Below are 56,747 nucleotides of genomic sequence, written 5' to 3' on the forward strand. Positions count from 1 at the left end.
CGCCGCCGGCCCCGGGTCCGACTCGCTGGAATGACGGGCGGGCGCATCCGGGGTGTCCCAGCCGGGGCGGGCCGCCGGATCGACGGGAGTGGCGAGGTCGAGCACGCGGTCGCCGTACCGGTCAAGCAGCTCGGTGAGGTCGAGCAGCCGACCCCGGGCGGCCATCAGCTCGATGGCCAGCGGCAGCCCTCCCAGCCGGCGGACCAGCGCGGCGAGCGCCGGCAGCTCGTCGGGGGTGGGCGGCTCCCGACGGACCTGAGCCAGCCGGGAGGTGAACAACGCGACTGCCGGCCAGGATTCGAGGGCGGCCGCCCCAGCGCGTTCGGCGCCCGGTGGCGGCACGTCGAGCGGCGCGACCGGCCAGACCCTCTCGCCGGACAGTCCGACCGGGTGCCGCCCGGTGACCAGCACCCGCAACGACGGCACGGCGCCGATCAGCCGGTGCAGCGTCGTGGCCACCGGACCCGGCGCATGCTCCACCGCGTCCATCACCAGCAGCGCCGGCCGTCCGGCGAGCCGGGCCACGAGCTCCGGCAGCCGTGCCGCGTTCAGCACGGCCATCGAGGCGGCGAACACGTCCGGCCCGTCCGCGCCCTCAGCGACAAGCATCCCGGCCACACCGCCCGGGTGGGCGACGGCCACCAGGTGTGCCACCGCCGTTGCCAGCGCGGTCTTGCCGACCCCGGCCAACCCGACCAGGCTCACCAGCCGAGGTCCGCGCTCCGCCGTCAGCATCTCGGCCAGCTCGGTGAGGTCGCGATCCCGGCCGACAAGCGCGACCGGCGGCGGGAGTGTGATCGGCGGGTTGGTGGATGCCGCCCGCGACGGCGTCCGGTCACCGATCCCGAGCGCCGTCGCTGTGGTGTCCGGCCAGGGTGACTCAGCGCCGGAGGGGCCGCGGGCGGCGGCCAGGAACGCCGCCCGGCTGGTGCCGGTCAGGGCCAACGCCGTGGCGAGCAACTCGACAGTGGTGCGTTGCGGCCGAACCGACCGGCCCCGCTCCAGGTCACGCACCGTTCGCACACCCACCCCGGCCCGGGACGCCAACTCGGCCTGGGTCAGGCCGACGGCGCGTCGATGCTCGCGGAGCAGCTCCGGCAGGGAGGTACGACCAGCCGGGCTCCGGGACCGATCATGATCCGGAGTCATGGCCACGAAGAGTACGGATGGACTACGACCGTCGGCAGCCGAACGTCGGGCTACCGACGCCCGTTCGCCGATAATCCGACAGCCCTACGGACAGCCCTACCGGGGCCGATCGGTAGGGCTACGCGGCGGACCTTCAGAGACCCAGATCGCGAGCGATGATCATGCGTTGCACCTCGCTGGTGCCCTCGCCGATCTCCAGGATCTTGGAGTCCCGCCAGAATCGGGCCACCGGGTACTCGTTCATGAAGCCGTACCCGCCGTGGATCTGGGTGGCCTCCCGGGCGTTGTCCACAGCGATCGTGCTGGCGTGCAGTTTGGCGATGGCGGCCTGGCGCTTGAACGGCTCGCCGGCCAGCATCCGGGCGGCGGCGTCGTAGTAGGCCAGTCGAGCGGTGTGTGCCTTCAGCTCCATGTCGGCGATCTTGAACTGGATGGCCTGGTTGGCGCCGATCGGCCGGCCGAACGCGTGCCGCTCCTTCGCGTACTTGATCGACTCGTCGACGCAGCCCTGGGCGAGGCCGACCGCCAGCGCGGCGATGGCGATCCGACCCTCGTCGAGGATCCGCAGGAACTGGGCGAAGCCCCGGCCCCGCTCGCCGAGCAGATTGGCCGCCGGCACCCGGCAGTCGTCGAACGTCAGCTCGTGAGTGTCCGAGGCGGTCCACCCGACCTTGGAGTAGCCAGGTGCCACTGTGAAACCGGGCGTGCCGGTCGGCACGATGATCGTCGACAGCTCCTTGGAGCCGTCCGGGCTCGTGCCGGTCACCGCCGTGACGGTCACCATGGCCGTGATGTCGGTCCCCGAGTTGGTGATGAACGCCTTCGACCCGTTGATCACCCACTCGTCACCGTCGAGCACCGCCCGGGTCTGGGTGCCGGCGGCGTCCGAGCCGGTGCCCGGCTCGGTGAGACCGAACCCGGCCAGCGCCTCGCCGCTGAGCAGTCTGGGCAGCCACGTCGCCTTCTGCTCCGCCGTGCCGAACCGGTAGATCGGCATCGCACCCAGCGAGACCGCCGCCTCCAGCGTGATGGCCACGCTGGAGTCGACCCGGGCCAGCTCCTCCAGGGCCAGGCAGAGCGCGAAGTAGTCGCCACCCATGCCGCCGTGCTCCTCGTCGAAGGGCAGGCCGAACAGGCCCATCTTGCCCATCTGCCGGATCACCTCGTACGGGAAGGTGTGCTGCTCGTAGTGCTCGGCGATGACCGGGGCGACCACCTGGCGCGCGAAGTCCCGCACGCTCTCCCGCAGCGCCGCTTGTTCGTCGGTGAGTCGGAAGTCCATCTCATCCTCCTGTAAGGACGGTCCGTCGGGCGCTCGTGACGCCGGGACGGGTCGCTGTGGGGCCTGGGTCGAGGATCAGACCGGGGTGACGCCGTGCCGACGGCGAGAGAAGTGCCGATCTTTCGTACGGGCGGCCGCGAAGCGACGGACCAACTCGGTCCGCAGGTCGTGCGGTTCCACGATGGCGTCCACCACCAGCTCGCTGGCCAGCCGGACGACGTCGATGTCCTGCTCGTACTCGGCCCGCTTGGCGGCCACGAAGGCGGCTCGTTCGTCGGCGTCCGGGATAGCGGCGATCTTGTTGGCGTAGACCGCGTTCACGGCCGCCTCGGCTCCCATGACCGCGATCTTCGCGCTGGGTAGCGCGATGGTGGCGTCCGGCTCGAACCCGGGGCCGGCCATCGCGTAGAGGCCGGCGCCGTACGCCTTGCGGACCACCACGCAGATCTTCGGCACCGTCGCCTCGGAGATCGCGGTGATCATCTTGGCGCCGTGCCGGATGATGCCCTGCTTCTCCACCGCGCTGCCGACCATGAAGCCGGGTACGTCGCTGAGGAACAGCAGCGGCACGTTGAACGCGTCGCAGAGCTGCACGAACCGGGTCGCCTTGTCGGCCGAGTCGACGAAGAGCACGCCGCCCTTGAACATCGAGTTGTTGCCCAGCACGCCGACGACCTGGCCGTCGAGGCGGCCGAAGCCGATGGTCAACTCCTTGGCCCAGAGTGCCTGGATCTCGAAGAACGAACCCTCGTCGAGCAGGCCCTTGACGTACCGCCGCAGGTCGAACGCCTGCCGTTCGCTGGCCGGCACCAGCGCGGCCAGGTCGACCTTCGCGGGCGCGGCGACCGCCGGCGCGGTTGGCGGCGCCTGCGTCCAGTTCGCCGGCAGGTACGACAGGTAGGTCTTGACCACGTCCAGCGCGTCGGCCTCGGTCTTGCAGAGGAAGTGCCCCACGCCGGACTCGGTGGTGTGCACCTTGGCCCCGCCCATCGCCTCCAGGGTGGTCTTCTCGCCGGTGACCATCTCGACCATGCGGTCGGAGCCGAGGTACATGCTGGCGTTGCCGTCGACCATGGCGACAACGTCGCAGAACGCCGGAATGTACGCCCCTCCGGCGGCGCTCGGGCCGAACAGCGCGCACACCTGCGGGATCGAGCCGGAGGCGCGGACCTGGTTCCAGAAGATCTTGCCGGCACCGCGGCGGCCGGGGAAGAGGTCGACCTGGTCGGTGATCCGCGCGCCGGCCGAGTCGACCAGGTAGACCATCGGCACGCCGGCGCCGTACGCGCGCTCGATGATGCGGATGATCTTCTCGACGGTGCGGGCACCCCAACTGCCGGCCTTGACGGTGGAGTCGTTGGCCATCAGGCAGACCTGCCGCCCGTCGATGGTGGCGGTGCCGGTGACCACGCCGTCGGCGGGCAGCCCGTCGGCGAGCGCGTTGGCGTAGAGGCCGTCCTCGACGAATGAACCCTCGTCGACCAGGAGCGCGACCCGTTCGCGGGCGAAGAGCTTGCCCTTGGCCGTGTTGGCCGCGTGGTACTTGTCCGCGCCGCCGGACCGGGCCCGCTTGCGCAGTTGCTCCAGTGCCTCACCGTCGAGCGTCACGCCGACTCCCTCGCCATACTGACCTGAACGATCGTTAGGCTAGCGCATCGACGTGACCGACCGCGACCCATGAGCGAATCAGACGGCGAAGCTCAGAGCAAGACATTGAAAAACATGAATACTTGTCGCTAGGCTCCTGGCACCCCCTCCTCCCGGATTGGAGTCAGCGATGACCTCACGACTCAGTCGGCTCGCGGTCGCCCTGGTGGCGACCGCAGGTGCCACCCTCGGCGTCACGGTCGCCAACCCCGCGCCCGCGTCCGCCGCCATGACCATCTGCTACAACACCAGCCAGGCGGGCAGCTACGCCGGCACCGCCAGCCAGGCCGCCTCGATCTGGAACAACGCCACCGTCAACCTGACGCTCTCCGCCAACTGCGGCTCCAACCTGCGGATCTACCAGATCACCGGCGGGGGCTCGTACGCCGTGCGGACCAGCCTCGGCAACGGCCGGGTCTACATCGACACCCAGCAGGCGGCGCAGTACAGCCCGCTGCGGATCATGACCCACGAGATCGGGCACATCCTCGGCCTGCCGGACAACTACAACGGCAACTGCTCGCTGCTGATGTCCGGCGGTAGCGCCGGCACCAGCTGCACCAACCCGTATCCGAGCACCGCCGAGGCGAACCGGGTGAGCAACCTCTTCGCCGGCACGTTCAGCGCCACCGACCGGAACGCGGACATCTTCCGGGACAGCTGGCCGGCCGCGCTCGCTCCGGTGAGCTGACCGACCAGGTACGTCGGAGGGGCCGGCACGCTGCCGGCCCCTCCCCGCGTCTGCGAGCGGTCAGCGCGGCATCGGCGTCAGCCGGGTCCGTGGGCCAGCGCGCAGGACGCCGGACGGCAGCTTCTTACCGAGCAACTCCTCGGCCAGTTCCGCCACCTCGATGAGCGCCGCCAGGTCGACGCCGGTGTCGATGCCCATGTCGTGCAGCATGTGCACGGCCTCCTCGGTGGCCAGGTTGCCGCTCGCCCCCGGCGCGTACGGGCAACCGCCCAGACCACCGACGCTGGCGTCGAACTCGGTGACCCCCAGCTCGAGCGCGGTCAACAGGTTGGCCAGCGCCGTACCCCGGGTGTTGTGGAAGTGCAGCAGCACCGGCACGTGCGCGTTGCTGTCGCGTACCGCGGTCAGCAGCTCGCGGACCCGGCGCGGCGTGCCCATTCCGGTGGTGTCGCCGAACGCGACCCGGTCCGCGCCGTCACGGACCACCCGGTCCACGATGCCGGCCACCCGCCGTGGGTCGATGTCGCCCTCGTAGGGGCAGCCGAAGCTGGTCGCCACGATCACCTCGACCCGCGCGGAGGCGCCGTGCAGCAGGTCGATCAGCTCGGCGATGTCGTCCAGCGACTCGTCGGTGGACCGGTTGACGTTGCGCCGGTTGTGCGTGTCGCTGGCCGAGACCACCACCTCGATCTCGGTGAAGCCGGCCGCCAGAGCACGCTGGGCGCCCCGGGTGTTCGGCACCAGCGCCGAGTAGCGCACCCCGTCGGCCTTGACCGCTCGCTGCCACACCTCGTCGGCGTCGGCCATCTGCGGAATCGCCCTCGGGTGGACGAACGACACCGCCTCGATCCGGCGTACGCCGGTGCCGGAGAGCGCGTCGAGCAGCCGCACCTTGGCGTCGGTCGGGATCGGGTCCTCGTTTTGCAACCCGTCCCGCGGCCCAACCTCACGAATGGAAACGAAATCCGGCAGTTCCGCCATCAGGGTGGTCACCTCACTGTGACGTCGCGTCATTGTTGTGTCAGCACTGCTCCGGGCAACGGTAGCGGCACAGCCACCAGCCGGCCGCCGCCGAGTGTGGGACGGGCATCGTGTCGGCCGACGCCCCCCTACTGGCCCTTCCGGCCAGCCCCCGGCCACCCTTCGGCGGATCAAACGGGTCGAAAGGGTCCGTTCACCCTCGGGGCCATGGAACCAGGGACACCAGGGTGGCTACGTTGATGCCGGTGTGACGACGGGGCCGGCCATCGGCTGGACCCCATCGTCAGCACGCCTCCGGTGGTCAGCGCTGCGACGGTCCTTCCAAGAGCTCTGCAGCGCAGCGGAGTGCGGTCGAGAGGGCGCCGACGCATGCGGCGGCGTCCTCCCGACCCACGACCAGGGCCATCACGACGGCACCATCGGTGCCGAGGGACGCCTTTCGGAGAACCCGGACCACAAGCCTGGCCTCGTTCGGCCGGCGCGCACCATTGCCGATCATCTCTCATCCTCCCGGTAATCGGTCCGCAATAGCGATGGGATTACCGTCGATGGAAGTTCCACGACTTGTTCCCACGAGCAACAATCAATCCGTATGAGCGTGGGTGTTTTCCCATCCGCTACGACAACGACCCCGCGCGACGGACGAGACGATCTTGTGACCGGGTTGCCACGGGACCACCCGGCCAACAGAGCAGACGCGGGCAGTGCAGCCACGACCCAGCCAAAAACGTTCTGGCGTAAGGGTTGGACAACCGTTAGTTGATGGTCCTACCCGGCCAGCCACCCGGCCAGAATCTGACTGGTGACACAGCCTCAATACACGGATGCTTGATCAGAGGCGGTAGAAATACTGTCCGACGTCATGCGCGCTCTTGGAAGGACCGGCATGACCACCAAATTGAAAGGAACGACATGACCACCGAAGACGGTGTGCCGCTCCCGCAAGAGGAGCGCACCCGAAGACACCGACTGGTCCCGCGATCGGTGCTCGAAGCGAAATACCAGCAGCGCTATGACAACCCCGCCGTATCGACGTACGCGCTGGCGGTCCGCGACGTCGTGGAGAACTGTCCCGAGATCGGGCCGATCGACACCTGGCAGAAACTGGCCGACCAGATCTGCCTACCCCGACCCGATCGCGACCGGTCCCTGTGGCGCAAGAAGCTGTCACGACACTTCACCGCCGAGAGCAAGGGCCCACCCTGGCAGACGGTGGTGCTCGTGGTGGAGCACGCGCTGCCACCGGAGGCTCGGCGGCAGCAACTGGCCCACTTCGCCGAGCTGTACGCCCTGGCCCGAGGTGAGAAGCCGCCGACCGGAACCCGCGACGAACGAGCCGAGGGGGCGACCGGGGCGCTCAGTGGCCCCGATCTCGAACGGGAGCTGCGGCAGAAGAACACGGATCTGGAGCGGAAGCTGCTTGCCTGCATGGTGGAGATCAGCAAGTTGCGGGCCGACCAGGCCGGTCAGTCGCTCGGCGGCGACCTGGCACCGGACGCGCTTCCTCGACAACGCGAACCGTTGAGCGGCCCGCCGGCTGGGACTCCCAACACCAGACACTTCCCGACGAGCCAAGCCAGAGCCGGCGGTTCAACCCATGGCCACTACCGGGCACAGCGGCTGGACACCGGCTCCATCGGACTACCCGGCCAGCCGCCCTACCTGACTGACGAGCCCTGGCACAGCCGCAACAACCTGCGCAACCACCTCTGAACCGCGCCGTCCCGCAGAGGTCGAGTTGATCAAGAGGTTTGCGTCATCCGTCGCCAAAAGCCTGACGCAAACCTCTTGATCACCACGGCGACCAGACGGTCAGCGCATGCGGGAGACGATGGCGGTGTCGTAGGCGCCGGAGACGAACTCCTCGTTGTCGAGCAGCTCGGTGAAGAAGGGGAGGTTGTTCTTCGGGCCGGCGATCTGGAAGGTGGCCACCGCGGTCTTCGCGCGTTCCAGCACCTCGTCCCGGGTGGCGCCGGTGACGATCAGCTTGGCCAGCAGGCTGTCGTAGAACGGAGTGACGGTGTTGCCCTCGGTGTAGCCGGAGTCCACCCGGACCCCCGTACCCGTCGGCTCCACCCAGGTCCTGATCACACCGGGACCGGGCAGGAAACGCTTCGGGTCCTCGGCGTTGATCCGCATCTCGATGGCATGGCCACGCGAGGTCAGCGCGTCCGGGTCGAACGTCGGGGCCAACCCGGACGCCACCCGCAACTGCTCCTCGACCAGGTCAATGCCGTAGACGTACTCGGTCACCGGGTGCTCCACCTGTAGCCGCGTGTTCATCTCCAGGAAGAAGAACTCATCGGTGGCCGGATCGAGCAGACACTCCACAGTGCCGGCGTTGCGATAACCGACCGCCTCACCCGCGCGCACCGCCGCCGCCAGGAGGCGGGACCGCAGCTCCGGCGAGACCGCCGGGGACGGGGACTCCTCGACCAGCTTCTGGTTGCGCCGCTGCACCGAGCACTCCCGCTCACCGAGCGCCACCACCCGGCCGTCGGCCAGGCCGAGGATCTGCACCTCGACGTGCCGCACCCGGGGGAAGAACCGCTCGATCAACACCGAGCCGTCACCGAACATCCGCTCGGCGAACGCGCGCACCTTGTCGTACTCGGTGCGCAGCGCGGCCTCGTCGACGGCCACGCCCATGCCCATGCCGCCGCCACCGGCCGCGGCCTTGACCATCACCGGGTAGCCGATCTCGGCGGCGGCCGTCACCGCCGCGTCCAGGTCGGCGGCCGGGTCGGTGGTGCCGGGCGCGACCGGAACACCGGCCGCCGCCATCAGGTTCCGCGCGTTGATCTTGTCGCCCATCGCGGTGATCGCGTCCGCGCCGGGTCCGACCCAGATCAGGCCGCTGGACTCGACGGTACGGGCGAACTCGGCGTTCTCCGACAGGAAGCCGTACCCGGGGTGGATGGCCTGCGCACCTGTCGACTTCGCGGCGGCGAGGATCGCCTCGGTGTTGCGGTAGCTCAGCGCCGGGGCCGGCGGGCCGATCAGGACCGCCTCGTCGGCCTCGGCCACGAACGGCAAATCGGCGTCGGCCTCCGAGTACACAGCGATCGCGCGGATGCCGAGCCGCCTGGCGGTACGGATGATCCGGCGGGCGATCTCGCCCCGATTGGCGACCAACAGTGACTCGATCATGTTTCCTCCCGGCGTCCGGATGTTGGGACGATGTCAGGGAATCATGACCGGCCTGGTTCTGACGAGTCGGCTCAGGCGAGCAGCGCGGCCAGGGCCGCCCCGCGCAGCAGCTCGGCACGACGCCGCCGGTCCACCTCACCACCGAGGAACGGGGTCGAGTTCATCAGGCCGAACGCGGCGTGCGCGAGCACCCGCGCCTCGCCGTCGGGCATGCCCGGGTGCAGCGCCGTGAGCACTGTCACCCACTCCTCGACGTAGAGCCGTTGCAGGCGGCGGATGCGCCGCCGCGGCTCCTCCGGCAGGCGGTCCAACTCGTGCAGGTGCAACGCGATCACCGCCGGGTTGGCCAGCGCGAACTCGACGTGAAAGTCGATGAGCGACTCCAGCACCTCGCGCGGACCGTCCGGGTGCCCGGCCGCGCGTTCCCGCCCGCCGGCCAGCAAACCCTCACTCACCGGAATGAGCGCGGCAGCCAGCATCGCCTCCTTGCCGGCGAAGTGGTGGTAGAGCGCCGGACCGGTGACCCCAGCGGCCGCGCCGATGTCATCCATCGACACACCGTGGTAGCCACGGGCGGCGAACAGACCAACCGCGATCTCCAGAATCTCGTCCTTGCGGGACCTGCGTCGGCCCGCACCCGCCGCACCCCGTGCCTGCTGCTCCACCGTCACCGGGCAAGCCTAGACCGCGAACTGCCTGCGGTGGAGGACAGCGGCTTGACCCTCGACCCGGTTGAACCCGCACGGTCACCGGATGACCTCCCCTCCTCTCGGCCGAAACTTCCGGCTGCTCTGGTCCGCCGCCGTCTCGTCGAGGCTCGGGGACGCGCTGCGTACGCCGGCACTGGCCCTGCTGGCCGCGGCGGTGACCCGCGACCCCCGGATCATCGCGGCGGTCACCGTGGCCGGTCAGCTACCGCCACTGCTCTTCGGCCTGCTCGGCGGCGTGTACGCGGACCGCTGGGACCGACGTCGGACGATGGCTCTGGTCGACGGCGTACGCGCCACCGTGGTGGCGGCGCTGGCCGTGGCGGTCGCCCTCGACCGGGTCGGCGTCGTGGTGCTGCTGCTGGCCGCGTTCCTCCTCGCCGCGTTGGGCACGCTCTTCGACTCCGCGTCGTTCGCCCTGCTTCCGGCACTGGTGCCGCCGGACGCGCTGCCCCGGGCAAACGGTCGGCTGCAGGCGGGGTCAGCGGTGGCCGGCGGCTTCCTCGGCGCGCCCGCCGCCGGTGTGCTCTTCGCCGTCGCCCCGGCCCTGCCGTTCGCCCTCGACGCTGTCACCTTCGCCACCGCCGCCCTGCTCGTGCTGGCCCTGGCACCGGTTCCGGTCGTGAGCGCCAACGCACGACGCGGGTCGGTGTGGAGCGAGATCGCCGAGGGGGTGCGCTGGTTACGCGGCCACCGGGCACTGTGGCGGGTCACAGTGCTCGCCGCCGCCTGCAACCTGGCGATCAGCGGGATCATGGCGGTGCTTGTGCTCTACGCGCTGGACGTGCTGCGGGTGCCGCCCGCCGGGTACGGGCTGTTCGCCGCGGCCGCCATCGTCGGCGGTGTGGCGGGGGCGCTCGGGGCGGGTCGGCTCGCCGCCCGGTTCGGTACGCTGCCGGCGCTGCGCGTCGTGCTCGCCGCGCAGACCGTGGCGCTGACCGGGTTCGCGCTGGCCCGCGATCCGGTGCCGGGTGGCCTCGCGTTGGCCGTCTTCGCCGCCGGGACCGTGGTGTGGAACAGCCTGTGTGCGTCGTACGGGCAGCGGCACGTGCCGGCCGGGCTGCTCGGCCGGGTCGGTGCGGCCCAGCGGATGGTCGGTCTGCTCACCGCACCGGTCGGGGCGGTGCTCGCCGGCCTGGCCGCCGCGGCGTACGGCACGGTGCCGGTGGCGGGCGCGGCAGCCGGCACGTTCGCGCTGGTCACACTGGCCGCGTGGCGGACACTGCGGCCTGCTGCGCCCGGCGTGCTGAGCCCCAGCGGGGCAGCCTAGCCCGGCGCCGGCGTCCGGTGGGACAGCCCGGACAGGCGTAGCGCGACCTTCCGGCGGGCCGGCGGCAGTGCACCGAGCAGCCGGATCAGCACGTCCCGGGCGGGTCGGCGGGCCGGGGAGACGGTCGCCAGTCGGGTCAGCACGGCGGCGAAACTCAGCACGTCCTCGGCCATCGGCCGCTGCCGGGCGCTGTAGTCGTCGAGCAGCGATTCCGGGCCTCCGTCGAGCACGTCGGCCACGGCGGTGCCGAGGGCGACCGCGTCGCAGATGCCGAGGTTCATGCCCTGACCGCCGGCCGGGCTGTGTACGTGTCCGGCGTCCCCGGCCAGCAGCACGGGCCCGGCTCGGAAGGTGTCGGCGATTCGGTGCTGCACCCGGAACCGGGAACCCCAGAGCACCTCGGTCACCCGGTCGGGTCGTCGCGCCGGGCCGCGCTCGTCGAGCAGCGTCTGGAGGTACACCACCTCCGGATCCGTCGGAGCCGTCGCCACCCCGGCCACCAGCCGGACCACTCCGTCCGGCAGTGGCGCCCAGATCAGCGGGCCGGACCGGGCGAGGAAGAGCGCCACCTCGTCGCCGGGCAGGGCGCTGTCCACCCGCACGTCGGCGAGCACGAAGGATTCCTCGTCGCGGGGGCCGGTGAAGCCGATGCCGGCTGCCTGCCGGACGGTGCTGTGCAGGCCGTCGGCACCGACCACGTACCGGGCGCGCAGCGCCGCCCCGTCGGTCTGCGCTAGCACCCCGTCGCCGGCCGGGCTCAGGCCGGTCAGCCGGGACGGCCGTCGTACCCGGACGCCGAGGGCCTCCAGCTGTGCGGTGAGGACCGCCTCGGTGACCGACTGCGAGACCAGCAGCGCGTAGGGGAAGCGGGACGGCAACTCGTGGAACGGCACCGTCAGCAACACCCGGTCCCGGTCGCGGACGGTGAAGCGCGGCGACCGCATCCCCTGGGCGATCATCGGCGCCGCGGCGCCGATCCGGTCCAGCACCTCCAGGGTGTACGCGTGCACGACCGCCGCACGGGAGGTCGTCGGCGGCTCGGTCAGTTGGTCCAGCACTGTCACCTCGATCCCGCGTCGGGCCAGCGTCAGCGCGGTGGCGAGACCGGTGGGGCCAGCGCCCACCACCAGCACGTCGGTGCTCACGGGCAGCATGGCCACCTCCCGGGCAATCGTTGCCAACAGGCGTTGGCAAACACTTGTTGGCAACGCTAGGACGCTGCTGATTGTGTGTCAACAGTTGTTGGCATACGGTCGTCGACATGGCAGCGCCCACCCAACCGACCCACCCCCGACGCTCCGACGCCACCCGGGCGGCGATCCTGCGAGCGGCCCGGGAACGCTTCGCGGCGGACGGATACGAGCGCGCCACGATCCGGGCCATCGCCGCCGACGCCCAGATCGACCCGTCGATGGTCATGCGCTACTACGGCAGCAAGGAGGGGCTCTTCGCGGCGGCCGCCGAGTTCGACCTCCGCCTGCCCGATCTGGCCCGGGTGCCGCCCGCTCACCTCGGCGAGGTGCTGATCCGGCACTTCCTCGCCCGGTGGGAGGGCGACGAGACACTCGTGGCGCTGCTCCGGGCCGCCAGCACCAACCCGGGCGCCGCCGAGCGGATGCGCGGCATCTTCGTCAATCAGCTCGCCGCAGCCGTGGCCACGTTCGGCACCGACCCGACGACGACCGCCCGCCGTGCCGGTCTGGTGGCCAGCCAGATCCTCGGCCTGGCCTTCACCCGATACATCGTCCGCCTGCCACCCATTGTGGAGACGCCAGCCGAGGAGTTGGTTGCCTGGATCGCACCGACTCTGCAGCGCTACCTGACCGGGGTGCCGGAAGACTGACCCAACCTTTTACCCCTCCCCGCGCGTCTGGCAGGTGACGCGCACGCGACGGCCCGGGAGGGGGCGGATGGCACCGACGGAACGCGACGGCCGTGACGGCTACCTCGCCTTCGTGGAAAGCCACCAACACCGGCTGCTCCGGGCGGCCTATCTGATCTGCGGCAACCAGCACCAGGCCGAGGATCTCCTCCAGGACGCCCTGCTCAAGCTGGCGTTGCGCTGGGCGTCGGTCCGTGACGGCGACCCCTCCGCATACGTGCGGACCATCCTCTACCGGGATGCGGTGTCGTGGTGGCGTCGCCGACGACGGGAATGGTTGAGCGCCGCGCCACCGGACCGGGTGACCCACGACCGGGACGGCGCGCTGCGGCTGACGCTGCACGACGCACTGAGCCTGCTGCCGCCCCGGCAGCGGGCCGTCCTGGTGTTGCGCTACTACGAGGATCTGACCGAGGTCGCCACCGCCGAGGCCCTCGGGGTGACCGTCGGCACAGTGAAGAGCCAGTGTCATGCGGCGCTGCGCCGCCTCCGCGAGGTCGCCCCGGACCTCGCCCGGGACGCCCAGCCACGGCAGGGCTCGGCCGATCTGGCCACCGGCTTGGAGGTGAACCCGTGAACGAGCAGGACCTGCGCCGGCTGCTGACCGTCAGCGTCGAGGACATCCTGCCCAGCCAGCCGGCAGCGGCCGGCTGGGACCGGGCTCGGCGCAGGCGGCGTACCCGACGGGCCGTCGGCGTGGTCGCCCTGGCCGTGGCACTGGTCGGCGGTGGCACGGTGGCGGCCCTGCGACCGCCCGACCCACCGCCGAATCACTCGGTGGCGCCGACCCCGACCGTCGTCCCCACGCACAACGATCCCGTGCAGCACGCCCCCGCCGAGCTGACCTTCCCGCCCGATCCGCTCGCCCGGCTCGGCGGCCCGGCGACAGTGCCGCTGTCCGAGCGACCGGTCCAGCGCGCGCTGGCGCTGTTCCAGCCGACGGACGAGGAAAATCGCGCGGACGGCCCGGTTCGGGTGCTCGGCAACGACGGCGTGGTACGCAGTCTCGACGTGGTGACGCTGGCACCCACCCGGGACGTGAGCGGCAACGAGGCGTCCGCCGTGAAGCCGGGCGTGCTGTCGCCGGACGGCCGGTCGGCGGCGTTCGCGCAGACCAGGGAACTGGTCATTGTCGACCTCACCACCGCAGAGGTACGCCGGATTCCCCTCGACGGCTATCTGGAGCTGGTGATCTGGGCGCACGACCGAGTGCTGGTCGGGGGCGAGGACCGGACGTACGCGGTGGACCGGGTCACCGGGGTGGCGAGCAGGATCGACGTGTCGGCCTGGGTCCTGGCCGCACCCGATCCGGAGGGCAGTCGCGAGGCGGCGCTGATCGAGCTGATCGGCGACCGGGAAGACCTGACACTGCGCAGCCGGACCGCGCGCGAGGCGACGATCCAGTCCGAACAGCGGATCACCGGCGACCGACTGCCCTCGCCGTACCAGATCAACGAGTTCTACGGCCGGGGCTGGTTGCACGGCGAGCGGCTGGCCAGCGCGGCGTGGATCACCAGCGGTGAGATCGACGGCGCCGAGGGGGCGGCCGTGCTGGATGCGCGGACCGGTGCCGTTTCCCACCTGCTCGACCTGGGCCGGCAGCGCGCCAAGGGCTGCTGCGAGGTGCTGGGCTGGGACAACAAGGGTGCGGTGCTGCTCCGGCTGGAACCGGCCGCCCTGGCCCGCTGGAACCCGGAGACCGGCGAGATCACCGGTATCGTCCGCGACCTGCGCGGCATGATCGCGCTCGCGGGGTGAGACCGTCCCCACGCGACAGCGCACGTCGCGCGGGGGCGGTCGCGCCGCTCAGGCGGTCAGGCCGCCGGGCTGGTCGCCCCTGACGACAGGTGCCCGGACCAGGTTGCCCCACTCGGTCCACGAGCCGTCGTAGTTGCGCACCTGCGGGTAGCCCAGCAGGTGCCGCAGCACGAACCAGGTGTGGCTGGACCGCTCGCCGATCCGGCAGTACGCGATCACGTCGTCGTCGGGGCTCAGCCCGAGCTGGTCGGCGTAGATCGCCTTCAGCTCGTCGGCGGACTTGAACGTGCCGTCCTCGTTGGCGGCGGACTTCCACGGCTTGCTGACCGCGCCCGGGATGTGCCCGCCCCGCAGCGCACCCTCCTGCGGGTAGTCCGGCATGTGCAGCGTCTCGCCGGTGTACTCACCCGGCGACCGGACGTCGACAAGTGGCCGGCCGGCGGCGATGTGCGCCATGACCTGCTCACGGTAGGCCCGCAGCGGCGCGTCGTCGCGCAGCGGCACCGGGTAGTCGGCGCGGGGACGAGCCGGCTTGTCGCGGGTCACCTCGCGCCCCTCGGCGATCCACTTCTGCCGGCCGCCGTCGAGCAGCCGCACGTCGGCGTGGCCGAAGAGCGAGAACACCCAGAGGGCGTACGCGGCCCACCAGTTGAAGTTGTCGCCGTAGAAGACGACAGTGTCGCCCCGGCCGATGCCCTTCGCGGCGCACAACTCGGCGAAGCGCTCGGCATCCAGATAGTCGCGGGTCACCTGGTCGTTCAACTCCAGGTGCCAGTCGACCTTGACAGCACCGGGAATGTGACCCGATTCGTAGAGCAGCACGTCCTCGTCGGACTCGACAACCACGAGGCCCTCGTCGCCCAGGTGCTCGGCCAGCCACTCGGTGGTGACCAGCCGTTGCGGATCCGCGTACGACTGAAGGCGGGGATCAGGATCGTTCGGCACAGACATGATCCCCAAACTACGCCGCAATCCGGGCCGGTGGACGGCCATCGGGGTGCGACGGAGCGCACGCGAGGCGTCCTCAGGCGCGGCGGTGGGCGATCCGGCCCGCGACCACTGTCACCAGGCAGACACCGTCGGCAGCATGAACCGCCAGGTCGGCGCGCTCACCCGCACGTAGCGTGGCCGGCACGGCAGCGGGCAGCACGAGCAGATCACCCCGGTCGACGGCGACCCGCACCGCCGGGTCGGCCAGGTGCTCCACCAATACCGCCGTCACTCCGTTCCGCAGCAGCGCGTGCACCCGCTCGCGCGGGGTGGGTGCCGCCGGCAACGGACCGTCGTGCAGCAGGCCCGGCCCCAGCGTGCCGGGCCAACTGCGGACCCGAACACCCGCGTACGCCGCACTCAACTCGGTCAGCGGACCGACGGCCTCGATGCGGTCACCGCTCACCACCACGGCGTGCTCGGGCTGCGACGCGCCATCGGCGGTGCGCCGCAGCAGCGGTGCGGTGTGCAGCGTGCGCACGTTCAGTCGACGATCGGCCCGAGCAACGGGCGCTTCGCCGTCACCCTGTCACCGGACGACCGGCCGGTCAGCCGCCGCTTCAGCCACGGCGCGAGGTGCCGACCGGCCCACCGCACGTCGGCGGTACGGGCAGCCAACCACGGCGACGGCGCCGGGTGCGGCGGAACCATCAGCCACTCCTCGTCGCAACCGACGCCGAGCCCGTTCAACACCTGCCCCGCGACCCGCCGGTGACCGGCCGCGGAGAGATGCAACCGGTCGGTGCTCCACAGCATCGGGTTGAGGAAGGTGTCGTCGGCGTACAGGTCGACCATGATGGCGCCGTGTCGCTCGGCGGTCTCGCCGACGGCCTGGTTGAGCAACTGCACGCGGGGGGCGACGAGGCGCTGGCCGGGCAGCCGGGCCATCACGTCGGCGAACCGGAAGAGCAGCACGTCCGCACCGCCCGAACGCAGTTGCCGGACCACCTCGTCGAAGCGGGACACCAGCGCGTCCGGGTCGAAGGTGCGGCGCAGCACGTCGTTGCCGCCGGCCGCGAAGCTGATCAGATCCGGCTTCATCGCCACCGCCGACGGCACCTGCTCGGCTACCACGCTGGGGAAGAGCCGACCCCGGATGGCCAGGTTCGCGTACCGGAAGTCGGGCCCCGCCTCGGCGGCGAGCCGGGTCGCCACCAGGTCGGCCCAGCCCCGGTAGGTGCCGTCCGGGTACGCGTCGTCCATGCCCTCGGTGAAACTGTCCCCGACCGCGACAAAACTGCGCCAGCCCACCCGCGCCCCCTCACACCACTCGTTGCCTGCGGCGATCAGTCTGTCACCGGGGGCACGGCGAGCAGTGCCCCGATCGGGCGACGTGGCGGAGGTCATGGGCCGCCGCGCAACCCCGTCGCCCACGGCCGGCGCGGGGGAGCTGACCGAATCGGGTTGCGGCCGGGTCGCCAGAAGTACCGGCCACCCGTGAGCGGCCGGTCCCTCGTCGTACCTGTGGAAGTCCGCAGGTTGGCTCAACCCAGCAGGCCGCCCCAGGGCTGGCCGGCGGGAACCGCCGCGTCGGACAGCACCCGGCCGTCAGCGCCGTAGCGGACCAACCGGTACGCCGGCGCGTCGTCCGCTGGCGTCGCGGTGTTGACCTGGACCACCAGGCCGCCGTCAGCCAGCGCGACCGCGTCGGTGGCCTGGCCGTGGCCGGTCGGCTCGCTCCAGGCCCGATCGAGCGGCGTCAGCTCGGTGGCCGTCCCACTGGCGGCGTCCACCCGGTAGGTGCGGAACACCCAGCCACAGCCGCATCCACCGGCGTTGGGCACGTGGGTGCTGATCACCAGGGACCGGCCGTTGCGGAAGATGCCGGCAATCCCGTCGATGACGAGGCCGGAGGGGACGCGCGGGCTGACCGCGCGACGGGTACCCCGCTCGTCGCGGATGTGCACCGCCCGATCGGTGAACTGGGCAATCCACCCACCGGACGCCGTCGGACAGCTCGCCTGCCGGGTGGCGAGAACCTTCCGGCCGGTGCCATCGGCATTGATGGCAACGACGGTCCAGTTCTTCTCCTGGCCCAGGCCGAACAGCACCCGCTCGGAGTCGAGCCAGCTCGGGGCGCAGGTCTGCTGGCCCTGTGTCGGGATGGCGCGCTGCTTCGTGCCGTCGAAGTCGCTGATCACCAACCGCTCGGCGGACGCCTCGACCCACGCGGCCCGCCGGCCGTCCGGCGCGACGGCAATCGGCCCGGTAGCCGTTTCATTGCCGGGGCGACCCTCGCGCACCAGCTCCCAACTTCCATCCGGGGTACGCCGCCAGACCCGAGCCGGATCGTTCTGCGCCTCGCCGTACTCCTGGGCGGTGTACCAGGTCAGCCGCGGCCACAGGGACGAGCTGACGGCCGGGCGGGCCGGCGCGGCGGCGGGGGCGGCCGAGGCCGCAGCGACCGGAACTTCACCTGACCCGGCGCCGCCCCCGCCGGCGAACGAGGTGTCGCCTGTCGCTGGAACGATGCTGCCGGCTTCGGCGGGAGCGGACGCGCTGTCCGAGCCGGCGGGACCGCAGGCTGTGGCAGCAAGCGCCAGGAACAGCAGGGCAGCCGTACCGACGAGGACGCGGGAACGACGGGCCGGGGCGGCGAGATGTACGGACTGGGTGAACGGGCCGAGGTTCATGGTGGCGCTCCTTGCTGGAGTTCGTTACCGAGCGGGACACCACCCAAGACGAGCGCCTGGTCGCTGTGAGTTGCCGCCGCCGGACGCCGCTATCCGACAGTCGGATCCGGCCGCACCGGCAACCATTTCCGTAGATCACCGACGATGATCAACGCCGTCCCGGCGATCGGCGCGGAGACACAGACGGGCGGGTCACCCATGTGTGGCCCGCCCGTCGCCTTGCTGGTCGTCAGGCCACGACGGCCAGGATCTGCATGTCCTTCAGAGCCGCCGGCTCGGCGGTCTCGGAGATCTTCCGGCCATCCTTGTCGACGAGCAGCACGGCGTACCCGTTGCCGGCCTGCACCCGCACGACCATCGACCCGTCGGCCTGGAAGTAGACCTGCCGCAGCGTGCGTCCACCCAACGGCAACGTGACCTGCGTGCCGACGCGTGTCTCCAGCACCGCGCTCACCTGGAGGAATCTGGCTACGTCCCGCCCGTCCTCGCTGCCCGGGTGGTAGCGGTACAGGGCGACGCGGTCGCCGTCCGGGGAGAGGCTGGCGAAGTGGCTGCTCCACCAGGTGCCGCTCGGGTCCAACCCCGGCACGTCACGCTTCTGGTTGCCATCGGTGTCGAACAACGTCACACCGGCGTCGGTGTTCATCGCGATGGTCCCGCCGTCGGCCGACCAGACGGCATGGCAGGCCGATGGCTCGGTGGCCCACCAGCGAACGGACTTCGTAGCCGAATGAGTGTCCAGTACGCCGAACCGTCCGGGTTCACCCGTCGCCTTCGCCTCGCGGAACAGCAGGTGCCCGTCCGGCGACCAGACCGGGGTGACGCAGTACCTCTCCACTCCAGAACGCATCGTCTGTTTGTCGCTGCCATCGGCGTTGGCCGTGAAGATGGTGCTCCTGCCGTCGCCACCGTCTTCGATCCAGGCCACCCGGCGGCCATCCGGCGAGACACTCACGTTGCCCACAGCCGCGAGTTCGGGCAGCGCCAGCAGTCGTACCGGGTCGCCCCCAGGACGCCAGGACCGCAGGTTGTTGGTCTTCGCGTCGGTAACCTTGGCGGGACCGTAGAAGAGCTTGCCGATCCCCACACTCGGCGTGTTCGTGCCGGATTCGCCAGCAGAGGATCCTGGCGCGTCGCTGGCGCTTGTGGATGGCGTCGGGCTGGGCGTCGGCGTCGCCGTGACCGACGGGGTGTCGGCGGGTAGGGGGGACGGGGACCGGTCCGGGCGGATGGCGAGGGCGGTGCCGGTCGCCGCCGCGATCAGCACCAGCGCGGCGGCGGACGTGGCCACCGCCCGCTGGATGCCGAGCCGACGGGACGTCCGCAGGGTCCGTTCCCGTAGGTCGACCACCGTGACCTCGTCGGCCAGCTCGGTCAGATCGAGCCGGAGGCGCTGGTCGTTCATCGGACGTTTCCTTCCAGGACGTACAGCTCGGCGAGTTCGGGCGCGACCACCCGCAATTTGGCCAGCGACTTCGCCGTCTGGCTCTTCACGGTGCCGACGGTGACGCCGAGCAGGTCCGCGGTCTCCACCTCGGTGCGGTCCTCGAAGAACCGCAGCACCAGCACGGCCCGTTGTTTCGGCGAGAGCTTCGCCAGCGCGGCCCGGAGAGTGAGCCGCAGGCTGGTCTGTTGGGCGTGGTCGGGGGCCGAGCCGCCTCCGCGTGGCTCGGGCAGATCGCCCGGCATCGACTCGGGTATCCGGCGCCGCCGCCACCAGGACACCTGTAGGTGGTACATGGTCTTACGGGTGTACGCCTCGGCGTTGCCGCTGTGGTGCAGTCGGTTCCAGGACCGGTGTGTTCGGGCCAGGGCCGACTGGACGAGGTCCTCGGCCAGGTGTTGGTCACCGGTGAGTAGGTAGGCGGAGCGCAGCAACGCCGGAGTGCGGGTACGGACGAACGAGTCGAACTCACTCAGTAGAGGGTCCACACGGGCCGATCCTTGGGTAGTGAGAAGGGGGTGAGGTGCTGCCTTCCCAGACGCGAGTCGGCGCGGCAAGGGTTGCCGCCAGCGAGCATCGTCCGGCCCGCCCGTTCGAATCGATCACGTCACCGGAGTCGCGCAGCAGGTCCGAATTGGTTCGCTCGTCCGATCGATGCGGCCCTACGCTGCACCCATGCTGCTGCGCATGTCGACCCTGCTGCTCCGGACCCTGCGCGAGGACCCGGCCGACGCGGAGGTGCCGAGCCACCGGCTTCTCCTGCGCGCCGGTTACATCCGCCGCGCCGCGCCGGGCGGCTACACCTGGCTGCCGCTGGGCAAACTGGTGCTGGATCGGATCACCGACGTGGTGCGCGGCGAGTTGTTCGCGATCGGCGACCAGGAGGTGCACTTCCCGGCGCTGCTGCCGGCCGACCCCTACCGGACGAGCGGCCGGTGGACGGAGTACGGCGACGACATCTTCACCCTCGCCGACCGGCGCGGTGCCGAGTACCTGTTGGCGCCCACCCACGAGGAGATGGCGGCGCTGCTGGTCAAGGACCTGTTCAGCTCGTACCGGGACTTCCCGGTGACGCTGTTCCAGGTGCAGACGAAGTTCCGCGACGAGGCGCGGCCCCGGGCCGGGCTGCTGCGCGGCCGGGAGTTCCTGATGAAGGACGCGTACTCCTTCGACCTGGACGAGGCGGGGCTGCGGGACGCGTACGCCCGGCATCGCGCGGCGTACCAGCGGATCTTCGACCGGTTGGGCCTGGACTACACGGTGGTGCACGCGATGTCCGGCGCGATGGGTGGCTCCGCGTCGGAGGAGTTCCTGGCGGCGACACCGGTCGGCGAGGACACCTTCGTCGGCTGCACCGCCTGCGACTACGCGGCGAACACCGAGGCGGTGGTCACCCGGGCGCCGGCCGCCGTTGACCCGACCACGCAGCCGGCCGTCGAGGTGCACGACACCCCGGAGACCCCGACGATCGCCGGTCTGGTGGAGCTGGCGAACGCCCAGCGGTTGGGCGGTCGGGACGGCTGGACCGCCGCCGACACCCTGAAGAACGTGGTGCTGTCCGTTCGGCAGCCGGGTGCGGACCGGGCCGAGCCCCTGGTGATCGGGCTGCCCGGGGACCGGGAGGTCGACCTGAAGCGGGTCGCCGCCGCGCTGGCGCCGGCCCAGGTGGCCGTCTTCGACGAGTGGACCGAGCATCCGGAGCTAATCCGCGGGTACATCGGGCCGCAGGTGCTTGACAAGCTGGGCGTCCGCTATCTGGTCGATCCCCGGGTGGCGCCCGGCTCCGCGTGGCTGACCGGTGCGAACGAGCCGGGACGGCACGCGACCGACGTCGTCCACGGGCGGGACTTCACGCCCGACGGGACGATCGAGGCGGCCGAGGTGCGCGCCGGTGACAGCTGCCCCGACTGCGCCGACGGCGAGCTGACGATCCGGCGGGGCATCGAGATCGGCCACATCTTCCAGCTCGGTCGCCGGTACACCGACGCGTTCGCTGTCGACGTGCTCGGGCCGGCCGGCAAGCCGATCCGGCCGACAATGGGCTGCTACGGCATCGGGGTGTCCCGGGCGGTCGCGGCGATCGCCGAACAGCACCACGACGACCGGGGGCTGGTCTGGCCGGCGGCGATCGCGCCGTGCGACGTACACCTGGTGGTGGCGGGCAAGGGGCCGCAACTCGACGCGGCGCTGGAGCTGGGCGGGCGCCTCGCCGCCGCCGGCCTGCGGGTGCTCGTCGACGACCGTACCCACGTCTCGGCCGGGGTCAAGTTCACCGACGCGGAGCTGATCGGCATCCCCCGGGCCGTCGTGGTCGGCCGCCGACTCGCCGAGGGGTACGTCGAGCTGCGTGAGCGGGCTGGCGACGGGCGCACCGAGCTACCGCTTGACGGTCTGGTGGACCGACTCGTCCACGAGGTACGCCAGGAACGTGGAAACCTGGTGTAGCTGCCGCGTCACCGGGTAGTGCAGTCGGATCGGGTGTAAACGTCTTCGGAGGCTCTCATGACCGGTTACCGGGTCAGTGACGTGATGACCAAGCAGGTGGTGTACCTGCCGGCGGAGACCACCCTGGACGAGGCGGCCAGGGTGATGAAGGAGGCGGACATCGGCGACGTGGTGGTCACCGACGGCGCCAGCCTCGCCGGCATGCTCACCGACCGGGACATCGTGGTGCGGGCCGTGGCGGAGAACAGCTCCCCCGCGGCCACCACCATCGGCTCGATCGTCACCCGTGAGGTGGTCATGATCGAGCAGCACTGCACGGCGGGCGAGGCGGCGGCGCTCATGCGGGAACGGGGCATCCGCCGGGTGCTGGTCTGTGACACCGATCGCAAGCTGGTCGGGATCGTCTCGCTCGGCGACCTGGCCATGCAGCTCGACCCCACCAGCGCCCTCAGCGAGATCAGCGAGCAGTCGCCGACGGTGTGACGAACGGGCCGGGCCGGGCGCGGTATGCGCCGCCGGCCGGTCGACAGGTGTCCGGCGGTAGCCTCGACGCATGGCTGACATGCCGGCCCGACTGGCCGAGATCGTCGACGAGTTCGCTGCCGCGCCGCGTGACCTGGTGCTGGAGATGCTCCTGGAGTATGCGGACGTCATCCCGGTGCTGCCGGAGGGCACCGTCGATCGCGAGGGCATGGAACAGGTGCCGGAGTGTCAGACGTCGTTCTTCCTGCGCGCCAAGGTGACCCCGGAGGGCACCGTGACGACGATCTTCGACTGCCCGCCGGAGGCGCCGACCACCCGGGCGTTCGCCGGGATCCTCGCCGAAGGGCTGGCCTCGGCGAGCCCGGAGGAGGTGCTGGCCGTGCCGGACGACCTCTACCAGCGGATGGGCCTGGCGCAGGCGATCACCCCGCTGCGGATCCGCGGCGGCACGGCGATCCTGGGCCGGCTCAAGCGTCAGGTCCGGGAACAACTCGGCTGACCGCGAGGTTGGCACCGATCATGGAGATCGAGATCTACGCGGACGTCATCTGCCCGTGGTGCTACATCGGCAAGCGCCGCCTGGATGAGGCTCTCGCCAGCTACCCGGGCGAGGTGACGGTCCGCTACCGGCCGTTCCAGCTCGACCCGTCGCCGGTCGCCGAGCCGCTCCCCCTGGTGGAGGCGCTGGCCGGCAAGTTCGGCGGCCCGGAGCGCGCCCGGCAGATGGTTGCCCACGTGACCCAGGTCGCGGCGGCTGACGGGCTTCGACTGGACTACGACCGCGCGGTGATCGCCAACACCTTCGACGCGCACCGGCTGGTCTCCTACGCCACCGACCACGGTCGGGCGGCCGAGCTGGTGGAGGCGCTCTACCAGGCGCACTTCGTGCAGGGTGTCGACGTGGGCTCCCGGGAGGCGCTGGCCGCCCTGGCCGGCACGATCGGTCTGGACGCGGCCGACGCACGCCGCTTCCTCGACTCCGACGAGCGGGTCGCCGACGTCGAGGCCCAACTGGCTACCGCCCGGGAGCTCGGCATCACCGGCGTGCCGATGTTCGTCCTGGCCGGGAAGTACGCCGTCTCCGGCGCACAGGAGGTGCAGACCCTGCTCGCGGCGCTCGCCGAGGTCGAGCAGCGCGAGGCCGCTGCACACTGAGCCACCGGGGCACCCGGCATTGATGATCACGATGTTTCACGTGCAACAACATCGATGCCGGTGCCTGCTCAAGCCGGCCTGGCCAGCCCTTCCACCACCTGCGCGCCGGGTAGCGCGCCCAACGCCGGCCCCGGCAGTGCGATCTTGCTGTGCCGTACGCCGGACCCGATGATCACGTGCGGGGTGGCGATGACCCGCGCGTCCACGAGGATCGGCCACTGCGCCGGCAGCCCGATCGGGGTGATGCCGCCGTACTCCATCCCGGTCAACTCGACAGCGTCGGCCATCGGGGCGAAGCTCGCCTTGCGGACGTCGAGCGCCCGGCGGGCCACCCCGTTCACATCGGCTCTGGTGGTAGCCAGGACGATGCAGGCCGCGTAGCGGACCACACCCTCACGCTTGCCCGCCACCACCACACAGTTGGCCGACACGTCCAGCCCCACCTCGTACGCCGCGCAGAACGCGGCGGTGTCGGCAAGCTCGGCGTCGATCGGCGCGACCAGCACGTCGTTGACGTCCACCGGCGCGTCGGCGGGCCACTGGGCGATGGCTTCCGCCACCGGCGGGGCGAGCAGGTCCAGGCGGGCGCGGGCGGGTTCGGTCTTCAGCGTTCCCATCACGGGTGCGATCCTCGCATCCGCCACGCTGAACCGCCCGGCGGCGTCCGGACCACCGCGGGACGCCACCGGTCCGGGCCGAACCGATCCGGTGCTCAACTGCCGGCGAGGAACGCGTTGTCGCGCAGGAACGAGCGGTCACGAGATGCCGCCAACTCCTCCTCGCGCTGGGCCTTGGCCCGTTGCAGTTCCAGGTCCTCCAAGGCGTGCCGGACTCCCAGCCGGATCACGCCATAGAGGAAGACGAAACCGAAGACGTAGAGGATCACCGTGGTGACGACAACGAACATGGCGTCACCGTAAGACGAACGTGAACCGTTGTTGCTCTCATTTCCGCCCCGTTCCCCCGTACGTGTCGGCGAGGTGGTCGGCCCAGGTCCGGGCGCCCCGGGGCAGTGCCTCGGTAACCAGGCCACCGGCGCGCAACTCGCTACCGATTCGACCGGGGATCCGCACCGGCAGCAGCGGTCGGCGCGAGCCGCGGGCCTCCCGCCACGCCCGGAGCGCCTCGTCGAAGCGGAGCACCTGCGGCCCGCCGTACTCCTCGACGCCGCCCAGCGGGCCGGCGACCAGCCGAGCTGCCAGCCGGGCCGCCACCTCGCCCGGGTCGACCGGTTGGGCGAGCACCGCCCGGTCCCCGATCACCAGCCCCAGCCGGGCGCTGGAGGCGAGCAGGTCGTCCAGGAACTGTGGGAACTGGGTGGCCCGCAGCACCGACCACGGCACCGGGCCGGCCGCGACCACCTCTTCGGCGGCGAGCTTGTGCCGGTAGTACGGGATCGGCACCCGATCCACCCCGACGATCGAGATGTAGACGAGGTGCCCCACACCGGCCGCGCCAGCGGCCACCACGAGCCGGCGGGTGCCCAGCACGTCCACCTGATAGGTCTGCCCGCCCCGCGGCGCGGACGCCAGGTGCAGCACCGCGTCCATCCCGGACACCGCCTCGGGCAGCCCGTCGCCCGACGCCAGGTCCGCCACCACCCACTCGACCTCGGAGCCGGCGTGCGACCGTCGGCTGGTGGCCCGGACGGTCATCCCGTCACTGCGCAGCCGGGCAAGCACCGCACGCCCCAGGCGACCGCTCGCCCCGGTGACCAGAACCCTCATCTCGTCCCCCTTTCCTGCCGCGGACCACGGCACGCCCATCGCCCCACCCGGTGTCGACGAAATGGCCTGGCAACTCCGTGACCGGGTGTGCCGCGACTCACCCGGAGCGGATCAGGTCCAGCACGGTCAGCAGCGCGAAGAACGCGATCACGATCTCGTTGACGATCCAGGCGTGCCCCTCGGCCCACTCCCGCATCCGGGTCAGGGCCCGCGCCGCCCTGTCTCGGAGCAGCAGCAACGCCAGCAGGGGCAGGGCGAGCAGGAGCACGGTGAGCAGCACGAACGGCACCAGGTGCCACCACGGCAGGTTGTGTCGGGCCACACTCGCCCCCACGGCGGCCATGGTCAGGTCGTCGGTCGGCGTCACCACGAAGAGCAACGCGCCCAGTCGCAGTGCCGTACGCGGGTCGGCGTGCTCGATGCTCCCCAGCCACCTCGGCGGCCCGGACCGGTCCCGGCGTACCCACACCACCACGGCCACGCCGACCAGCAGGGCGAGAATCACCAGGTCGATGGCGGGACCCCGATCGACAGTGCCGGCGGCGGCACTGGCGTCGGCTGCCAGCCCGCCCACCCAACGGGTCAGCAGCCAGCTCAGCGTCACGCCGGCGGTGACCACCAGTCCGGCGCCCGCGAGGAAGCCCAGTGACGCCGCCCGGGGCCGGTCCGACGAGGCGAGAAAGACCGCCACCACCAACTGTGTCCCGGCGACCATCACCACGGCGAGCGGCAGGATGGTCAGGAAGTTCATCGCCCGCCATCCTCCCGGCCCCACCACGCCGGCCGCGACCGAATCCGCGGATCACCCGCCCGGCCGCACACTTCCGCCCACCACGACGCGACCGGCCAGCAGCGCCCCGAGCAGTGCCAGGCCCGCCGTCACCGCCAGCGTCGCCGCGTAACTGGCCGGGCCGGGCGCGCTCCCCGCAGCCAGCACGGCACCGGTCAGCGCGAGCACTGTCGCCGCGAAGAGGGAGTCGCCCAGTTGCAGGGAGGAGCTGTTGCGGCCCTGCTCACCAGGGGCGGACAGCTCCAGGGTGAGCACCGACAACGACGGGTAGAGCAGCCCCATGCCGAGGCCCGCCGCCGCCCATCCGAGCACGGCGACAGCCACCGGAAGCTCGGGCCGGACGGCCAGCGCCACCGTGGCCGTGCCGACCGTGATGCAGCTCAACCCGACGCGCGGCAGGCTGGCCCGAGACGCCGGCACCGGGATCCGGCCCTGCAACCAGGAACCGGCCGACCAGGCCAGCGCACCGACAGTGAGGACCAGCCCGGCCGCGGTCGGCGAGAGGCCCCGCTCCCGGGAGAGCATCAACGGGATGACCACCTCGGCGCCGACGAAGGCCGCCGACGCCAGCCCTCGCAGCCCAACCACTGTGGGCAGCCCTCGGGCCGCCCGCAGGAACCCGGCCGGCAGCAGGCGCGGGGCACAGACCAGCAGGCCGACCACGGCAAGCGCGATCAGCGTCAGGGCGGTGACGCCGCGCTGCTGCCCCCCGATGTGCAGCAGAGCGGCGCTCACCGCGGCCCCGCACGCCCAACCGATCCGCCCCACCGCGCCGGCTGGTGGCCGGGTCGTCGCGCTCCGCCCCAGCGACCGCAGGCCGGGGTGGATCAGCAACACCGCTGGCACCGCCACCACCGGCACCGCGAGGAAGACCCACCGCCAGCCCAGGTGCTCCACGATCAGGCCGGCCACCGCCGGCCCCACCAGCGACGGTACGACCCACGCCGCCGCGAACGCCGCGAAGATCCGCCGGTGCAGTTCCTGCGGGTACGCCTGCCCGACGATCACGTAGAGCGCCACCGAGAGCAGCCCGGAGCCGAACCCCTGCACCACCCGCCCGACGACCAGCACGCTCATCGCGGGGGCGCTCCCGGCGATCAGCAACCCGACCACGAACCAGGCGACCCCGTGCCACATCGGACCCCGGGGGCCTCTGGCGTCACACCAGATGCCGGAGACCACCATGGCCAGCACGCCCGTCGCGAACGGGCCACCGAACGCGATCCCGTACAGCGCGACCCCGTCCAGGTTGCGGGCGACGGTCGGCATCGCCGTACCGACCGCCAGCGCCTCGAACGCGAGCAACGAGATCAACGCGACGCTGCCCACCGTCATGGCGCGCAACCGGGGTGCGAACAGCCCCGGTACGGCCGGTGCGGTGGTGGCGACTGTGCTCGGCATGAACCCGAGCATGCGACCTCAACCCGGATTCATGTCAACCAGCGGTGACCCGGCTCTCGTCAGGCGTCCTGCAGCGCCTGCCCGACCCCCCGCACCAGGCCCGACAAGTGCTGATCAGCCAACAGGTGACCGGCGGTGATCACCAGGGCGATCGGCCACTCGATGACCTGGAGCGCGGCGAGCACACCGAGCCCCGCGTAGTAGGCGACCTTGTCCGGTGGCGGTACCGCCATCTCGCCCAATATCGGTAACGCCACCCGGCGGTTGTACATCCGGACGTTCTCGTGCGAGCCGTTCAGATGTCGCGTCAGCGTGCTCATGCCGGCCTCCCCATGTCCGGTGATGGTCGTCGGATTCCACGGCCCACCCCGTCCATGCGCCGGCGACGACGGAAAGTTCCACCACCACGAGGGCATAACGGATGGCAGGTCGGGAAGCCAGGCCGCCGGACGTGCGGCGGTGGGAGGACGAGATGGCCAAGGTCAGGACCAGCAGCAACAGGGAGTCGGGCCGGCGTCCGTCCAGCCGTACGCCTCGATGACGGCGGCGGGTCGCGCAGCCAGCCGGATCCTGCCGTCCTTCGGCATGCCGCACCTGGTCGGCGAGGCGTCCCGGACCGTCAGTTCGGCCGCGACCCGACTGGCCCGGACGGCCGGGCTGACGCGGCGTCGGGTCTGGTCCCGGCAGGGTCGACACCACATCGAGGTGCACGGTGTCTGCCAGGACGGCGGGAACCAGCTGGCCCGTCAGGTGGAGGGCGCGCTGGAACGTCTACCCGGGGTCGCCTGGGCTCGGGTCAACGCCCCATCCGGGCGGGTGGTGGTTGCCGTCGAGACTCCCGAGCCGGCGCTGCCCGATCTGATCGCCACGATCAGCCGGGTCGAGCGGACCTGTGACCACGAGCCCGACCCGGAGATCCCGCCACCGCACCCACCTGAGGAAGGGCCGCGAACCCCCCGTACCCTCGGCGCGCTCGCCTCGGACGCGCTCGGCCTGACCATCTCGGCGGCCACCCGGATCCTGCCGTTCGCGCCGCTGCCGGGTGAGGTGGCGGGCCTGCTCGCCGCGGTTGATCTACAACCGAAGCTGCACGGGTTCATCGGCAAACGGCTGCGCTCCGACCCCCGCGCCGACATCCTCTTTCCGCTGGCCGAAGCGGTGGTGCAGGGCCTGACCGGCCGTTGGACCGGAATCGTCCTGGACGGTGCCCAGCGGGTGGTGCAGTGGAGCGAGGCGCGGGCCCAGCTCTCGGCCTGGGAGCGGGCCGAGCCACGACTGACCGGCGACGCGGAACGAGCCACCGCCCGCTGGCCGGTCATCGAGCGTCCCCGGCCAAAGCCGGACGGCCCGGTCGAGCGGTACGTCAACCGCATGCTCGCCGCAGGGGTGGCGGCGGGTGCGGCGGCGATGCCGTTCGCCGGGCCGAAACGGGCCATCGCGGTGGGCTTGTCGACGCTGCCGAAGGCACCCGGCAGCGGACGCGAAGGGTACGCCGCCCAGCTCGGCCGGATGCTGGCCCGACGCGGAGTGATCGCGATGGACAGCGGCGTGCTGCGGGAGCTGGACCGGATCGACACGCTCGTGCTGGACGCCGCCGTGCTCGGCTCGGACCGGGGCGTACTGGCCGATCTGGCGCCGGTGCCCGGTGCGGACGTCGACCAGGTCGCGGAGCGGGCCTTCGCGCTGTTCGACCCGGACGATCCGGCCGCTTCCCGCACCGCGGACGGCTGGCGGCTCGGACCGCTGGATCAGCTGCCCAGCACCGACCTGGGTGACATCCCGGACGGCGACCGGCTGCGCTCCGCCGGCGGCCAGCTACTCGGCCTCGCCCACGGCGACCGACTCGCCGCACTGTTGCGGGTCGAGCCGGAACCCGCGCCCGGCGTCGACGGCCTGCCGGCCGCCGCCCGGCACGCTGGCCTGCGGCTGGTGGTGGCCGGCGGCGACGAGCAGCGGTACGGCTTCGCCGATGCGATGCTGCCCGGCGGCGACCGGCTGGCCGAGTCGGTACGCACGTTGCAGCGCGACGGCGCGGTGGTGATGCTGGTGTCGGCGGACCGGAGGGCGCTCGGCGCGTCCGACTGCGGTCTGGGGCTCGCCGCGCCGGAGGACCTGCCGCCGTGGGGCGCGCATCTGCTGGTCGGTGCCGACCTGCGGGTGGTGGCCCTGGTGATCGAGGCGACCGGGGTGGCTCGGCGTACGGCCCAGCAGAACATCCGGCTGGCCATGGCCGGCACCGGTCTCGGGGCGCTTGGCGCGTTCACGGCCCCGCCGACCGAGCTGCCCGGCCGGTCACTCGTCGCGGTGAACGGCGCGGCCGGGTTGGCCTTCGCGAACGGGGTCTGGCAGGCCCGCCGGCTGCACGACCAGTCGGACACCCCGGCACCGGTCACGACCGCCTGGCACCTGATGCCGGTCAGTACCGTGCTCGGCCACCTGCGGACCACGCCGGACGGTCTGGCCAGCGCGGAAGCGCAGCGCCGGCACCACAGCGTCAGCGGGAACGGCGATGCCGGACCCGGACGGGGTGGTCTGCTGCGCGCCTTCGTGGACGAGTTGTCCAACCCGCTGACCCCGGTGCTGGCCGCCGGGGCGGTGCTGTCCGCGTCGTTCGGCTCGCTTGTCGACGCCGCGCTGGTGGGCAGCGTGGTCGGTGGATCCGCCCTGATCGGCGCGGTGCACGAACGCAACACCGAACGGTCACTGGCGGAGCTGCTGTCCCGTTCGGCGGTTACCGCACGGGTCCGCCGGGACGGCGGCGAGCAGGTTCTCGCCGCCGAGGACCTGGTCCTCGGGGACGTCATCGCCCTGGAGCCGGGTGACTCGGTGCCCGCCGACTGCCGCGTCCTCGAGGCGGTGGGCCTGGAGGCGGACGAATCGTCACTGACCGGCGAGTCGCTGCCCGTCGCCAAGTCCAACCGACCGGTGGTGGCCGCCGCCATCGCCGACCGACACTCGATGCTCTACGAGGGCACCACCGTCGCCGCCGGGCACGGCACTGCCGTGGTCGTCGCGACCGGTTCGGACACCGAATCCGGTCGCAGTCTGGCGCTCGTTCGGCAGGCCCCACCGACCAGTGGGGTGGAAGCCCGACTCGGTTCGTTGACCAGTGCCGCCATCCCGTTGGCCGCCGGTTCGGCGGTGGCGGTGGCCGGCGCGGGCCTGCTTCGGGGCGTACCCCTGGCCGAAACGGCGGCGACCGCGGCGAACCTCGCCGTGGCGTCGGTGCCGGAGGGGCTGCCGTTCCTGGTCAGCGCGGCGCAGCTGGCCGCCGCCCGACGGTTGGCCGAGCACGGCGCGTTGGTTCGCAATCCGCGCACCATCGAGGCGCTGGGTCGGGTGGACGTGCTCTGCTTCGACAAGACCGGCACCCTCACCGAGGGCCAGCTACTGCTCGCCGGGGTCGGTGACGGCGTGGGCGATCGGTACGCCTCGGTGGACCGGCTGGACGACCGGCTCCGATTGACGCTGGCCGCGGCGCTGCGCGCCACCCCCGCCGCGGCCAGTCCGGAGGAGTTGGCGTTGCAGACCGACCGGGCGGTCCGGCGGGGCGCCGGGGTGGCCGGGGTGGTGGAGCAGACCGGTGCCCGGGGTTGGCGGGCTGCCGGAGGGCTGCCGTTCGAACCGTCCCGTGGCTATCACGCGAGCATCGGAGAGACCGAAGGTCACCTGTTGTTGAGTGTCAAGGGTGCCCCGGAGACAGTGCTGCCGCGTTGCTCGGCCCGGCGCACCGACGGCCGTCGAGAGCCACTGGACGACGCCGGCCGCGCCGAGTTGGAGCGGATGCTGGCCGATCGGGCCGGGGCGGGAAACCGGATCCTGGCCGTCGCCGAGTGCCAGGTGGACGACCCGAAGGTGACCGACGCCGACGTCCGAGGGCTGACCTTCGTGGGTTTCCTGGCCCTCGCCGACGGGGTCCGGGAGAGCGCCGCCCCGGCGGTGCGCCGGATCCGCCAGGCCGGCGTGCACACCATCATGATCACCGGTGATCATCCGGCCACCGCCGAGGCGATCGCGGCCACCATCAGCGAGCACGACGAGCAGCGGGTGGTCACCGCCGGTGAACTCGACCAACTGGACGACGACGCGCTCGCCGAGCGGTTGGCCAACACCGATGTGGTGGCCCGCTGCACCCCGGCGCACAAGGTGCGGATCATCCAGGCGTTGCAGAAGTGCGGGCGGACCGTCGCGATGACCGGTGACGGTGCCAACGACGCCCCGGCGATCCGGCTGGCCGACGTCGGCATCGCCCTCGGCCAACGGGGCACCCCGGCGGCCCGGGCCGCAGCCGACCTGGTGGTGACCGACGACCGGTTGGAGACCATCATCGCCACCCTGGTCGAGGGCCGGGCGATGTGGTCGTCGGTGCGGCACGCGCTCAGCATCCTGGTCGGCGGCAACCTCGGCGAGATCGCGTTCAGTGTGCTGACCGCCGCGGCGACCGGCCGCTCCGCACTCACCGGCCGACAGCTGCTGCTTGTCAACCTGCTCACCGACCTGGCGCCGGCACTGGCCATCGCGGTCCGGCCACCCGCGTCGGACCGCACCGACAACCTGCTCCGGGAAGGCCCGGACGCTGCGCTCGGCGAGAGCCTCACCAAAGAGATCGGCCTCCGGGCGGCAGCGACCACGCTGGGCGCGACAGCGGGCTGGACGTTGGCCCGGTACACCGGACGCCGACAGCGGGCCGGCACTGTCGCCCTCGTCTCCCTGGTCGGCACCCAACTCGGACAGACCATCCTGGCCGGCGGCACCAGCCCGGCCGTGCTGGCGTCCACGGCGGCGTCACTGGGCGTGCTCGTCGTGGTGGTGCAGACGCCGGGGGTGAGCCAGTTCTTCGGCTGCACCCCGCTCGGGCCGGTGGGCTGGACCATCGGGGCCGGCTCGGCGCTCGGCGCGACCTTCGCCAACGGCGCGCTCACCAAGCTGATGGAACACGTGCCCCAGGCCCGGCCCGACACCACATCGACGGACAGCTGAGCCGCATGCCGACCGCTCGTCGGGGTACCGCAGCCGAAGGAGGTGGACACAGTGGCGGAGCAACCCCAGGTGACGTTCATCGGTACCGCGACAACGGTGTTGCGGATCGGCGGATTCACCCTGCTGACCGACCCGAACTTCCTGCATCGGGGTCAGCGGGCGTACCTGGGCAAGGGTTTGTGGTCGCGCCGGCGCACGGACCCGGCACTGCGGATCGCCCAGCTCCCGGAGCTGGACGCGGTGGTCCTCTCCCACCTGCACGGCGACCACTTCGACCGGGTGGCCCGCCGGGAACTGGACCACGACCTGCCCATCGTCACCACCCCGGCGGCGGAACGCCGGCTGCGTCGCTGGGGCTTCCAGGCCGCCCAGGGCCTGCCGACCTGGTCGTCCCGGGAACTGCACCGCGACGGTACGACACTGCGCCTGACCTCGATGCCCGGACAGCACGGCCCGGGTGCCCTGGACCTGCTGATGCCCGACGTGATGGGCACGATGATCGACGTGGAACGCGCCGGTAGTCGGGAATTCCGGCTGTACGTCACCGGTGACACCCTCAACCGGTCGCTGCTCACCGCCATCCCCGAGCGTTACCCGGACATCGACGCGATGCTCATCCACCTCGGTGGCACGAAGGTCGCCGGGATCCTGCTCACCATGGACGCTCGCCAGGGTGCCGACCTGGTGGAACTGGTCCGCCCGAAGCTGACAGTGCCGATCCACTACGACGACTATCCGGTGTTCCGGTCCCCGCTCGCGCACTTCGTCGACGAGGCCCGCCGCCGTGGCTGGGTGCAGCAGGTACGCACCATCGCCCGCGGCGAGACCGCCCCCCTCACCCCGTCCTCCTGACCACCGACCGAGCAGCTCAGCACAGGCCAACGCCGAGATCGCCGCGGCCCAGATCGGTGCGCACGGCCGGTGCCGCCGGTGCCTCTCACGTTGCCGGCCCACGCTCGACGCCCCACTGCCAGCAGGCTGGCCAGCTCGCCTCCGGTCCTCCCATTAATTGATCCAACCCGCTGGACCGTGACTGGTAGCGTGCGGACCGACATGAAGATCATAAGGGAGACATCAATGTACCGATCCCCGATTGTCCTGAGTGGCTTCGCTATCGCGGCGGTGATCGCGATGTCGAGTTGCGACCCGCAACCCACCTCGGAGGGATCCGCAACCTCGTCGACCCCGACGGCGTCGAGCGCTGCCTCAAGTGCTGCCCCGGCTGCCTCTAGCGCTGCGCCGGTCATCGACGCAGCCACGACAAAAGCCTGCGACAACATCAAAAAGGACATCAAAGATAACGCGGACAAGGTTGCTAAGGCCGAAAAGATCGGCCCGCCGGCCGGGCACATCGCGGTAAGTGCCCAGTGGATCGCTGGCTCGGCCGCGGTCATCGCACACTCCATCGGCGCGACAGAGACGGTCAGCAGTGCCGCCGAGAAGGTTCAGCAGGAGATGTCGAACCTGAGCGACGAGTACAACAAGTCCGCCGATGCCAAGCCCAGCAAGAAGAAGCTGGAAGCCGCCGTCAAGGAGCTGCTCGCCGCCTGCTCGGCGACCTGACCGGCCACTCGGATGTGACCGACACCGGACGGTCACATCCGATGCGCATGTCCGCGCGGCTGGAACGTGCCCGCCGGATTTAACCGCCTGCCGCTCGTGCAGCGAAGCCCGGTCGGCGGCGGCCCGACCCGATGCCCAGCCCGCCCGGTTGTTGATGGCCGTCGCGTGCTGTGTCAGCTCAGGGAACTGCTTCTCGAAGACACCGCGCACCCCGTCGTCGCGCGCAGCGAGGACCGGCAGCAGTTGAGCGGAGCCCGCCGACGCGCTCATCTCACGGTCCACCCCCTCGCGAGCAGCCGAACCCCTGGCGCCTGGGGCCAAGCAGGGTAGACTAAGCCCTTAGCTAACCGAGGAGGTCGCGCCATGTCGGCTGAGGCGGTGCACTACAACATGCATGATGCCAAGACCCATCTGTCGCGCATCATTGACCGGGTGGAACACGGCGAGGAAATCATTATTGACCGGGCCGGTACGCCGGTGGCGAAGGTCGTGCCGCTGGTCCGACGGGCCAACCGCACCGCAGTCGGCTCTCTCGCCGGGCAACTGGACCTCTCCGGCGACTGGGACTCACCACAGACCAACGCCGAGATCGCCGTCGACTTCGGCATCGGCGCATGACCCTGCTGCTGGACACCCACGTCGCGCTTTTGGCCATCACCGGCGACGCAACCCTCGGCACCGAGTTCCTCGACCGGCTACGCCACGAGCCGGACATCTTCCTCTCCCCGGTCACCCTGTGGGAGATCACCACCAAACAGAGTGCGGGGAAGCTCGCCGGACCCCCTGACCTCGCCGAGCGGGTAAGAGACATGGGCTTCCGCGAACTTCCGGTGACCCACGCCCACGCCATCGCCGCCGGCCGCCTGCCATCGCATCACCGCGATCCGTTCGATCGCATGCTGGTGGCCCAGGCGATCACCGAGAGTCTGACCCTGGCCTCCCGCGACGCGTCGATAGCGCTGTACGACGTGGACGTCCTCAAGGTGTGATCGGACGGCTCATCAACACCTGATGCCGATGAAGGCCCAGGCCCAACCGCGCACACGAGCCGGTCGGCCGGTGCCATCCGAACAACGCCGGTTGTTCGAACTCCGAGATACCGGCCGTGGCCTGCAAATTTTGCCCAGCTCACAGGCTTCGGACGGTGCTCGCTGACCTCGGCTCGCCGACGGCGCGGTTGGCCGGGACGACCATTCTCGCCGTGCGTGATGTCGTCTGAGGCTCGCGGGGATCAGGCGATCTGCCGAAGGTCGCTGCCGTAGTCGAAGATGATCCGCATCCGGGCGCCCAGTGCTCGTGCGTATCGGCTGAGGGTCGCCACCTCATTGGCGTCCAGATCGCCGTTCTCGATCTGACTCACCCGGCCGGGCGTTACCCCCATCAACTCGGCGACCTGCCGCTGGGTAAGACCGAGACGTTTGCGCTCCTCGGCGAGGTGGAACGCGCTGACCCAGGCCTCGGTACGGGCGCGCTCCGCGTCGAGCGCGTCGTCGTCCCCATCGTGCAGCTCGGCGCGGATGTCGTCCCAGTCATGGAAGTCGCTCATCAGCTCTCCCTCCGTTTCCTCTCGAAGGCAAGCCAACCTTCGTAGGCGACCTCGGCGATCGGGATCGCGTTCGCGTACCACCGCGTCCAGTCGCCGGCCTTGTTGCCAGCGACCAACAGCACCGCTTGCGACCAAGGGTCGAAGACGAACAGAACCCGGATTGCGACGTCGCGGCCAGATCTCGGCCGCAGTTCCTTGAGGTTGCTGAGGCTCGAACCCCGGAGAGTGTCGACCAGCGGCCGTCCCAGACCCGGACCAGTCTCGGCGAGCATGTCGATCGCCGCGTTCACGGACCGGTACGCCGCAGGGTCTGTCTGACGCAGTGCCCGTAACCAGTCACGGACATCGCCTGTCGTCCTGATCGCCTAGCGGTGGGCTGACCCCTTGGTCACGGAAGAACTATAGCTCAACCTATACATAACCGAACCCGCTCATCACTGATGCAGCGGAACGGGCGAGACTCGTACTTGCCAGGCTGCGTCTCGGTCGTGCGAACCATGGAAGCGCAGGTTAAGAGGGAGATCAAGTCATGTGGTGGAGCCCAGGGGACTCGAACCCCTAACCCCTGCCTTGCAAAGGCAGTGCTCTGCCAGTTGAGCTAGGGCCCCGTGGACGGCCGCGGCGACGATCGCTCGTCGCCGCGCCAGACGTCAGCGCAGGTCGGGTGCGGTGGTCGCCTCGTGCCAAAGGGCACGCTCGTCGTTCGAGGCCTTGATCTTGTTGAACACGACGGCGGCCACGCCGACGACGCCAGCCAGAATCAGCAGCTTCTTGAACATGGGGCGACCCCTCGCGCTCGACTACCGTCGGACGACAATGCGGTGGGGCTAGATGGAATCGAACCATCGACCTCAGAGTTATCAGCTCTGCGCTCTAACCGACTGAGCTATAGCCCCGCGTTGCGACGAGCAAGATTAACCCATCCGGTCGGCCAGCCCCAAATCGGGGTCCGGCCTCACGAGCCAGGCCATCGACGCCTGCAAAACCTACCTGAGTACGGGACGCCGGAGCGACCGCATTCTGCGGTGCCCCGGCGTCCCGTTCGCTCAGTCCCGCTCGGCGAGGGTCAGCTCGATCCCGCCGACCAGGTCGGCGCAGACGTTGTAGACGAACGCTCCCAGCGTGGCCAGCGCGGTGAACAGCACCACGTTGACCAGGCCGATCAGCGCCGAGCTGAGGATCACGCCCTTGGCGGTGATCTGGAAGCCGCTGGTGCTCTGCCCACCGCCGGCGTTGACCAGGTCGCTCAGGCTCTCGTTGACGCTCTTGAACACACCCATCGCGTCCAGCGCCAGGTAGAGCACCGAGGTGGCGACCACCACGACGATGAACAGCACCACCGAGACGGCGAACGCGAACTTCATCACCGACCACGGGTCGATGCGCTTCAGGTTCAGCCGCGCCCGGCGCGGTCCGCGGGACGCAGCCGAACTGACCGACGTACGCGCCGCACGTACCGCATCACCGACGCGGGCGGCCCCGACGGCCGACGCGTTGCCGATACCCGGCGGCAGGCCACCACCGCTGACCGGGCGGCCGGCAGCGGAGGTACGTGCCCCGTCGGACGGCGGCTGAGTCATGCCGGGTGTGATCCGGGGCTGGGTGCCGGTGGCCCCGGTCGACGCGGCCTGGCCGGGCCGGACGTTGATCGGCGGGGTGGTCGCCGGCCGGGCCGAGGGTGCCGCCGCCGAACCCGGAGGTGTGGCGGCGGCGGACGTCGGCGCCTCGGCACCGGACGCCTCGGCCTTGTCACCCGAGCCAGCGTCATCGCTGGACGGCTCCGGCGGGGGTGTCATGCCCGGGGCCCGGGTGAATTTCGGGGCAGGCGCGTCGGCGGGAACCGTCGCCCGGCCTACGGCCGCGCGGCCGGTCGCTGGTGTGCCGCCCTTGGCGGCCTCCTCGTCGACCGGGTTGGCCGAGGTCCCCGTGTTCCCCGACTTCGCCTGTGTCTCCGTCATTCAACTAGTCCTGTTCGTCAGGCTCGTCGGCATTGCGAGCAATCGCCACGATAGTCACGCCGTCCGGGAGGTCCATCAGCTTGACCCCCATTGTGTTCCGGTCACGCGTACGGCGTACAGGCTTCACCGGAGTCCGAATGACACCACCGTTGCTGGTGATCGCGAACAGCTCGTCGTCCGGATCGATCACCACCGCGCCGACCAGACCACCGCGCCGTTCGGTGATCTTCGCAGTCAACACGCCCTTACCTCCCCGGCCCTGCACCGGGTATTCCTCGATCGGGGTCCGCTTCGCGTATCCCCCGTTCGTGGCCACCAGAACGTCCAGACCCTCCCGAACGACCTCCATGGCGAGCAGGACATCGTCGTCCGTGAAGCGCATGCCGATCACACCCGAGGTGGCCCGGCCCATCGGCCGCAACGCCTCGTCCGAGGCGTTGAACCGGATCGCCTGTGCCTTCTTGGAGACCAGCAGCAGGTCGTTCTCCGGCGCAACCAGCGCAGCACCGACCAGCTCGTCCTCATCGCGCAGGTTGATCGCGATGATTCCGCCGGAACGGTTGGAGTCGAACTCCTCGAGCCGCGTCTTCTTCACCAGGCCGTTCTTCGTGGCCAGTACCAGATAGGGGGCTACCTGGTAGTTCGGGATCTCAATGATCTGCGCTATCTGCTCGTCGGGTAGGAAGGCGAGCAGGTTGGCCACGTGTTGGCCCTTGGCTACCCTACTGGCCTCCGGCAACTCGTACGCCTTGGCCCGGTACACCCGGCCCTTGTTCGTCAGGAACAGGATCCAGTCGTGGGTCGAGCAGACGAAGAAGTGGCTGACGATGTCGTCCTGCCGCAGCGTAGCGCCACTGACGCCCTTACCCCCGCGCCGTTGTGAGCGGTAGAGATCAACCTTGGTCCGCTTGGCGTACCCGGTCCGGGTGATCGTGACGACCACATCCTCGCGGGCGATGAGGTCCTCCATCGAGACCTCACCGTCGAACGGGATGATCTGCGTACGCCGCTCGTCACCCCACTTGGCGACGATCTCACCGAGCTCCTCGGAGACGATCCTCCGCTGCCGCTCCGGCTTGGCCAGGATGTCCTTGAGGTCGGCGATCTCGATCTCAAGCTTGGCCAGATCGTCCACGATCCGCTGCCGCTCCAACGCGGCGAGACGGCGCAGCTGCATGTCCAGGATCGCGGTCGCCTGGATCTCGTCGATCTCCAGCAGCCGGATCAGGCCCTGCCGGGCGTCGTCCACGGTCGGCGACCGCCGGATGAGCGCGATCACCTCGTCCAGCGCGTCCAGCGCCTTACCCAGACCGCGCAGGATGTGCGCCCGCTCCTCGGCCTTGCGCAGCCGGAAGGCGGTCCGCCGACGGATCACGTCGATCTGGTGCTCGACGTAGTAGCGAATGAACTGCGCCAGGTTGAGCGTGCGCGGCACCCCGTCGACCAGGGCCAGCATGTTGGCGCCGAAGGTCTCCTGGAGCTGGGTGTGCTTGTAGAGGTTGTTCAGCACGACCTTCGCGACCGCGTCGCGCTTGAGCACCAGCACGATCCGCATGCCGGTACGGCCGGAGGACTCGTCGCGGATGTCGGCGATCCCGGCGAGCTTGCCCTCCTTGATCAGCTCGGCGATCCGCTCGGCGAGGTTGTCCGGGTTGACCTGGTAGGGCAACTCGCTGACGACCAGGCAGGGCCGACCCCGCTTGTCCTCCTCGACCTCCACCACGGCGCGCATCCGGATCGAGCCACGACCCGTGCGGTACGCGTCCTGGATCGCGGTCTGGCCGACGATCAGGCCGTGGGTCGGGAAGTCCGGTCCCTTGACGATGCCGAGCAGCGCCTCAAGGGTGGTCTCCTCGTCCTCCTCCGGGTGCTCCAGGCACCACTGCACCGCCGCGCCGATCTCCCGCAGGTTGTGCGGTGGGATCTTGGTGGCCATGCCGACCGCGATGCCCTCGGAGCCGTTCAGCAGCAGGTTGGGGATCCTCGACGGCAGGATCGTGGGCTCCTTGGCCCGACCGTCGTAGTTGTCCTGGAGGTCGACGGTGTCCTCGTCGATGTCCCGCAGCATCTCCATCGCGAGGGGGTCGAGCTTGCACTCGGTGTTGTGGCTGACGAACCCGTCGGAGACGAACGAGTGGTCGTCGGTGTCGACCCGGACGCTGTAGACCGGCTGCACGCCGGCGTCCGTGATCTGCGCCACCTCGGCGTAGTAGAAGCGACCGTCGACCAACGGCTCGACCACGTCGAGCACCTCGGTGTTGGTGATCCGGGCGGCGATCTCGTCGCGGTCCCGCTCCCAGCGCTCCACCCGGTCCACGTTGTGCCGCCGCAGCCAGTCCCGCTCGGTCCAGCGCTGCGCGCCGTGCTCGCGGATGAACTCACCGACCAGCGGCACGTGGTCGCTGGAGAGCGCGGTGCTGCTCGCCGGCACTTCGGCCAGCGCCGCCTCCAGCTTGGCCTGCTTGCGGCCGAGGAAGCCGACGTGCGCGGCGAAGATCCGGGCGTCGCGGCGGTTGGTCACCACGACCTTGATCTCGCCGTCGTCGTAGCGGGTCTGCCGACTGATCACGCCGAACTCCAGCAGCAACTGCTGGACCTCGCCCGCCAACCGCTCACTGCGCGTCGAGTACGAGATCTGGATGGTGTTGCGCGGCAGCAGCGAGGACGAGCCGTCGCCCTCGAACAGCGCCTGGAGGAAGGCCCGCTTGACCGCGGCCGGCCCCTGCCAGACGAACTCGGGAACGAACTTCGCGGCGCTACGAGCCCTCACCAGGTCGCCAAGGAGGCTCTTCCGCAGCGCGGTGACGTCCTGCACGTCGAGTTCGTGCAGGGTGCTGCCGGAGGCGATGACCCGCTCACTGACGTAGCGGGGCCCGCCAACGGCGAGGTCGTACGCCGCGAGGACGCGGACGAAGAACTCCCGGTCCACGTTGTTGAAACCGGCCCGGCCTGGCGAGACCCAGCCCTCGCTGACAAACGCGCCAGCGAGGACGGCGGCCTCGACGTGCTCCAGCATCGGGTAGCCGATCTCGTCCGGCACGCTGCGCTGCAGGACCACCCGGTCACCGGGGGAGATCTCGGCGAGCAGCTTCCACAGCAGGGTCGGCACGCCGGCGACGTCCACGAGGCAGAGCACCGGGTGGTTGTGGGTGCCGGTCAGCTCGTACCCCTCACGGGTGCGCAGCCGCAGCGTGGGGTGCTCACCGGAGTGGAAGAACTTCGACGCGCGGACCAGATCGCCGTTGCGGTCGCGGACCTTGAGGTCGATGTCGGTCTCGCTGCTCGCCGCCGCGCCGGGCACGATGTCGCCGACCCGGACGCTGCCCTCAGGGGTACGAATCCGGACATCTGCCGTAATACAATACCGCATGGCCGCAGCCGGGTCGTTACCGGGCGAGCCGAAGTTGCCGTTGCCGTCGACCAGCGGGTAGCGCAGCGACCAGGGCTGGGCCATCCGGACCAGCGCGTCGTAGATCGAGGCGTCGCCGTGCGGGTGGAACTGACCCATCACATCGCCGACGACCCGGGAGCACTTCACGTAGCCGCGGTCCGGCCGGTAGCCGGAGTCGAACATGGCATAGAGAATCTTGCGGTGGACCGGCTTGAGCCCGTCCCGGACGTCCGGCAGCGCCCGCCCGACGATGACGCTCATCGCGTAGTCGAGGTAGGAGCGCTGCATCTCCACCTCGAGCCCGACCGGTTCGATCCGGTCGTGTGCGACCACGGTGGCGGTGGCCTCGGCGGGGACCCCTGGCTCGTTCGGTGTGGACTCGGGAGAATCGGTCACTGTATACCCTTATCAGACTCAGAGTCGTTTTTGTGCTGTGGATAACCGCTGTGGATACCGGCCAAGCTGTGGATAACTCTGTGGATCGGTGGACCGACCGGGCGGTGCCCGGCCGACCCACCGTGGTCCATCAGATGTCCAGGAACCGCACGTCCTTGGCGTTGCGCTGGATGAACGACCGGCGTGCCTCGACGTCCTCACCCATCAGCACGCTGAACAACTCGTCGGCGGTCGCCGCGTCGTCGAGCGTGACCTGACGCAGGGTACGCGTCGCCGGGTTCATCGTGGTTTCCCACAGCTCGGGGTAGTTCATCTCGCCGAGGCCCTTGAAGCGCTGGATGTCGTCCGGCTTGGCGTTTGGCTTCTTCTGCTGGCGCAGCGCGATCAGCCCGTCCCGCTCGCGGTCGGAGTAGGCGTACTGCGCGTCGTCGCCCTTCTTGTTCCACTTGATCTTGTAGAGCGGCGGGGCGGCAAGGTAGACGTTGCCCATCTCGACAAGCGGACGCATGAAGCGGAACAGCAGGGTGAGCAGCAGCGTCTGGATGTGCTGGCCGTCGACGTCCGCGTCGGCCATCAGCACCACCTTGTGGTACCGCAGCTTCTCCATGTCGAAGTCGTCGTGGATTCCGGTGCCCAGCGCGGTGATCAGCGCCTGGACCTCGTTGTTCTTCAGAACCCGGTCGATCCGGGCCTTCTCCACGTTGAGGATCTTGCCGCGGATCGGCAGGATCGCCTGCGTCCGTGGATCACGGCCCTGCTTGGCCGAGCCACCGGCCGAGTCACCCTCGACGATGAACACCTCGGACTCGCGCGGGTCGGTCGACTGGCAGTCGGCCAGCTTGCCCGGCATCGAGCCGGACTCCAGCAGCGACTTACGGCGGGCCAGCTTGCGTGCCTGCTGCGCGGCGATCCGGGCCCGCGCCGCCTGGGATGCCTTCGTGATGATCATCTTGGCCTCGGCCGGGTTGCGGTCGAACCAGTCGACAAGCCGGTCGTTGCAGACCCGCTGCACGAAGCTCTTCACCGGGGTGTTGCCGAGCTTGGTCTTGGTCTGACCCTCGAACTGCGGGTTGGCCAGCTTGACCGAGATGATCGCCGCGAGCCCCTCGCGAATGTCCTCGCCGGAGAGCTTCTCGTCGCCCTTGAGCAGCTTCTTGTCGGTGCCGTACCGGTTGACCACGCTCGTCAGCGCGGACCGGAAGCCCTCCTCGTGGGTGCCGCCCTCGTGCGTGTTGATCGTGTTGGCGAAGGTGTAGACCGACTCGCCGTACGACTCGTTCCACTGCATGGCGATCTCGAGCGACATGCCCTCTTCCTCGGCCTCGAACTCGACCACGGTCTTGTGGATCGGGCTCTTCGAGGCGTTGAGGTGCCGGACGAAGTCGGCGATGCCACCCTCGTAGTAGAAGGTCACCTCGCGCTGCCGGCCGTCCTCCTCCTCCGCCACCCGCTCGTCGAGCAGGTGGATGCGCAGGGCGCGGTTGAGGAAGGCCATCTCCTGAAGGCGTCGGTAGATGGTCTGGAAGTCGAAGTCGACGGTCTCGAACACGTCGGGGTCGGGCCAGAAGGAGACCGCCGAGCCGGTGCGGTCGGTGGGTTCGCCCTTTTCCAGTGGACCGGGCTTGGAGTTGTTGTACTGCTGCCGCCACACGGAGCCGGACTTGTGGATCTCGACGAACATCTTGGTGGAGAGCGCGTTCACCACGGAGACACCGACGCCGTGCAGACCGCCGGAGACCGCGTACGCCTTGCCGTCGAACTTGCCACCCGCGTGCAGGATGGTCAGCGCGACCTCGACACCCGGCTTCTTGAGCTTCGGGTGGAGGTCGACCGGGAAACCACGGCCGTTGTCGGTGACCCGCACGCCGCCGTCGGCTTGCAGCACCACGTCGATGGTGTCGCAGTATCCGGCGAGCGCCTCGTCGACCGCGTTGTCCACGACCTCCCAGACGAGGTGGTGCAGACCGCGCTCACCGGTGGACCCGATGTACATACCGGGCCGCTTGCGAACCGCCTCCAGCCCTTCGAGAACGGTGATCGACTCTGCGCCGTACTCCTGCTTGTCCTGCGCTGCCACCCTCGGCCACTTTCTCGCGTCAGCCGCGCCGCTAGGGCGCGTCGGGCGCGGGTTCGGCGGACAGGACGCGACGTCGGCGCGTGGACCGGTGCCGGAGACCTCCGGACAACGGGTCGAACGCGCCGGTCGCCGCGGTTGCCCGCGGATCGCGATCGGCTCGACCCGCCGTGGAGAATGAATCTGGGGCCACCGGCCCCGTTCCTCTCCCACACCGGGTCTTCGTCTCGCTGTCAATCCTACTGTGCGCGGGGGACAGAACCACCACTCGGCACCCTCAGAGAGGCGGCTGAGAAGTCCATAGCCGGCAGAACCCCGTTGCCCGCGACTCCCCCCACACGCCAGGGTCCGATCGCACGCGCCGTCCCCGGACGGGTTGACCCGCGCTCGGGCGGGTCGGGGGTCGCGGCCAAAGCGTCAGTGCCGTACGTTTGCGGCGCTCCGGAACCAAGCTTGATCTTTACCGGCCGGAACCGGGACGATCGACCCGATCGACCCGACACGTGCTCTTTAAGAGGTGACAGATGGGGCTGGACAACGTCGCGGTGCACTGGCCGCGGACCGGCCGCTTCTACGATCCGGTCGCGCCGGCCGAGTTCGTCGACTTCGGCGAGATCGTTGATGTGCCACGGATCTCCGCGCCGACGGCGGCGCTGGCCGAGCTGATCGCGAAGACCGGCACCATCCGGGCGACGGCGTACACCGAGTTGGTGGATCTGCTGCTCGGTCTGGAAGGTGTGTTGTACGCCACAGACGCCGCCGCCGAGGACGAGGACCCGGTGATCGACCCGGACGGCTGCTCCTGGATCGCCGGCGGCATCGAGCGATTCGTGGCCGGGCACCGCGCGCACGGTGAGGCGGTCACCTTCGAGTCGGTGAGCACGGTGCTGCGCTCGTTGCTCGGCGACGGCAGGTTGGCCGAGCAGCAGCTGCGGTGGCTGGAGAGCCGGCTCGACGCGCTGCGCGACGAGCGCGGCGATCCGCCGCAGTGGAACTTCACCTGCGCCGAGTTGGGCGTGCTGGCCGCGTTCTACCGGCGCTGCGCCGAGCGCGGTTTCGCCGTCTACGCCGACGCCTGACCCGCCACGCCGCTTCCCGCAGCGGGCTGGTCGCCGCCCGGTCGGTTGGCGGCGGCGATTACCTGGGTGAGCACCGCGTGCAGGTGTTGCAGGTCCTCGACGGGCAGCCCGAGTCGCCGCACGATCGCGGCCGGGATCAGCTCCGCCCGGCTCCGCAGCGCGGCGCCGCTGGCGGTGAGGGTGACGGCAAGACTGCGCTCGTCGCCGGGGTCGCGTTCCCGGCGCAGGTAGCCGGCCGCCTCGAGGCGCTTGAGCAGGGGTGAGAGCGTGCCCGGGTCGAGCTGCAACAGGCGGCTGAGGTCGCGACCGGACAGCGGCGCGTGCTGCCAGAGCGCGAGCATGACCAGGTACTGCGGATGGGTCAGCCCCATCGGTTCCAGGAGTGGCCGGTAGACGGCCACCACGCTGCGCGCGGCCACCGACAGGGCGAAGCAGACCTGCTGCTCCAGCGCCAACGGGTCGACGCGATCCGGTTGTTCGCTCATCGGTTGCTCGCACCAGGCACGGTGACTACTCTACCGATCATTGGTGTACCAAGCATTGGTGCCCCAATCATCTGCTCGTGTGACGGGCGGGCGGACGCGATGCGGGAAAGGGCGGCAGATGAGCGAGGACGGCGCGGTCAGCAGGGCCCCGGGCGAGGGCGGCCGACTCCTGAGCTGGGCCTTCCGGCACCTTGCCGGCCCGGCCGAGGGGGTCCAGGGTGCGGTGCAGGGCGGCTCGGCCGAGGCCCGCGAGGCGTGGAAACGCGACCTGACCGAGCGCAAGCGCTACACCCGGGAACAGCGCGAACGCAGGCGAGCGGCCCGCGAGGCCGACCGGAAGGGCTGAGGAGCCGGCTCAGCCGTACGTGTCGCGGGGGCCCCGGCCGCGTACCCGGCGTGGCCCCTTCCCCCAGGAGGGCGCGGCCGGGCCGTGGATGTGCAGCTTGCGCACCACGTTGTGGCCGACCTCGCTGGCGATCTGCTTGAGTAGCGAGCCGGCGAGCAGACGCAGTTGGGTCGCCCACGCGGTCGAGCGCGCCTCCACCGTCAGCTCGCCGTTCTCCAGCTTGACCGGGCGACTGTGCTGGGCGACCTCCGCGCCGACGACCCGCTCCCAGGCGCCGAACACGGTGGCCTCCGCCGCCGGCTGCTGCCAGCCCCGCGCCTTCACCAGCCGGTTCAGCACAGCGCTGAGCGGCTGCGGGTCACGCGGGTCGGGGCCGGGCCCGGAGTAGCCGCGCAACCGCCGCCCCGAGCCGCCGGCCGCGTCGCCGCCGGCACCACCGGGGGTACGCCGGGCACGGGCCGCCGACTGCCGCCGGGACAGCGCCGCGTCGAGCACCGCCCGAGCCAGCTCCGGCCCGCTGGCGGCCGCCGGCTCACCGCCCGTCGCCTCCGCCCCGGGGGTACGCGCGGGCGCGGCGTCACCTCCGCCGGTCCCCTGTCGTTTGGGGCGTGGCTCATCCGACACGGCGTACCGTCCCTTCGCCGACCTGATAGCGGGTGCCGCGCAGAGCCGCTGGCACATCGTCGTCCACCGCGCAGGTGACAAGCAGTTGACTCGCCCCGCCGACCAGCTCCGCCAGCCGCTCCCGGCGGCCGGTGTCCAACTCCGCGAAGACGTCGTCGAGCACCAGCACCGGCTCGATGCCGTCGGCGCGCAGCAGGTCGTACCCGGCCAGCCGCAGCGCGAGCGCGAGCGACCACGACTCGCCGTGGCTGGCGTACCCCTTGGCGGGCAGCGGACCAAGGGTCAGCGCCAGCTCGTCACGGTGGGGACCGACCAGGGTGGTGCCCCGTTCGATCTCGGCGGAGCGGGACGCGGCCAGTGCGGTGGTCAGTGCGTCGGCCAGCGCGGCCCGGTCGGTGGTCGGCTCGGCCAGCTCGATCGAGGCTCGGTAGGCGATGCTCGCCGCACCCCGGCCGGCGGCCACCGCGTCGTACGCCTTGGCGACGTGCGGGGTGAGCGCGGCCACGAGTTCCAGTCGGCCGGCGAGCAGCTCCGCGCCGTGCTGGGCCAGGTGGGTGTCCCAGACGGCGAGGGTGCCGAGGTCGCCGCCGCGCGACCCGCCGGTCTTGCGAGCCAGGTACGCGGTGCGCAGCAGGGCGTTGCGCTGCTTGACCACCCGTTCGTAGTCGGCCCGCACTCCCGCGTACCGGGGCTGCCGGTTGACCAGCAGATCGTCCAGGTAGCGGCGACGCTCGGACGGGTCGCCCCGGACCAACTCAAGGTCCTCCGGGGCGAAGAGCACGAGTCGCAGGGCGCCGAGCACGTCCCGGGCCCGCCGCGCCGGTGAGCGGCCCAGCCGGGCCCGGTTGGCCTTGCCGGGCACGATCTCCAACTCGACAAGGAGCTCCCGACCGTCGTGCACCACGGCACAGCGGATCACCGCGGCGGTGGCGCCCATCCGGACCAGCGGCGCGTCGGTGGCGACCCGGTGTGAGTCCAGGGTCGCCACGTAGCCCAGCGCCTCGACGAGGTTGGTCTTGCCGACGCCGTTGGCGCCGGTCAGGACGTTCGCCCCCGGCTGGAGGTCGACGGCCACCCGCTCGTACGAGCGGAAGTCGATCAGTTCCAGCCGGTGGACATACACAGGTTGTGGATACCGCTCAGCGCTTGTGGACGGCGTGGCCACCGAACTGCTGACGCAGAGCGGAGACGGCCTTCATGGTGGGCGAGTCGTCCTGCCGCGAGGTGAACCGGGCGAACAGCGACGCGGTGATGACGTTCAGCGGCACCCCCAGGCGGACCGCCTCGTCGACGGTCCACCGGCCCTCGCCGGTGTCCTCGGTGTAGCCGCTCAGGTCCGCCAGCGCCGGGTCCTCGTCGAGTGCCCGGTCCAGCAGGTCGAGCAGCCAGGAACGGACGACGGTGCCCTCTCGCCAGGACTTGATGACGCCCGGCACGTTTGTCACCAACTCCGAGGCCGCCATCAGCTCGTAGCCCTCGGCGTAGGCGTGCATCAGGCCGTACTCGATGCCGTTGTGCACCATCTTCGAGTAGTGCCCGGCGCCGACCGGCCCGGCGTGCACGAAGCCGAACTCGCCCTCCGGCTTGAGCGCGCTGAAGATCGGCATCAGCCGGTCCACGTGCTCCTGGGCGCCGCCGACCATCAGCCCGTAGCCGTTCTGCCGGCCCCAGACGCCGCCGGAGACGCCGACGTCGACGTAGCCGATGCCCCGCTTGTTGAGCCGCTCGGCCCGGGGTGCGTCGTCACTGAAGCGCGAGTTGCCGCCGTCGATGATGATGTCGCCCTCGCCGAGCACCGCGGCCAGTTCGTCGATGGTGGCGTCGGTGACACCGGCGGGCACCATGACCCAGACCGCGCGCGGTGACTCGAGCTTCTCTGCCAGGCCCGCGATGGTCGGGACGTCGCTGAGCTGGGCGTTGTGGTCGAAACCGACCACGTCGTGACCAGCGGCCCGCAATCGCTCCCGCATGTTGCCGCCCATACGGCCGAGTCCTACAAGGCCGAGCTGCATGTGTTTCTACCTCCGTGGATCTGGGTGTTGCTGGGCGCGATCAGCGCGAGACGCGGATCGGCATGATGAGGTACCGGTACCCCGGAATGACCTCTCCATCCTCGCCGGCGGGGGAGATCACCGCGGGCTTGAAGGCGTCGACGAACGAGAGCACGGCGGTCTGGGAACCCAGGTTGGTCAGACCGTCGATGAGGTACTGCGGGTTGAACCCGATGGTCAGCGCGTCACCGGTGAAGGTGGCCTCCATCGCCTCGCTGGCCCGCGCCTCCTCGGAACCGCCGGCCTCGACCACCAGGCCGTCGGCGCTGAAGCTCAGCAGCACCGGGGTGGTCCGCTCGGCGACCAACGCGACCCGCTTGACAACCTCGATGAGGGTGCTGACGGGCACCCGGGCAGCGGCGTTGTGGGTGGCCGGGAAGAGCGAACGCACCGGCGGGTAGTTGGCGCCGTCGAGCAGGCGGCTGGTGGTGCGCCGGGTGCCGCCGGCCAGGCCGACCATGCCCTCGCCGGCAGCGCCCTGGGCCAGGGCGAGGGTGACCTCGCCACCCAGCGGTCCGAGGGCCTTGGCGGTGTCGTTCAGGGTGCGGGCCGGCACCAGGGCGTTGATGCTCACCTCGGGGTCGTCCGGCTGCCACTGGATCTCGCGCAGCGCCAGCCGGTAACGGTCGGTGGCGAGCATCGACAGCGTGCTGCCGGAGAGCTCGACGCGGACGCCGGTCATCATCGGCAGGGTCTCGTCCCGGCCGGCCGCGATGGCCACCTGGGAGACCGCTGTGGCGAACGCTGCCGCGTCGACGGTGCCGGCGCTCTGCGGCATCTCGGGCAGCGCGGGGTAGTCCTCCACCGGCATGGTGGGCAGGGTGAACCGGGCGCTGCCGCAGACCAGCTCAAGGTGGGCGCCGACCGCGGCGATGTCCACCGGCTTGGCCGGCAACGCCTTGGTGATCTCGGCGAGCAGGCGGCCGGAGACGAGCGCGGCGCCGTCGGCGTCACCCTGCACCTCGACGGTCACCTGGCTGGAGACCTCGTAGTCGAACCCGGAAACCCGCAGGTTGCCGTCGGTGACCCGGAGCATCACCCCGGCGAGCACCGGTACGGATGGCCGGTTGGGCAGGCTTTTCGCGGTCCACGCCACGGCCTCGGCGAGCGCGTCGCGCTCTACTCGGAACTTCATCAATGCCTCCGCGTCGACGTCAGCGACAACTCTCTCATGCCGACCGCTGCCTACCGTCCCGCCCGACCGTGCGGGTACCCATCGCACCTTAGGGCGCGGGGGTATCGGCTGTGCGCCCGACCCCATGGTTCGCGTCGGTGCTGACCTGTTGATCGGGCAGCGTTCGGCACGATCCACAGAAAGCCCAACGGTGATGATTGGTTTTTGTTCTCTTAGAAGAGATAACTCATCGTCTTCATCGCACCTGTGCAAACTGTGGAAAACCCGGGTCTGCGCAGCTCAGACAGGTTATCCACAGGTGATTTAGCTGTGGATAATCGGGGGTACAACCGGCTTGCCTGTCCACAGCGCGATCTCGGCGGCCGGTTGTCCACCGTTGTCCACCGGTTGTCCACCGGTAATCCACCGACTTTCTCCCCAAGCCTGTGGATGACGATGAAGATCACCATTGCCGTCATCCCCAGAACCTTCAACAGCTCGTCCACAGGCCGACGGTCATCGGTGGAAAACGTGACAGTTGTCCCCAGGCGTCCACAGCTCCGTCCACAGGGTTTCTCCACAGCCTGTGGGTAACCGGCGATGGACGGTCCGTAGTTATCCACCGACGGTGGACAACGAGCTGTGGACAACGAGTGGGAGTCGAGGCGGTCACGGCCACCATGCTGTGGCCTACACCATGTCGAGAGTCCAGTCGGAGACCCGAAAAAACGCCCGGCCGAAGATCCGGCCGGGCGTTTCCTGGGCTGCGTGCCGCCACGACGGCGGCGTACGCCTCAGCTGTTCTGCTTGATCCGGTTGGTCAGCTCGGCGATCTGGTTGTAGAGCGAGCGACGCTCCGCCATCTGCTGACGGATCTTCCGGTCGGCGTGCATCACCGTGGTGTGGTCCCGGCCACCGAAGGCCTGCCCGATCCGGGGCAGCGACAGCTCGGTCAACTCCCGACACAGGTACATGGCCACCTGCCGAGCGTTGACCAGCACCCGGGACCTGGACTGACCGCGCAGGTCCTCCAGACTCACCCCGAAGTAGTCGGCGGTCGACGCCATGATCTGGTCGGCGTTGATCTCCGGCCCGGCGCCGTCGGGCATGAAGTCCCGGAGCACCTCCTCGGCCAGGGACAGCTCGACGGTCGACCGGGTCAGGCTGGCGAACGCCGTCACCCGGATCAGCGCACCCTCCAGCTCCCGGATCGAGTTCGACACCCGGGAGGCGATGAACTCCAACACGTCCGGCGGGGCGTACATCCGCTCCTGCGCCGCCTTCTTCTGCAGGATCGCGATCCGGGTCTCCAGGTCCGGCGGCTGGATGTCGGCCAGCAGCCCCCACTCGAACCGGGTTCGCATCCGGTCCTCCAGGGTGGCGAGCTGACGCGGCGACCGGTCGGAGGTGATCACGATCTGCTTGTTGGCGTTGTGCAGGGTGTTGAAGGTGTGGAAGAACTCCTCCTGCGTACGCTCGCGGTTCTCCAGGAACTGGATGTCGTCGATCAACAGGATGTCGACGTCGCGGTAGCGCCGCTGGAACGCGCTTGTCTTGTCGTCCCGGAGCGAGTTGATGAAGTCGTTTGTGAACTCCTCGGTCGAGACGTACCGGACCGAGCGGGCGTTGCCGAGCGTCGTGGCGTAGTGCCCGATGGCGTGCAGCAGGTGGGTCTTGCCCAGCCCGGAGTGCCCGTAGATGAACAGCGGGTTGTACGCCTTCGCCGGTGACTCCGCCACCGCGACGCTCGCCGCGTGGGCGAACCGGTTGGACGACCCGATGACGAACGTCTCGAACATGTACTTCGGGTTGAGCCGGTTGCCGCCGGTGTCGGCGCCGGGCAGCCGGCGGTCGTCGCGGCCACCCGCCCGGTGGTCCACTCCGCTGCGCCCCGGGCCGCTGTCCGTGCCGCCGTCGCGAGGCATCGCGCGGATCACGTGCTGGTCGCGCGGCGACCCCGAATCTTCCCGGTAGCGCGGCTCGTAGGGCCGGGTGTCCGGGCCGGGTGGGTCGAGGCGCGCGGCGTGCTCGTCGTAGCCACGCCGGTCCGGTCCTGGTCGGGACGGCCGCATCGGTTCCGCGAACGCGGCGCTGAACAGCGCCTCCTGTCCGTCCCTGCTGGCCGGAATCAGGCCCGACCGGTGGCCGTCGATGGTCGGCGAGAGCGGCGGACCCGCCGGGGCGGGAGGCGCGACCGGGTCGGGCATCCGGGGGGCGTGTGACTGCTCGGGCACCACCGGGTCAGCGGCCGGCCGAACACCGTGGTCGTCGTCGAGTGGCGCGGCGGCCGGGCCCTCGACGTCGAGCGGCCCGATCTCCGGCGCGCTGCGGTAGACGGTGCCGGCCGGTCGGCCCGTGGCGTCCTCGGCCACCCGAACGGTGACCGCCACCTGGATCGGCCGGCCGAGCCGGCGGGTGAGCGCCTCGGTGATCGCCGGGCGCAGCCGTGACTCGATCACGTCGCGGGTGAACGCGTCCGGCACAGAGAGCAGCGCGGTGTCCTCGACGATCGCCCGCAGCCGGGTCAGTCGGAGATAGGCGCGCTGCTGAGCGGAGATGATCTCGTCGGCAAGCTCGTCGGTCGCCGCTAACCACACTGCGGCGAGGTCGGTTGTACCGGCCACCGTCGTGCCACCCCCTCGCCTCTGCTCCCGGCCGCCGCTGTCTGCCAGCCGGCCATCCCGGGCCCGCCGCGTTCGCGGGTGGAACAACACCCCACCCGGACGGTCGACCGGTGGTCATCCACAGGTTATCCACAGCCTGTGTACCGACCGATTGTGGCCGCCGCCGGACGCGGGTGGGACCTGCCCCCTGCCTGACCGGGCGCTGAAGCGGGTTCACCGTGCCGAACGATTCACTGCCTTGTCCGGTCTTGCCTGCGCGACGACCGGAGCTTGAAGACGCTCACCGCAATCGGGCACGGTAACAGCGTTGTCCCTGCGCCATCAACCGGCGACGCGGCGACACCCTTGTCGGCATCAGCGAAAACCACCCTTCGGCCTCGGGCGCGTCCTGTTGGCCGCTACTCGGGGTGTTTGACGGTCATTGCCCCCCTGCGTAGGCTGGAATGGCTGCTTTCTCGCCCTCTGCTAGGGTGATGGGTGCTTGCTGTCCGCGGTCGCATCCCCCGCATCGTCGAGGTCCCGCACCGCCGGACAGCACCGATCGGGGGCCACCGTCGAGGTGGCCTGGACACCACCCCACGACCCCGGCGATCCCGTCGCGCGGGGCGCGTACGAAAACGGAGAGCCTGACGTGAGCAAGCGCACCTACCAGCCGAACAACCGCCGGCGCGCGAAGACCCACGGCTTCCGGCTGCGCATGCGCACCCGTGCCGGCCGTGCCATCCTCTCGAGCCGTCGCGCCAAGGGTCGCACCACCCTGTCGGCCTGAGCCGACCGGGCCGGTCAGGGGACGTGGGCAGTCGTGCTGGCCGCCGCGCAGCGACTGCGGCGCAGCACTGACTTCGCCGCAGCGGTTCGCGGTGGCCGACGCGTCGGACGAGGCGCCGTCGTGGTCCACCTGACCGTGCCGGTGACCGCCGACCCCAGCATTTCGACCATGTCGGAGCCGGTGCGGGACAACAGCGCGGAGCAGTCGTCCGCGCCGTCCCGCGCCGGCTTCGTCGTGTCCAAAGCTGTCGGCAACGCGGTAGCCCGCAACCGGGTCAAGCGTCGACTGCGGGCACTGGTCCGGGACCGGTTGACCGCCCTGCCCGCCGGCAGCACCCTGGTCGTCCGGGCGCTGCCCGCAGCGGCGGAGGCGTCGTATCCTCGCCTCGCCACCGACCTGGATGCCGCCATCGCGGTCGCCCGGTCGCCCCGCGAGCGGCGGTCCCGATGACCGACGCCGAGAAGACCAGTCCACGCGCGCCGACAACCGGTGCCAAGGTGCTGATCGCGCCCATCATCGCGTACCGTCGGTGGATAAGTCCGGCGCTGCCGGCCCGCTGTCGGTTCTACCCGTCATGCAGTGCGTACGCCCAGGAGGCGGTCGCTCGGCACGGCGCGCTCCGGGGAGCGGCGCTGGCGGTCCGGCGGCTGTTGCGCTGCCACCCCTTTCACCCTGGTGGACATGACCCGGTGCCGGAGCCGGGCGGCCGCCGCCGTGCTGATGTGACTGGAGCCCCGAATTGAGTCTGAGTCTCGACTGGATCTACTACGCGATTTCGTGGATCCTGCTGACCTGGCACTCTGCCTGGGACGCCATCGGGGTGCCGGTCGGCGCGGTGATCGGCACCAACTTCGCCTGGATCCTGTCCATCATCTTCCTGGTGGTCACCGTCCGGGTGATCCTGTTCCCGGTCTTCGTCAAGCAGATCAAGTCCCAGCGGGCGATGCAGGCGCTCCAGCCCAAGGTCAAGGAGCTTCAGGAGAAGCACAAGGGTGACCGGGAGACGCTCCAGAAAGAAATGATGGAGCTCTACAAGAAGGAGAAGGCCAACCCGCTGATGGGTTGCCTTCCGATGTTCCTTCAGATCCCGGTCTTCCTGGGTCTTTTCCACACCTTGAAGCGGCTGGACCCGGCAAACCAGGGCAAGACCCTGTACGGGTGGAGCGTCGACCAGTTCGAGAGCGCCTCGCAGGCGAAGCTCTTCACCGCCCCGATCGCCGGCAAGTTCGGCTCGACGGCCGACGAGTTGTCCCGCCTCGGCGCCACCGGCAGCACCGTCAAGATCATTGCGGGCATCCTGGTCCTGGTGATGATCGCGACCACCTACCTGACCAGCCGTCAGATGATCCTCAAGACCGGCTGGGCGGAGGACCCGCAGCAGCGGATGATCCAGCGGCTGATGCTCTACGGCATCCCGGCGTCGCTGCTGATCTCCGGCGCGATCTTCCCGATCGGCGTCATCATCTACTGGGTCACCAACAACCTCTTCACCCTCGGCCAGCAGCAGTGGGTGCTGCGGAAGTTCCCGCCGCCGGTGACCGCCAAGAAGGCCGTCGCCCCCGCCGCCACTCGCAACCCGGTGCAGCCCGCCAAGTCCGGTGGCCTGTTCGGTCGTGGCAAGGCGGCCCCGCCGGCGCCGGTCAAGGCGACCGCACCCAAGGTGGCCGGGCCGAAGCCAGGGGCCAAGCCGGCGAACAACCCGAAGAAGAGCCGTCCCGCCAAGCGGCAGGGCTGACCTCTGAGGGCCGTCGCCGGGTGACCGGCGGCGGCCCGTTCCGCACCGCGCAGCCGCCGTCAGGTGGCGCCGAGCGGAACCGACCGCGCACCGTGCGGCCACGGGCGACACTGCCCGTACAGACGTGCCCGCGGGCACCGGCGACCTCCCGCCGGCCCCGGGAAACCAGTCGGACCCGACGGTCCGGCCGAGCGAGTACGGAGATGAGACCGTGACCGAGACCAGCATCCCCCGCGCCGAGCAGTCCCTGGACGAGGAGGAGACCGCAACGCTCGCGGTGGACGGCGACGACACCGATACCGACGACGACAGCGCGGCCGACGAGGACACCGACACCGCCGCCGGCGGCAGGGTGAAGAAGGCGGTGAGCGAGGGCGACCTGTTCCGGCAGAGCGAGATCGCGGCCGACTACGTCGAAGGACTCCTCGACATCCTCGACTACGACGGCGACATCGACGAGTTGGTCGCCGCTGGGCGCCCGATGGTCGAGGTCGTCGGCGAGCGGTTGCAGAACCTGGTCGGCCAGCGTGGAGCCACCCTGGAGGCACTTCAGGAGCTGACCCGCCTCGCCGTCTTCCGGCAGACCGGGACGCCGAGCCGCCTGCTGCTCGACGTCGGCGGCTACCGGTCGAACCGCCGCAAGGAACTCGCAGCGGTCGCCAAGAACGCCGTCGAGAAGGTCAAGGAGTACGGCGAGCCGGTCCGCCTGGACGCGATGTCCGCGTTCGAGCGCAAGTGTGTGCACGACGTGGTCAACGCCATGTCCGGTGTGGCGAGTGAATCCGAGGGCGTTGAGCCGAACCGGCGCATCGTCGTACGGCCGGCGGACTGACCGGGTGACCCACGACGACAGCACGGCCGATGCCGTGACCGGCCCGGGCGGCACGCCGCTCGGGCCGTCCGCTGTCCGGCCACCTACCCCCGACGCCGACGACGCCGATGACGCGACTCAGCGCGACTCTGCCCCGTCACCAGCCGACGCGGCGCTGCCGCCCGAGCTGGCCCCGGCCGCGCTGACCCTCTTCGGCGATCGTCTCGACCTGGCCGCCGCGTACGCCGAGTTGTTGGTCACCGACGGGGTGGTCCGCGGTCTGATCGGTCCCCGAGAGGCACCTCGCATCTGGGATCGGCACCTCCTCAACTGCGCTGCGATCGCCGAGCGGATCCCGTCCGGCGCGACCGTTCTCGACGTCGGCTCCGGTGCCGGTCTGCCGGGTCTGGTCCTGGCCATCGCGCGGCCCGATCTCACTGTCACCCTGATCGAGCCGCTGGCTCGACGCACGTCGTTCCTGATCGAGGTCGTCGAACGACTCGGTCTGACCAAGTCGGTGCGGGTGTTCCGCGGTCGGGCGGACGAGGCGGCTACCGGGTCGAGCGGTCGGGAACCGATCAGCGGTGAGGTGGTGACTGCCCGCGCGGTCGCGCCACTGGATCGTCTGGCGGGCTGGAGTCTCCCCCTGGCGGTCCGTGGTGGCCGGCTGCTGGCGCTGAAGGGTTCGTCCGCGGCGGCGGAGATCGAGGAGCACGCCGAGGTGGTGGCGCGACTCGGCGGCGGGGAGCCGGCGGTGCACCTCTGTGGGACCGGGGTGATCGACCCGCCCACCACCGTCGTGGAGATCGTGCGGGAGCGGATGGTCGGTCCGGCACGGGCGGCGGCCAACAAGCGCTCCCGGAGCGGCCGCTCCCGCCGACGCTGACACGTCGGGTCATCGGGCTTCCGGCGGGCGGGTTGCCTCGTTGTACCGGTACGGATGGACAAGGGGATGAGAACCCGACGTGGACCGGCCGCGCCCGTCCGCCGTAGGCTGACCGCGCGTCGATAGTGTGGAGAGGGCGACGGACGTCGCGGGTCTCCGACCGCTCCCGCGGGCCGTACGCTCCGGGTTGCGAGCGTGGGTGTGGCCAAGTTGACCGGGGCGCGGACCGACCATCCGAAGCGGGCAGGGATGACAGGTGCATGACGACGGCAGGTACGACGATCCACGCGTGACCGGGTCGACAGACGATCCCGTTTCACGTGAAACCGACTACCCGAGCTGGTCGCCCGGCGCGACCGGGCCAGCGACCCGACCTGCGGACGGCGATCCGCCGGTGTTCGGCGAAGATCCAACGGCTCAGCAGACCGGGCCCGAAGTCGTGGACCCGGCTGCGACACGACGGACGTCGGAGGGGTCGACCCGACCGGCCAACGTCGTTGAGGTACGGCAGACGTTGGGACGGCGCAACACCGCGAAAGCGGTTCGCTTCGAGCCGGCGGTCCCGCACCAACCCGGCGCGGCGGCTGTTCGGGACTCCGCGCCGGTGATCGCCGACCCGCCGGTCACCTCGACCGAGTCGTTGGCTGCCGTCGCGACCGACCCCACGTACGTTTCACGTGAAACCCCGACGCGCGAAGAGGATGACCCACCCTTGGCTATGGAGGCGATG

The 56,747-nt window shown here is 70.5% G+C and carries 54 protein-coding genes, 2 tRNA genes and 1 pseudogene (2 of these 57 only partly in view); 24 read left to right on the forward strand and 33 right to left on the reverse strand.

The features are described from left to right. The 3 genes from ABZU25_RS07620 to ABZU25_RS07630 all read right to left on the reverse strand — a co-directional run. Positions 1-1,149 carry the 5' end (the start) of a helix-turn-helix domain-containing protein gene (locus ABZU25_RS07620; RefSeq protein WP_355028517.1) on the reverse strand. It extends 1,527 nt beyond the left edge of the window, so the window shows 1,149 of its 2,676 coding nt (coding positions 1-1,149); its start codon is at positions 1,147-1,149; the stop codon falls past the left edge of the window. A gap of 133 nt (positions 1,150-1,282) precedes the next feature. After that, positions 1,283-2,431 carry an acyl-CoA dehydrogenase family protein gene (locus ABZU25_RS07625; protein WP_355028518.1) on the reverse strand — a complete coding sequence of 383 codons (1,149 nt, stop codon included), beginning with the start codon at positions 2,429-2,431 and terminating at the stop codon, positions 1,283-1,285. A 75-nt stretch (positions 2,432-2,506) separates the two neighbouring features. Beyond that, positions 2,507-4,039: an acyl-CoA carboxylase subunit beta gene (locus ABZU25_RS07630; RefSeq protein WP_355028519.1), complete on the reverse strand. Its 1,533-nt coding sequence runs from the start codon at positions 4,037-4,039 to the stop codon at positions 2,507-2,509. A gap of 169 nt (positions 4,040-4,208) precedes the next feature. On the opposite strand from ABZU25_RS07630, the gene ABZU25_RS07635 reads away from it, so the two are divergent. Continuing rightward, positions 4,209-4,769: a snapalysin family zinc-dependent metalloprotease gene (locus ABZU25_RS07635; RefSeq protein WP_355028520.1), complete on the forward strand. Its 561-nt coding sequence runs from the start codon at positions 4,209-4,211 to the stop codon at positions 4,767-4,769. A 60-nt stretch (positions 4,770-4,829) separates the two neighbouring features. On the opposite strand, the gene ABZU25_RS07640 is transcribed toward ABZU25_RS07635, so the two are convergent. Further along, a complete protein-coding gene (locus ABZU25_RS07640) occupies positions 4,830-5,750 on the reverse strand; it encodes a hydroxymethylglutaryl-CoA lyase (RefSeq protein WP_355028618.1) in 921 nt (306 codons plus the stop codon). A gap of 912 nt (positions 5,751-6,662) precedes the next feature. On the opposite strand from ABZU25_RS07640, the gene ABZU25_RS07645 reads away from it, so the two are divergent. After that, a complete protein-coding gene (locus tag ABZU25_RS07645) occupies positions 6,663-7,463 on the forward strand; it encodes a hypothetical protein (protein ID WP_355028521.1) in 801 nt (266 codons plus the stop codon). Positions 7,464-7,562: 99 nt separating this feature from the next. On the opposite strand, the gene ABZU25_RS07650 is transcribed toward ABZU25_RS07645, so the two are convergent. Then, on the reverse strand, positions 7,563-8,900 hold the full coding sequence (locus ABZU25_RS07650; RefSeq protein ID WP_355028522.1) for a biotin carboxylase N-terminal domain-containing protein: 1,338 nt from the start codon (positions 8,898-8,900) through the stop codon (positions 7,563-7,565). A 71-nt stretch (positions 8,901-8,971) separates the two neighbouring features. Beyond that, entirely contained in the window at positions 8,972-9,571 is a 600-nt protein-coding gene (locus ABZU25_RS07655) for a TetR/AcrR family transcriptional regulator (protein ID WP_355028523.1), read from the reverse strand. Between the two features lie 82 nt (positions 9,572-9,653). Here ABZU25_RS07655 and ABZU25_RS07660 point away from each other — a divergent pair, with 82 nt between their 5' ends. Then, entirely contained in the window at positions 9,654-10,877 is a 1,224-nt protein-coding gene (locus ABZU25_RS07660) for an MFS transporter (RefSeq protein WP_355028524.1), read from the forward strand. On the opposite strand, the gene ABZU25_RS07665 is transcribed toward ABZU25_RS07660, so the two are convergent. Beyond that, a complete protein-coding gene (locus tag ABZU25_RS07665; protein ID WP_355028525.1) occupies positions 10,874-12,031 on the reverse strand; it encodes an FAD-dependent oxidoreductase in 1,158 nt (385 codons plus the stop codon). The genes ABZU25_RS07660 and ABZU25_RS07665 overlap by 4 nt on opposite strands. Positions 12,032-12,138: 107 nt before the next feature. Here ABZU25_RS07665 and ABZU25_RS07670 point away from each other — a divergent pair, with 107 nt between their 5' ends. The 3 genes from ABZU25_RS07670 to ABZU25_RS07680 all read left to right on the forward strand — a co-directional run bounded on the left by ABZU25_RS07670 (position 12,139) and on the right by ABZU25_RS07680 (position 14,517). Next, positions 12,139-12,720 carry a TetR family transcriptional regulator gene (locus tag ABZU25_RS07670; protein ID WP_355028526.1) on the forward strand — a complete coding sequence of 194 codons (582 nt, stop codon included), beginning with the start codon at positions 12,139-12,141 and terminating at the stop codon, positions 12,718-12,720. A gap of 67 nt (positions 12,721-12,787) precedes the next feature. Continuing rightward, positions 12,788-13,336 (forward strand): SigE family RNA polymerase sigma factor, encoded by a 549-nt coding sequence (locus ABZU25_RS07675; RefSeq protein WP_355028527.1) that lies wholly within the window; start codon positions 12,788-12,790, stop codon positions 13,334-13,336. Further along, on the forward strand, positions 13,333-14,517 hold the full coding sequence (locus ABZU25_RS07680; protein WP_355028528.1) for a hypothetical protein: 1,185 nt from the start codon (positions 13,333-13,335) through the stop codon (positions 14,515-14,517). The genes ABZU25_RS07675 and ABZU25_RS07680 overlap by 4 nt, the downstream gene beginning before the upstream one ends. Before the next feature lie 48 nt (positions 14,518-14,565). Here the strand turns inward: ABZU25_RS07680 and ABZU25_RS07685 are convergent, their stop codons facing one another. From ABZU25_RS07685 to ABZU25_RS07710, 6 genes are all read right to left on the reverse strand, one after another. Further along, entirely contained in the window at positions 14,566-15,468 is a 903-nt protein-coding gene (locus ABZU25_RS07685) for a sulfurtransferase (RefSeq protein ID WP_355028529.1), read from the reverse strand. Positions 15,469-15,541: 73 nt separating this feature from the next. Further along, the gene (locus ABZU25_RS07690) at positions 15,542-15,988 is read right to left on the reverse strand and encodes a hypothetical protein (protein WP_355028530.1); all 447 of its coding nucleotides are present in this window, start codon (positions 15,986-15,988) and stop codon (positions 15,542-15,544) included. Between the two features lie 2 nt (positions 15,989-15,990). Beyond that, positions 15,991-16,758 (reverse strand): SGNH/GDSL hydrolase family protein, encoded by a 768-nt coding sequence (locus ABZU25_RS07695; protein WP_355028531.1) that lies wholly within the window; start codon positions 16,756-16,758, stop codon positions 15,991-15,993. A gap of 233 nt (positions 16,759-16,991) precedes the next feature. After that, positions 16,992-18,140, reverse strand: coding sequence for a hypothetical protein (locus ABZU25_RS07700; RefSeq protein WP_355028532.1), 1,149 nt, complete (start codon positions 18,138-18,140; stop codon positions 16,992-16,994). Positions 18,141-18,369: 229 nt separating this feature from the next. Further along, on the reverse strand, positions 18,370-19,545 hold the full coding sequence (locus tag ABZU25_RS07705; protein WP_355028533.1) for a hypothetical protein: 1,176 nt from the start codon (positions 19,543-19,545) through the stop codon (positions 18,370-18,372). Further along, complete coding sequence (locus ABZU25_RS07710; RefSeq protein WP_355028534.1) at positions 19,542-20,072, reverse strand: SigE family RNA polymerase sigma factor; 531 nt, start codon at positions 20,070-20,072, stop codon at positions 19,542-19,544. The genes ABZU25_RS07705 and ABZU25_RS07710 overlap by 4 nt, the downstream gene beginning before the upstream one ends. A 187-nt stretch (positions 20,073-20,259) precedes the next feature. Between ABZU25_RS07710 and ABZU25_RS07715 the strand changes: the two genes are divergently transcribed. From ABZU25_RS07715 to ABZU25_RS07730, 4 genes are all read left to right on the forward strand, one after another. Further along, positions 20,260-22,029, forward strand: a complete 1,770-nt coding sequence (locus ABZU25_RS07715) for a proline--tRNA ligase (protein WP_355028535.1) — start codon at positions 20,260-20,262, stop codon at positions 22,027-22,029. 57 nt (positions 22,030-22,086) lie between these two features. After that, positions 22,087-22,512 (forward strand): CBS domain-containing protein, encoded by a 426-nt coding sequence (locus tag ABZU25_RS07720; protein ID WP_109817512.1) that lies wholly within the window; start codon positions 22,087-22,089, stop codon positions 22,510-22,512. 70 nt (positions 22,513-22,582) lie between these two features. Then, complete coding sequence (locus tag ABZU25_RS07725) at positions 22,583-23,011, forward strand: SufE family protein (protein WP_355028536.1); 429 nt, start codon at positions 22,583-22,585, stop codon at positions 23,009-23,011. Positions 23,012-23,031: 20 nt separating this feature from the next. Beyond that, positions 23,032-23,667: a DsbA family oxidoreductase gene (locus ABZU25_RS07730; protein WP_355028537.1), complete on the forward strand. Its 636-nt coding sequence runs from the start codon at positions 23,032-23,034 to the stop codon at positions 23,665-23,667. Positions 23,668-23,735: 68 nt separating this feature from the next. Here ABZU25_RS07730 and ABZU25_RS07735 read toward each other — a convergent pair whose 3' ends face one another. The 6 genes and pseudogenes from ABZU25_RS07735 to ABZU25_RS07760 form a co-directional block, all read right to left on the reverse strand. After that, complete coding sequence (locus ABZU25_RS07735; protein WP_355028538.1) at positions 23,736-24,284, reverse strand: YbaK/EbsC family protein; 549 nt, start codon at positions 24,282-24,284, stop codon at positions 23,736-23,738. A gap of 95 nt (positions 24,285-24,379) precedes the next feature. Further along, positions 24,380-24,574: a hypothetical protein gene (locus ABZU25_RS07740; protein WP_355028539.1), complete on the reverse strand. Its 195-nt coding sequence runs from the start codon at positions 24,572-24,574 to the stop codon at positions 24,380-24,382. Between the two features lie 37 nt (positions 24,575-24,611). Beyond that, positions 24,612-25,394 (reverse strand): NAD(P)H-binding protein, encoded by a 783-nt coding sequence (locus ABZU25_RS07745; RefSeq protein WP_355028540.1) that lies wholly within the window; start codon positions 25,392-25,394, stop codon positions 24,612-24,614. Between the two features lie 97 nt (positions 25,395-25,491). Next, on the reverse strand, positions 25,492-26,145 hold the full coding sequence (locus ABZU25_RS07750; RefSeq protein ID WP_355028541.1) for a GAP family protein: 654 nt from the start codon (positions 26,143-26,145) through the stop codon (positions 25,492-25,494). Positions 26,146-26,196: 51 nt separating this feature from the next. After that, entirely contained in the window at positions 26,197-27,585 is a 1,389-nt protein-coding gene (locus ABZU25_RS07755) for an MFS transporter (RefSeq protein WP_355028542.1), read from the reverse strand. A 59-nt stretch (positions 27,586-27,644) separates the two neighbouring features. Further along, a pseudogene (locus ABZU25_RS07760) lies at positions 27,645-27,961 on the reverse strand (hypothetical protein). A gap of 161 nt (positions 27,962-28,122) precedes the next feature. Here ABZU25_RS07760 and ABZU25_RS07765 point away from each other — a divergent pair. The 5 genes from ABZU25_RS07765 (at position 28,123) to ABZU25_RS07785 (ending at position 35,117) form a co-directional block, all read left to right on the forward strand. Continuing rightward, entirely contained in the window at positions 28,123-32,565 is a 4,443-nt protein-coding gene (locus ABZU25_RS07765) for an HAD-IC family P-type ATPase (RefSeq protein ID WP_355028619.1), read from the forward strand. 51 nt (positions 32,566-32,616) lie between these two features. After that, positions 32,617-33,417 (forward strand): MBL fold metallo-hydrolase, encoded by an 801-nt coding sequence (locus ABZU25_RS07770; RefSeq protein ID WP_355028543.1) that lies wholly within the window; start codon positions 32,617-32,619, stop codon positions 33,415-33,417. Between the two features lie 225 nt (positions 33,418-33,642). Next, the gene (locus ABZU25_RS07775) at positions 33,643-34,128 is read left to right on the forward strand and encodes a hypothetical protein (protein ID WP_355028544.1); all 486 of its coding nucleotides are present in this window, start codon (positions 33,643-33,645) and stop codon (positions 34,126-34,128) included. Between the two features lie 363 nt (positions 34,129-34,491). Further along, positions 34,492-34,746 (forward strand): type II toxin-antitoxin system prevent-host-death family antitoxin, encoded by a 255-nt coding sequence (locus tag ABZU25_RS07780; protein WP_355028545.1) that lies wholly within the window; start codon positions 34,492-34,494, stop codon positions 34,744-34,746. After that, complete coding sequence (locus tag ABZU25_RS07785) at positions 34,743-35,117, forward strand: type II toxin-antitoxin system VapC family toxin (protein ID WP_355028546.1); 375 nt, start codon at positions 34,743-34,745, stop codon at positions 35,115-35,117. Before ABZU25_RS07780 ends, ABZU25_RS07785 begins: the two co-directional genes overlap by 4 nt. A 242-nt stretch (positions 35,118-35,359) precedes the next feature. On the opposite strand, the gene ABZU25_RS07790 is transcribed toward ABZU25_RS07785, so the two are convergent. The 8 genes from ABZU25_RS07790 to gyrB form a co-directional block, all read right to left on the reverse strand. Beyond that, on the reverse strand, positions 35,360-35,674 hold the full coding sequence (locus tag ABZU25_RS07790) for a helix-turn-helix transcriptional regulator (protein ID WP_282312898.1): 315 nt from the start codon (positions 35,672-35,674) through the stop codon (positions 35,360-35,362). Next, on the reverse strand, positions 35,674-35,997 hold the full coding sequence (locus ABZU25_RS07795) for a type II toxin-antitoxin system RelE/ParE family toxin (protein WP_355028620.1): 324 nt from the start codon (positions 35,995-35,997) through the stop codon (positions 35,674-35,676). Before ABZU25_RS07795 ends, ABZU25_RS07790 begins: the two co-directional genes overlap by 1 nt. Before the next feature lie 209 nt (positions 35,998-36,206). Next, a tRNA-Ala gene (locus tag ABZU25_RS07800) sits at positions 36,207-36,282 on the reverse strand. Positions 36,283-36,324: 42 nt separating this feature from the next. Beyond that, positions 36,325-36,453, reverse strand: coding sequence for a DLW-39 family protein (locus ABZU25_RS07805; protein WP_209444550.1), 129 nt, complete (start codon positions 36,451-36,453; stop codon positions 36,325-36,327). A 43-nt stretch (positions 36,454-36,496) separates the two neighbouring features. Further along, positions 36,497-36,570: transfer RNA gene (locus tag ABZU25_RS07810), tRNA-Ile, on the reverse strand. Between the two features lie 150 nt (positions 36,571-36,720). Beyond that, on the reverse strand, positions 36,721-37,632 hold the full coding sequence (locus ABZU25_RS07815; RefSeq protein ID WP_355028547.1) for a DUF3566 domain-containing protein: 912 nt from the start codon (positions 37,630-37,632) through the stop codon (positions 36,721-36,723). A gap of 4 nt (positions 37,633-37,636) precedes the next feature. Then, positions 37,637-41,419: an intein-containing DNA gyrase subunit A gene (gene gyrA / locus ABZU25_RS07820; RefSeq protein WP_355028548.1), complete on the reverse strand. Its 3,783-nt coding sequence runs from the start codon at positions 41,417-41,419 to the stop codon at positions 37,637-37,639. Positions 41,420-41,549: 130 nt separating this feature from the next. Next, entirely contained in the window at positions 41,550-43,496 is a 1,947-nt protein-coding gene (gene gyrB / locus ABZU25_RS07825; protein ID WP_355028549.1) for a DNA topoisomerase (ATP-hydrolyzing) subunit B, read from the reverse strand. Positions 43,497-44,017: 521 nt separating this feature from the next. On the opposite strand from gyrB, the gene ABZU25_RS07830 reads away from it, so the two are divergent. Then, positions 44,018-44,572, forward strand: a complete 555-nt coding sequence (locus ABZU25_RS07830) for a hypothetical protein (RefSeq protein ID WP_355028550.1) — start codon at positions 44,018-44,020, stop codon at positions 44,570-44,572. Here the strand turns inward: ABZU25_RS07830 and ABZU25_RS07835 are convergent. Next, entirely contained in the window at positions 44,557-45,057 is a 501-nt protein-coding gene (locus ABZU25_RS07835) for a MarR family transcriptional regulator (protein ID WP_355028551.1), read from the reverse strand. The genes ABZU25_RS07830 and ABZU25_RS07835 overlap by 16 nt on opposite strands. A gap of 118 nt (positions 45,058-45,175) precedes the next feature. Here ABZU25_RS07835 and ABZU25_RS07840 point away from each other — a divergent pair, with 118 nt between their 5' ends. Next, positions 45,176-45,403 carry a hypothetical protein gene (locus tag ABZU25_RS07840; protein WP_355028552.1) on the forward strand — a complete coding sequence of 76 codons (228 nt, stop codon included), beginning with the start codon at positions 45,176-45,178 and terminating at the stop codon, positions 45,401-45,403. A gap of 9 nt (positions 45,404-45,412) precedes the next feature. Here the strand turns inward: ABZU25_RS07840 and ABZU25_RS07845 are convergent, their stop codons facing one another. The 5 genes from ABZU25_RS07845 to dnaA form a co-directional block, all read right to left on the reverse strand. Beyond that, positions 45,413-46,027: a DciA family protein gene (locus ABZU25_RS07845; RefSeq protein WP_355028553.1), complete on the reverse strand. Its 615-nt coding sequence runs from the start codon at positions 46,025-46,027 to the stop codon at positions 45,413-45,415. Next, positions 46,017-47,150, reverse strand: coding sequence for a DNA replication/repair protein RecF (gene recF, locus ABZU25_RS07850; RefSeq protein WP_355028554.1), 1,134 nt, complete (start codon positions 47,148-47,150; stop codon positions 46,017-46,019). Before recF ends, ABZU25_RS07845 begins: the two co-directional genes overlap by 11 nt. 16 nt (positions 47,151-47,166) lie before the next feature. Then, positions 47,167-48,039 carry a phosphogluconate dehydrogenase (NAD(+)-dependent, decarboxylating) gene (gene gnd / locus ABZU25_RS07855; RefSeq protein ID WP_355028555.1) on the reverse strand — a complete coding sequence of 291 codons (873 nt, stop codon included), beginning with the start codon at positions 48,037-48,039 and terminating at the stop codon, positions 47,167-47,169. A 40-nt stretch (positions 48,040-48,079) separates the two neighbouring features. Further along, positions 48,080-49,213 carry a DNA polymerase III subunit beta gene (gene dnaN / locus ABZU25_RS07860; protein ID WP_355028556.1) on the reverse strand — a complete coding sequence of 378 codons (1,134 nt, stop codon included), beginning with the start codon at positions 49,211-49,213 and terminating at the stop codon, positions 48,080-48,082. Between the two features lie 773 nt (positions 49,214-49,986). Then, positions 49,987-51,816, reverse strand: coding sequence for a chromosomal replication initiator protein DnaA (gene dnaA / locus ABZU25_RS07865; protein WP_355028557.1), 1,830 nt, complete (start codon positions 51,814-51,816; stop codon positions 49,987-49,989). Between the two features lie 631 nt (positions 51,817-52,447). Here dnaA and rpmH point away from each other — a divergent pair. From rpmH to ABZU25_RS07900, 7 genes are all read left to right on the forward strand, one after another. Then, a complete protein-coding gene (gene rpmH / locus ABZU25_RS07870) occupies positions 52,448-52,585 on the forward strand; it encodes a 50S ribosomal protein L34 (protein WP_007453904.1) in 138 nt (45 codons plus the stop codon). A gap of 33 nt (positions 52,586-52,618) precedes the next feature. Then, positions 52,619-53,035: a ribonuclease P protein component gene (gene rnpA / locus ABZU25_RS07875; protein WP_355028558.1), complete on the forward strand. Its 417-nt coding sequence runs from the start codon at positions 52,619-52,621 to the stop codon at positions 53,033-53,035. Continuing rightward, positions 53,032-53,328, forward strand: a complete 297-nt coding sequence (gene yidD / locus ABZU25_RS07880) for a membrane protein insertion efficiency factor YidD (RefSeq protein ID WP_355028559.1) — start codon at positions 53,032-53,034, stop codon at positions 53,326-53,328. Before rnpA ends, yidD begins: the two co-directional genes overlap by 4 nt. 2 nt (positions 53,329-53,330) lie before the next feature. Next, a complete protein-coding gene (yidC, locus tag ABZU25_RS07885) occupies positions 53,331-54,320 on the forward strand; it encodes a membrane protein insertase YidC (protein WP_355028621.1) in 990 nt (329 codons plus the stop codon). A gap of 211 nt (positions 54,321-54,531) precedes the next feature. Then, positions 54,532-55,152, forward strand: a complete 621-nt coding sequence (locus ABZU25_RS07890) for a R3H domain-containing nucleic acid-binding protein (RefSeq protein ID WP_355028560.1) — start codon at positions 54,532-54,534, stop codon at positions 55,150-55,152. Positions 55,153-55,306: 154 nt separating this feature from the next. Next, a complete protein-coding gene (rsmG, locus tag ABZU25_RS07895; protein ID WP_355028622.1) occupies positions 55,307-56,017 on the forward strand; it encodes a 16S rRNA (guanine(527)-N(7))-methyltransferase RsmG in 711 nt (236 codons plus the stop codon). A gap of 256 nt (positions 56,018-56,273) precedes the next feature. Further along, positions 56,274-56,747: the 5' portion of a ParA family protein gene (locus ABZU25_RS07900; protein ID WP_355028561.1), read on the forward strand. The gene runs 846 nt beyond the window's last position; 474 of the gene's 1,320 nt are visible here — the first part of the coding sequence; it begins with the start codon at positions 56,274-56,276; the stop codon falls past the right edge of the window.

It is taken from the genome of Micromonospora sp. NPDC005215 (assembly GCF_040607915.1).
Lineage (GTDB): Bacteria > Actinomycetota > Actinomycetes > Mycobacteriales > Micromonosporaceae > Micromonospora.

Coding starts and splice junctions, on each gene's coding strand:
- ABZU25_RS07665 (WP_355028525.1), bottom strand. CDS start 12,031: ATGCTGCCCGTGAGCACCGACGTGCTGGTGGTGGGCGCTGGCCCCACC.
- ABZU25_RS07650 (WP_355028522.1), bottom strand. CDS start 8,900: ATGATCGAGTCACTGTTGGTCGCCAATCGGGGCGAGATCGCCCGCCGG.
- ABZU25_RS07775 (WP_355028544.1), top strand. CDS start 33,643: ATGTACCGATCCCCGATTGTCCTGAGTGGCTTCGCTATCGCGGCGGTG.
- ABZU25_RS07805 (WP_209444550.1), bottom strand. CDS start 36,453: ATGTTCAAGAAGCTGCTGATTCTGGCTGGCGTCGTCGGCGTGGCCGCC.
- ABZU25_RS07745 (WP_355028540.1), bottom strand. CDS start 25,394: ATGAGGGTTCTGGTCACCGGGGCGAGCGGTCGCCTGGGGCGTGCGGTG.
- ABZU25_RS07700 (WP_355028532.1), bottom strand. CDS start 18,140: ATGAACCTCGGCCCGTTCACCCAGTCCGTACATCTCGCCGCCCCGGCC.
- ABZU25_RS07765 (WP_355028619.1), top strand. CDS start 28,123: ATGACGGCGGCGGGTCGCGCAGCCAGCCGGATCCTGCCGTCCTTCGGC.
- ABZU25_RS07740 (WP_355028539.1), bottom strand. CDS start 24,574: ATGTTCGTTGTCGTCACCACGGTGATCCTCTACGTCTTCGGTTTCGTC.
- ABZU25_RS07830 (WP_355028550.1), top strand. CDS start 44,018: ATGGGGCTGGACAACGTCGCGGTGCACTGGCCGCGGACCGGCCGCTTC.
- ABZU25_RS07660 (WP_355028524.1), top strand. CDS start 9,654: ATGACCTCCCCTCCTCTCGGCCGAAACTTCCGGCTGCTCTGGTCCGCC.
- ABZU25_RS07670 (WP_355028526.1), top strand. CDS start 12,139: ATGGCAGCGCCCACCCAACCGACCCACCCCCGACGCTCCGACGCCACC.
- yidD (WP_355028559.1), top strand. CDS start 53,032: ATGACCGACGCCGAGAAGACCAGTCCACGCGCGCCGACAACCGGTGCC.
- ABZU25_RS07730 (WP_355028537.1), top strand. CDS start 23,032: ATGGAGATCGAGATCTACGCGGACGTCATCTGCCCGTGGTGCTACATC.
- ABZU25_RS07840 (WP_355028552.1), top strand. CDS start 45,176: ATGAGCGAGGACGGCGCGGTCAGCAGGGCCCCGGGCGAGGGCGGCCGA.
- ABZU25_RS07835 (WP_355028551.1), bottom strand. CDS start 45,057: ATGAGCGAACAACCGGATCGCGTCGACCCGTTGGCGCTGGAGCAGCAG.
- ABZU25_RS07815 (WP_355028547.1), bottom strand. CDS start 37,632: ATGACGGAGACACAGGCGAAGTCGGGGAACACGGGGACCTCGGCCAAC.
- ABZU25_RS07750 (WP_355028541.1), bottom strand. CDS start 26,145: ATGAACTTCCTGACCATCCTGCCGCTCGCCGTGGTGATGGTCGCCGGG.
- ABZU25_RS07755 (WP_355028542.1), bottom strand. CDS start 27,585: ATGCCGAGCACAGTCGCCACCACCGCACCGGCCGTACCGGGGCTGTTC.
- ABZU25_RS07735 (WP_355028538.1), bottom strand. CDS start 24,284: ATGGGAACGCTGAAGACCGAACCCGCCCGCGCCCGCCTGGACCTGCTC.
- ABZU25_RS07780 (WP_355028545.1), top strand. CDS start 34,492: ATGTCGGCTGAGGCGGTGCACTACAACATGCATGATGCCAAGACCCAT.
- ABZU25_RS07675 (WP_355028527.1), top strand. CDS start 12,788: ATGGCACCGACGGAACGCGACGGCCGTGACGGCTACCTCGCCTTCGTG.
- ABZU25_RS07720 (WP_109817512.1), top strand. CDS start 22,087: ATGACCGGTTACCGGGTCAGTGACGTGATGACCAAGCAGGTGGTGTAC.
- ABZU25_RS07625 (WP_355028518.1), bottom strand. CDS start 2,431: ATGGACTTCCGACTCACCGACGAACAAGCGGCGCTGCGGGAGAGCGTG.
- ABZU25_RS07790 (WP_282312898.1), bottom strand. CDS start 35,674: ATGAGCGACTTCCATGACTGGGACGACATCCGCGCCGAGCTGCACGAT.
- ABZU25_RS07785 (WP_355028546.1), top strand. CDS start 34,743: ATGACCCTGCTGCTGGACACCCACGTCGCGCTTTTGGCCATCACCGGC.
- gnd (WP_355028555.1), bottom strand. CDS start 48,039: ATGCAGCTCGGCCTTGTAGGACTCGGCCGTATGGGCGGCAACATGCGG.
- ABZU25_RS07635 (WP_355028520.1), top strand. CDS start 4,209: ATGACCTCACGACTCAGTCGGCTCGCGGTCGCCCTGGTGGCGACCGCA.
- ABZU25_RS07725 (WP_355028536.1), top strand. CDS start 22,583: ATGGCTGACATGCCGGCCCGACTGGCCGAGATCGTCGACGAGTTCGCT.
- ABZU25_RS07685 (WP_355028529.1), bottom strand. CDS start 15,468: ATGTCTGTGCCGAACGATCCTGATCCCCGCCTTCAGTCGTACGCGGAT.
- ABZU25_RS07705 (WP_355028533.1), bottom strand. CDS start 19,545: ATGAACGACCAGCGCCTCCGGCTCGATCTGACCGAGCTGGCCGACGAG.
- ABZU25_RS07715 (WP_355028535.1), top strand. CDS start 20,260: ATGCTGCTGCGCATGTCGACCCTGCTGCTCCGGACCCTGCGCGAGGAC.
- ABZU25_RS07645 (WP_355028521.1), top strand. CDS start 6,663: ATGACCACCGAAGACGGTGTGCCGCTCCCGCAAGAGGAGCGCACCCGA.
- ABZU25_RS07640 (WP_355028618.1), bottom strand. CDS start 5,750: ATGGCGGAACTGCCGGATTTCGTTTCCATTCGTGAGGTTGGGCCGCGG.
- dnaN (WP_355028556.1), bottom strand. CDS start 49,213: ATGAAGTTCCGAGTAGAGCGCGACGCGCTCGCCGAGGCCGTGGCGTGG.